Source organism: Lutibacter sp. (assembly GCF_016342705.1).
In the GTDB taxonomy this organism is placed as follows: Bacteria; Bacteroidota; Bacteroidia; order Flavobacteriales; family Flavobacteriaceae; genus Lutibacter.
This window is the reverse complement of record NZ_JAEINV010000013.1, coordinates 1-57,671: the sequence shown is the minus strand read 5'-3', so window position 1 is coordinate 57,671 and position 57,671 is coordinate 1. Positions and strand designations below refer to the sequence as shown.

51 protein-coding genes and 5 tRNA genes (1 of these 56 running past the window's edge) are annotated in these 57,671 nt (G+C 30.3%); 40 read left to right on the top strand and 16 right to left on the bottom strand.

Annotated features, from left to right (window positions below; genetic code table 11):
- On the top strand, positions 1-30 hold the 3' portion of the coding sequence (gene lpxD / locus JEY78_RS12320) for a UDP-3-O-(3-hydroxymyristoyl)glucosamine N-acyltransferase (protein ID WP_291851713.1). The gene continues 963 nt to the left of window position 1, outside the view; only the last 30 of its 993 coding nucleotides appear in the window; the start codon falls outside the window, past its left edge; it ends in the stop codon at positions 28-30.
- A gap of 52 nt (positions 31-82) precedes the next feature.
- Positions 83-562, top strand: coding sequence for a hypothetical protein (locus tag JEY78_RS12315; protein WP_291851710.1), 480 nt, complete (start codon positions 83-85; stop codon positions 560-562).
- 7 nt (positions 563-569) lie between these two features.
- On the opposite strand, the gene JEY78_RS12310 is transcribed toward JEY78_RS12315, so the two are convergent.
- Genes JEY78_RS12310 through JEY78_RS12300 form a run of 3 tightly spaced genes read right to left on the bottom strand, consistent with a single transcriptional unit; the run spans position 570 to position 2,825 of the window.
- Positions 570-1,388, bottom strand: coding sequence for a DUF1853 family protein (locus JEY78_RS12310; RefSeq protein ID WP_291851707.1), 819 nt, complete (start codon positions 1,386-1,388; stop codon positions 570-572).
- A gap of 1 nt (position 1,389) precedes the next feature.
- On the bottom strand, positions 1,390-1,845 hold the full coding sequence (coaD, locus tag JEY78_RS12305) for a pantetheine-phosphate adenylyltransferase (RefSeq protein WP_291851703.1): 456 nt from the start codon (positions 1,843-1,845) through the stop codon (positions 1,390-1,392).
- The gene (locus tag JEY78_RS12300) at positions 1,842-2,825 is read right to left on the bottom strand and encodes a D-alanine--D-alanine ligase (RefSeq protein WP_291851700.1); all 984 of its coding nucleotides are present in this window, start codon (positions 2,823-2,825) and stop codon (positions 1,842-1,844) included. The genes coaD and JEY78_RS12300 overlap by 4 nt, the downstream gene beginning before the upstream one ends.
- Before the next feature lie 167 nt (positions 2,826-2,992).
- Here JEY78_RS12300 and JEY78_RS12295 point away from each other — a divergent pair, with 167 nt between their 5' ends.
- The 8 genes from JEY78_RS12295 to JEY78_RS12260 all read left to right on the top strand — a co-directional run bounded on the left by JEY78_RS12295 (position 2,993) and on the right by JEY78_RS12260 (position 9,966).
- On the top strand, positions 2,993-3,598 hold the full coding sequence (locus JEY78_RS12295) for a PASTA domain-containing protein (RefSeq protein WP_291851697.1): 606 nt from the start codon (positions 2,993-2,995) through the stop codon (positions 3,596-3,598).
- Between the two features lie 4 nt (positions 3,599-3,602).
- Positions 3,603-4,640: an RluA family pseudouridine synthase gene (locus JEY78_RS12290; RefSeq protein WP_291851694.1), complete on the top strand. Its 1,038-nt coding sequence runs from the start codon at positions 3,603-3,605 to the stop codon at positions 4,638-4,640.
- A complete protein-coding gene (locus tag JEY78_RS12285; RefSeq protein ID WP_291851690.1) occupies positions 4,633-5,262 on the top strand; it encodes a CatA-like O-acetyltransferase in 630 nt (209 codons plus the stop codon). Before JEY78_RS12290 ends, JEY78_RS12285 begins: the two co-directional genes overlap by 8 nt.
- A gap of 25 nt (positions 5,263-5,287) precedes the next feature.
- Positions 5,288-6,046: a peroxide stress protein YaaA gene (yaaA, locus tag JEY78_RS12280; RefSeq protein WP_291851687.1), complete on the top strand. Its 759-nt coding sequence runs from the start codon at positions 5,288-5,290 to the stop codon at positions 6,044-6,046.
- Between the two features lie 319 nt (positions 6,047-6,365).
- Positions 6,366-7,763 carry an arginine decarboxylase gene (locus tag JEY78_RS12275; protein WP_291851684.1) on the top strand — a complete coding sequence of 466 codons (1,398 nt, stop codon included), beginning with the start codon at positions 6,366-6,368 and terminating at the stop codon, positions 7,761-7,763.
- On the top strand, positions 7,756-8,691 hold the full coding sequence (speB, locus tag JEY78_RS12270) for an agmatinase (protein WP_291851682.1): 936 nt from the start codon (positions 7,756-7,758) through the stop codon (positions 8,689-8,691). The genes JEY78_RS12275 and speB overlap by 8 nt, the downstream gene beginning before the upstream one ends.
- Complete coding sequence (locus tag JEY78_RS12265; RefSeq protein ID WP_291851679.1) at positions 8,684-9,658, top strand: deoxyhypusine synthase family protein; 975 nt, start codon at positions 8,684-8,686, stop codon at positions 9,656-9,658. Before speB ends, JEY78_RS12265 begins: the two co-directional genes overlap by 8 nt.
- An 11-nt stretch (positions 9,659-9,669) precedes the next feature.
- Positions 9,670-9,966: a hypothetical protein gene (locus tag JEY78_RS12260; RefSeq protein ID WP_291851676.1), complete on the top strand. Its 297-nt coding sequence runs from the start codon at positions 9,670-9,672 to the stop codon at positions 9,964-9,966.
- Between the two features lie 70 nt (positions 9,967-10,036).
- On the opposite strand, the gene JEY78_RS12255 is transcribed toward JEY78_RS12260, so the two are convergent.
- Positions 10,037-10,372, bottom strand: coding sequence for a DUF2853 family protein (locus JEY78_RS12255; protein WP_291851673.1), 336 nt, complete (start codon positions 10,370-10,372; stop codon positions 10,037-10,039).
- Positions 10,373-10,452: 80 nt separating this feature from the next.
- A complete protein-coding gene (locus JEY78_RS12250) occupies positions 10,453-11,877 on the bottom strand; it encodes an L-serine ammonia-lyase (RefSeq protein WP_291851670.1) in 1,425 nt (474 codons plus the stop codon).
- Positions 11,878-12,096: 219 nt separating this feature from the next.
- Between JEY78_RS12250 and dnaK the strand changes: the two genes are divergently transcribed.
- From dnaK to JEY78_RS12235, 3 genes are all read left to right on the top strand, one after another.
- Complete coding sequence (dnaK, locus tag JEY78_RS12245) at positions 12,097-14,004, top strand: molecular chaperone DnaK (protein ID WP_291851667.1); 1,908 nt, start codon at positions 12,097-12,099, stop codon at positions 14,002-14,004.
- A gap of 108 nt (positions 14,005-14,112) precedes the next feature.
- Positions 14,113-15,063 (top strand): nitronate monooxygenase, encoded by a 951-nt coding sequence (locus JEY78_RS12240; protein WP_291851664.1) that lies wholly within the window; start codon positions 14,113-14,115, stop codon positions 15,061-15,063.
- 85 nt (positions 15,064-15,148) lie between these two features.
- On the top strand, positions 15,149-16,438 hold the full coding sequence (locus tag JEY78_RS12235; protein ID WP_291851661.1) for an NAD(P)/FAD-dependent oxidoreductase: 1,290 nt from the start codon (positions 15,149-15,151) through the stop codon (positions 16,436-16,438).
- On the opposite strand, the gene JEY78_RS12230 is transcribed toward JEY78_RS12235, so the two are convergent.
- The 9 genes from JEY78_RS12230 to uvrA all read right to left on the bottom strand — a co-directional run bounded on the left by JEY78_RS12230 (position 16,435) and on the right by uvrA (position 29,310).
- The gene (locus JEY78_RS12230; protein ID WP_291851657.1) at positions 16,435-17,337 is read right to left on the bottom strand and encodes a TIGR01777 family oxidoreductase; all 903 of its coding nucleotides are present in this window, start codon (positions 17,335-17,337) and stop codon (positions 16,435-16,437) included. The two genes, JEY78_RS12235 and JEY78_RS12230, sit on opposite strands and share 4 nt — an antisense overlap.
- 77 nt (positions 17,338-17,414) lie before the next feature.
- A complete protein-coding gene (locus JEY78_RS12225; protein WP_291851654.1) occupies positions 17,415-17,981 on the bottom strand; it encodes a 2-oxoacid:acceptor oxidoreductase family protein in 567 nt (188 codons plus the stop codon).
- A 5-nt stretch (positions 17,982-17,986) separates the two neighbouring features.
- A complete protein-coding gene (locus tag JEY78_RS12220) occupies positions 17,987-18,760 on the bottom strand; it encodes a thiamine pyrophosphate-dependent enzyme (protein WP_291851652.1) in 774 nt (257 codons plus the stop codon).
- Positions 18,760-19,839, bottom strand: a complete 1,080-nt coding sequence (locus JEY78_RS12215; protein ID WP_291851649.1) for a 3-methyl-2-oxobutanoate dehydrogenase subunit VorB — start codon at positions 19,837-19,839, stop codon at positions 18,760-18,762. Before JEY78_RS12215 ends, JEY78_RS12220 begins: the two co-directional genes overlap by 1 nt.
- 17 nt (positions 19,840-19,856) lie before the next feature.
- Entirely contained in the window at positions 19,857-20,087 is a 231-nt protein-coding gene (locus tag JEY78_RS12210; protein ID WP_291851646.1) for a ferredoxin family protein, read from the bottom strand.
- A gap of 201 nt (positions 20,088-20,288) precedes the next feature.
- Positions 20,289-22,739 (bottom strand): thiamine pyrophosphate-dependent enzyme, encoded by a 2,451-nt coding sequence (locus JEY78_RS12205; protein ID WP_291851642.1) that lies wholly within the window; start codon positions 22,737-22,739, stop codon positions 20,289-20,291.
- A gap of 161 nt (positions 22,740-22,900) precedes the next feature.
- A complete protein-coding gene (locus tag JEY78_RS12200; protein ID WP_291851639.1) occupies positions 22,901-25,711 on the bottom strand; it encodes an aminopeptidase in 2,811 nt (936 codons plus the stop codon).
- Between the two features lie 12 nt (positions 25,712-25,723).
- Positions 25,724-26,434 (bottom strand): TIGR00730 family Rossman fold protein, encoded by a 711-nt coding sequence (locus JEY78_RS12195; RefSeq protein ID WP_291851636.1) that lies wholly within the window; start codon positions 26,432-26,434, stop codon positions 25,724-25,726.
- Positions 26,435-26,484: 50 nt separating this feature from the next.
- The gene (uvrA, locus tag JEY78_RS12190; RefSeq protein ID WP_291851633.1) at positions 26,485-29,310 is read right to left on the bottom strand and encodes an excinuclease ABC subunit UvrA; all 2,826 of its coding nucleotides are present in this window, start codon (positions 29,308-29,310) and stop codon (positions 26,485-26,487) included.
- A 106-nt stretch (positions 29,311-29,416) separates the two neighbouring features.
- Between uvrA and JEY78_RS12185 the strand changes: the two genes are divergently transcribed.
- The 23 genes from JEY78_RS12185 (at position 29,417) to JEY78_RS12075 (ending at position 49,396) form a co-directional block, all read left to right on the top strand.
- Positions 29,417-29,644 (top strand): PspC family transcriptional regulator, encoded by a 228-nt coding sequence (locus JEY78_RS12185; RefSeq protein ID WP_090228791.1) that lies wholly within the window; start codon positions 29,417-29,419, stop codon positions 29,642-29,644.
- A 3-nt stretch (positions 29,645-29,647) separates the two neighbouring features.
- Positions 29,648-30,643, top strand: coding sequence for a TrkA family potassium uptake protein (locus JEY78_RS12180; protein ID WP_291851623.1), 996 nt, complete (start codon positions 29,648-29,650; stop codon positions 30,641-30,643).
- A 104-nt stretch (positions 30,644-30,747) separates the two neighbouring features.
- Positions 30,748-32,352: a sodium:alanine symporter family protein gene (locus JEY78_RS12175; RefSeq protein WP_291851620.1), complete on the top strand. Its 1,605-nt coding sequence runs from the start codon at positions 30,748-30,750 to the stop codon at positions 32,350-32,352.
- 10 nt (positions 32,353-32,362) lie between these two features.
- Positions 32,363-33,235, top strand: coding sequence for a helix-hairpin-helix domain-containing protein (locus JEY78_RS12170; RefSeq protein ID WP_291851618.1), 873 nt, complete (start codon positions 32,363-32,365; stop codon positions 33,233-33,235).
- Positions 33,236-33,249: 14 nt separating this feature from the next.
- Entirely contained in the window at positions 33,250-34,419 is a 1,170-nt protein-coding gene (locus tag JEY78_RS12165) for an acyl-CoA dehydrogenase family protein (protein WP_291851615.1), read from the top strand.
- Positions 34,420-34,510: 91 nt separating this feature from the next.
- Positions 34,511-34,708, top strand: a complete 198-nt coding sequence (gene rpsU, locus JEY78_RS12160) for a 30S ribosomal protein S21 (protein WP_291851613.1) — start codon at positions 34,511-34,513, stop codon at positions 34,706-34,708.
- Positions 34,709-34,783: 75 nt separating this feature from the next.
- A complete protein-coding gene (locus tag JEY78_RS12155; protein ID WP_291851611.1) occupies positions 34,784-35,671 on the top strand; it encodes a tyrosine-type recombinase/integrase in 888 nt (295 codons plus the stop codon).
- 6 nt (positions 35,672-35,677) lie between these two features.
- On the top strand, positions 35,678-35,977 hold the full coding sequence (gene raiA, locus JEY78_RS12150) for a ribosome-associated translation inhibitor RaiA (protein WP_291851608.1): 300 nt from the start codon (positions 35,678-35,680) through the stop codon (positions 35,975-35,977).
- A gap of 94 nt (positions 35,978-36,071) precedes the next feature.
- Positions 36,072-36,145, top strand: a tRNA-Thr gene (locus JEY78_RS12145).
- Between the two features lie 19 nt (positions 36,146-36,164).
- A tRNA-Tyr gene (locus JEY78_RS12140) sits at positions 36,165-36,245 on the top strand.
- Positions 36,246-36,295: 50 nt separating this feature from the next.
- A tRNA-Gly gene (locus JEY78_RS12135) sits at positions 36,296-36,368 on the top strand.
- A 10-nt stretch (positions 36,369-36,378) separates the two neighbouring features.
- A tRNA-Thr gene (locus JEY78_RS12130) sits at positions 36,379-36,450 on the top strand.
- Between the two features lie 57 nt (positions 36,451-36,507).
- Complete coding sequence (gene tuf / locus JEY78_RS12125) at positions 36,508-37,695, top strand: elongation factor Tu (RefSeq protein ID WP_291851605.1); 1,188 nt, start codon at positions 36,508-36,510, stop codon at positions 37,693-37,695.
- A gap of 68 nt (positions 37,696-37,763) precedes the next feature.
- Positions 37,764-37,836 (top strand) — tRNA-Trp (locus JEY78_RS12120).
- Positions 37,837-37,850: 14 nt separating this feature from the next.
- Positions 37,851-38,039, top strand: coding sequence for a preprotein translocase subunit SecE (secE, locus tag JEY78_RS12115; RefSeq protein ID WP_291851602.1), 189 nt, complete (start codon positions 37,851-37,853; stop codon positions 38,037-38,039).
- Positions 38,040-38,054: 15 nt separating this feature from the next.
- Positions 38,055-38,606, top strand: coding sequence for a transcription termination/antitermination protein NusG (nusG, locus tag JEY78_RS12110; RefSeq protein WP_291851599.1), 552 nt, complete (start codon positions 38,055-38,057; stop codon positions 38,604-38,606).
- 72 nt (positions 38,607-38,678) lie between these two features.
- Entirely contained in the window at positions 38,679-39,122 is a 444-nt protein-coding gene (rplK, locus tag JEY78_RS12105) for a 50S ribosomal protein L11 (RefSeq protein ID WP_291851596.1), read from the top strand.
- 15 nt (positions 39,123-39,137) lie between these two features.
- The gene (rplA, locus tag JEY78_RS12100; RefSeq protein WP_291851593.1) at positions 39,138-39,827 is read left to right on the top strand and encodes a 50S ribosomal protein L1; all 690 of its coding nucleotides are present in this window, start codon (positions 39,138-39,140) and stop codon (positions 39,825-39,827) included.
- 22 nt (positions 39,828-39,849) lie between these two features.
- Entirely contained in the window at positions 39,850-40,365 is a 516-nt protein-coding gene (gene rplJ, locus JEY78_RS12095; RefSeq protein ID WP_291851590.1) for a 50S ribosomal protein L10, read from the top strand.
- Between the two features lie 45 nt (positions 40,366-40,410).
- Positions 40,411-40,788 (top strand): 50S ribosomal protein L7/L12, encoded by a 378-nt coding sequence (gene rplL, locus JEY78_RS12090; RefSeq protein WP_291851588.1) that lies wholly within the window; start codon positions 40,411-40,413, stop codon positions 40,786-40,788.
- A 121-nt stretch (positions 40,789-40,909) separates the two neighbouring features.
- On the top strand, positions 40,910-44,725 hold the full coding sequence (rpoB, locus tag JEY78_RS12085; protein WP_291851585.1) for a DNA-directed RNA polymerase subunit beta: 3,816 nt from the start codon (positions 40,910-40,912) through the stop codon (positions 44,723-44,725).
- A gap of 78 nt (positions 44,726-44,803) precedes the next feature.
- Positions 44,804-49,078, top strand: a complete 4,275-nt coding sequence (gene rpoC, locus JEY78_RS12080; protein ID WP_291851582.1) for a DNA-directed RNA polymerase subunit beta' — start codon at positions 44,804-44,806, stop codon at positions 49,076-49,078.
- A gap of 3 nt (positions 49,079-49,081) precedes the next feature.
- The gene (locus JEY78_RS12075; RefSeq protein ID WP_291851580.1) at positions 49,082-49,396 is read left to right on the top strand and encodes a DUF3467 domain-containing protein; all 315 of its coding nucleotides are present in this window, start codon (positions 49,082-49,084) and stop codon (positions 49,394-49,396) included.
- Between the two features lie 33 nt (positions 49,397-49,429).
- On the opposite strand, the gene JEY78_RS12070 is transcribed toward JEY78_RS12075, so the two are convergent.
- A complete protein-coding gene (locus JEY78_RS12070) occupies positions 49,430-50,929 on the bottom strand; it encodes a PLP-dependent aminotransferase family protein (RefSeq protein ID WP_291851577.1) in 1,500 nt (499 codons plus the stop codon).
- Positions 50,930-50,996: 67 nt separating this feature from the next.
- On the opposite strand from JEY78_RS12070, the gene JEY78_RS12065 reads away from it, so the two are divergent.
- On the top strand, positions 50,997-52,799 hold the full coding sequence (locus tag JEY78_RS12065; RefSeq protein WP_291851575.1) for a TonB-dependent receptor: 1,803 nt from the start codon (positions 50,997-50,999) through the stop codon (positions 52,797-52,799).
- A 71-nt stretch (positions 52,800-52,870) separates the two neighbouring features.
- The gene (locus tag JEY78_RS12060; protein ID WP_291851572.1) at positions 52,871-53,194 is read left to right on the top strand and encodes a DUF962 domain-containing protein; all 324 of its coding nucleotides are present in this window, start codon (positions 52,871-52,873) and stop codon (positions 53,192-53,194) included.
- Between the two features lie 323 nt (positions 53,195-53,517).
- Here the strand turns inward: JEY78_RS12060 and hutH are convergent, their stop codons facing one another.
- Positions 53,518-55,023 carry a histidine ammonia-lyase gene (gene hutH / locus JEY78_RS12055; RefSeq protein ID WP_291851569.1) on the bottom strand — a complete coding sequence of 502 codons (1,506 nt, stop codon included), beginning with the start codon at positions 55,021-55,023 and terminating at the stop codon, positions 53,518-53,520.
- 135 nt (positions 55,024-55,158) lie between these two features.
- Here hutH and JEY78_RS12050 point away from each other — a divergent pair, with 135 nt between their 5' ends.
- On the top strand, positions 55,159-56,532 hold the full coding sequence (locus JEY78_RS12050) for a TlpA disulfide reductase family protein (RefSeq protein WP_291851566.1): 1,374 nt from the start codon (positions 55,159-55,161) through the stop codon (positions 56,530-56,532).
- Positions 56,533-56,542: 10 nt separating this feature from the next.
- Positions 56,543-57,553, top strand: a complete 1,011-nt coding sequence (locus JEY78_RS12045; RefSeq protein WP_291851563.1) for a redoxin family protein — start codon at positions 56,543-56,545, stop codon at positions 57,551-57,553.
- The last annotated feature ends 118 nt before the right edge of the window (positions 57,554-57,671 follow it).

Below are 57,671 nucleotides of genomic sequence, written 5' to 3'. Positions count from 1 at the left end.
TCTGCGTTAAGAAATTTAATAAAAAAGTAAACAATTAATAATAATTTATAAAGTAAATTTACTTTATAAAAAGTAGAATAAAATGAAAAAAGCTTTAAAGGAAATAAAACCTGGTTATGGGTTGGGAAATTTAAAATTTGGAATGACAAGAGCCGAAGCAAAATTAATGCTTGGAGAACCCTCTTTTATTGATAAATATTCTCATTCAGATTCTGCAGAAGATTTAACGGAATCATGGGAATATGAAGATTTAGGTTTGTCAATTAGTTTTGATGAAGAAGAAAAATGGAAGTTAATTATGATTTCTGTGACTTCAGATTTTTATGAATTAAATGGTGTTTCACTTATTGGTTTAAAAGAAAAAGAGCTTTTAAAGAAATTAGAAACAATGAACCTAGGAGAATTAGATTTAGAAGATTGTTCCGATTTAGGAAGTGATGAACAAAAAGTAATTGAAGTTGAAGAAAAATCCATTAATTTTTGGTTGATTGATGATACTTTAGATGAAATTCAATGGTCGCCTTTTTTTATAGATGATGATACTATTGATTGGCCTAAATAACAAGTAGTTACCACCAAACAATAAAGAATTTTTGAACTTCTCCATTTGGTTGTTTTATCCAACACAGTGGAGAAGTTTTTTGTTCAATAGTAATTTTAACTTTTGAATTAAATTGTTGAAATGTTAACCAGTTTACTTGAGTTTGAATTTCTTGTAACCAGTTTATTTTTGATGGAATGTAAAATTTACATTTGGAAAACAGTTGTAGATCATTAAAAGAAATATAAAAACCTTTTACACAATCTGAATTTACCTGTTTTAGTTTTGCTGTTTTACCATTGTAGGGTAAAAATAGTTGCGCTTTAAAAAGTACTTTTTGTTCAATTTCAGTAACTTCTAAACTTAATTTATTCAATAAGTTTTGTGTGTTGGTATTATAAAGAAGTGGCAATTGTTTTTGTTGCAATTTTTGTAACTTTTGCAATAAACTATCTTTTTTATTAGGGCCAATAAAGTGCTCAATTTCTGTTTCTCCAATAGTTTCATCATATAAATAAAACTTGTAAACTACTTCTAAATGAATTGGTGTTTGGTTTTCTTTTAGCAGAAAATCAATTTCGCCAACGGTTATTTTTTCTTGTTGAATTTGAATAGTCTCCGCTAAAATTGAAATAGTAGTATCTTGTTTCAGTTGATGTGCAACAAAACGTTCTACGCGTTTTCCAAGTCGTAAATATTTTGGAAGTTCACCTTCAAAAGTTGTTGTTGAAGTAATTTTTAAATCAAATTGTTGTAATTCAAAAATAGTTGCATTTTTCCAAAGTGAAGGCGTTTTGCAAAATCCTTCAAATTGTAATTGAATATTTTTTGAGTCTAAGTCTAACAAATTATTTTTTTAAAACACTATCGGGTACAAAACCAGTAGCATCGCCACCATTTCTTATAATATCTCGTACAATACTTGAACTTATAAATGAAGTATTTGCAGAAGTTAGCAAAAACACAGTTTCAATATTAGATAATTTTCTATTGGTTTGCGCAATGGCTTTCTCAAACTCAAAATCTGCGGGATTTCTTAAACCTCTTAAAATAAAATCGACATTTATTTTTTTACAAAAATCAATAGTTAAACCCGTATAAGTTTCAACAGTAATTTTTGGTTCGTTGGCATAATTTTCTTTAATAAACCGAATCCTGTCTTCTAAAGAAAACATATACGATTTATCTGAATTTATACCAATTGCAATAATTATTTCATCAAATAAAGGTAAGGCTCTGTTTATAATATCAACGTGTCCTAAAGTAATTGGATCAAACGATCCTGGGAAAATTGCGCATCTCATATTTCGTTTTTTAATGCCATTTCAATAGCGTTATCAAAAAGTTCTGGCAAAGTTATACCTGCGGCGGCAGCTTGTTGTGGAATTATACTTGCAGAAGTTAATCCAGGAACTGTATTCATTTCTAAAAAATGAGGTTCGTTATTTACAATAATATATTCGCTTCTAGAAAAACCGCTCATATTTAATATTTCGTATACTTTTTTGGCAGTTTTTTCTAATTTTTTGTGCAATTCATCGGAGATTCTTGCAGGCGTAATTTCTTGAGATTTCCCTAAATATTTGGCTTCGTAATCAAAAAAGTCATTTTCAGAAACAATTTCTGTCATTGGCAATACTTTTGTTTCACCTTTATATTGAATAACTCCAATAGTAATTTCGGGTCCATCTAAAAAGGCTTCAATTAAAATTTGTGAATCTTCTTTAAATGCTTTTTCAATTGCTGGTAAAATTTCTTCTTTAGTTTTTGCTTTAGAAATTCCAAAACTTGAGCCAGCGTTATTTGGTTTTACAAAACAAGGTAAGCCAACTTTGGCAATAATTTCATCAACATTTATAGTATTTCCTTTATCTAAATAATATGAAGTTGCTGTTTTTATGCCATATTGTTTTACAACACTTAAACAATCTCTTTTGTTAAAAGTTAATGCCATTTGGTAAAATGGAGCTGAAGTTTGTTTTAAGCCAATTAAATTAAAATAAGCTAAAATGGTTCCATCTTCACCCGGATTTCCATGAATTGCATTAAAAACACAATCAAATTTTATTTTTTCACCATTTAATTCAAAAGAAAAATCGTGTTTATTAATGGGGAATTCATTGTTTAAATGGTCTAAAGCAATCCATTTATTCTTAAGTATATGAACCCTATAAGAAATGTATTTTTCTTTAGGTAAATTTTCATAAACAACATTTCCACTCTTTAAAGAAATTTCTACTTCAGAAGAGTAGCCACCCATTATTATGGCAATATTTTTTTTCATTTTCAGTTATGTTCTATAAAATACAAACTTACTATTAAAAGTTGAAAGTTTGAAAGTTTTTTAAAATGGCAAATAGCGAAATGCTATTAAAACTAATTCATAATTCAACGATAAAATATTTAAACAATTCAAAAAAAAGTATCTTTGCCTAAAAATAAAACTATAAAATGAGTGTCATTCAATTTATTAAATCAAAAACTTTTTTAAAACAGCTAATTTTAGCGCTTGTTGCTTTTTTGATTTTCGCAGTTGCGGTTGTACAATGGTTAAAGTTTTCAACTAACCATAACCAAAAAATAGAAGTTCCAAATTTAGAAAAAATGAGTTTGAACGAAGCTGAAATTGTGTTGCAAAATATTGATTTAAACTTAGAAGTTATAGATTCTGCGAGTTTTAACCCAGAGTATCCAGCAAAATCTGTAATTGAACAAAGCCCAGAAGCTGGACAGTTTGTAAAAGAAAATAGAAAAATATATTTAACTTTAAACCCATCAAGATATCCAAATATTGAAATGCCAGATCTTTACGGAAAAACAAAAAGACAGGCGTTATCACAATTATTAGCCATCGGTTTTAGAGTAGATACTTCTGCAGTTTATGTAAAAGACATAGCCAAAGATGTGGTGCGTGGTTTATTATTAAATGGAAATTTAATTAAAACAGGTGATAAAATTCCAAAAAATTCAATGATTAAATTAAAATTGGGTGATGGAAATGAAGGTGAATTCCAAACAGAAAACTCAGAAGAAGATTCTGAAGAAATAGCATTTTAAATTGATGAATGATACAGAAGAATTAGTTGATCAGGAAGAATTTTACGAACATTTTAAATATGTTGCAAATGTTGGGCAAGAGCCTTTACGTGTAGATAAATTTTTAATGAATTTTATTGAAAATGCAACCAGAAATAAAGTACAACAAGCGGCAAGAGCCGGAAACGTTTTAGTAAACGATATTCCTGTAAAACCTAATTATAAAGTAAAGCCCAAAGATGTTGTTAGAGTTGTTTTAGCGCATCCGCCACACGAAAATTTATTAGTTGCTGAAGATATTCCTTTAGATATTATTTTTGAAGATAACGATGTAATTGTTGTAAATAAACCACCCGGAATGGTTGTGCATCCTGGTCATGGAAATTACAGCGGAACTTTGGTAAATGGTTTAATTCATCATATTGAAAATTTACCAACCAATTCTAACGAAAGACCTGGTTTGGTGCACAGAATTGATAAAGATACAAGTGGATTGTTAGTTGTTGCCAAAACAGAATTTGCGATGGCGCATTTATCAAAACAATTTTTTGATAGAACTACCGAACGTTTGTATTATGCGTTGGTGTGGGGAAATATAGATGAAGATGAAGGTAGAATTGAAGGTCATATTGGACGAAGTTTAAAAAATCGTTTACAAATGGATGTTTTTCCTGATGGCGAATTCGGGAAAGCTGCAATAACGCATTTTAAAGTAATTGAGCGTTTTAACTATGTAACGCTTGTGCAATGTAAATTAGAAACCGGTAGAACGCATCAAATTAGAGCGCATTTTAAACATATTGGACATACACTTTTTAATGATGAACGATATGGTGGAAATGCCATTTTAAAAGGAACCACCTTTACAAAATACAAACAATTTGTAGAAAACTGTTTTAAAGTTTTGCCAAGACAAGCTTTACACGCAAAAACATTAGGATTTGAACATCCAACTACCAAAGAATTTTTAAGGTTTAATTCTGAAATTCCGCAAGATATGGTAGATTGTTTAGAGAAATGGAGAACGTATACAATTAATCAACCAGATGACCATAATGCATAAATTTGATGTTGAAAATTGGATTAGAAAACCGCAGTATGATTTTTTTAAAAGCTACGAAGATCCATTTTTTAATATTACAGCAACTATTGAAGTAAGCAATTTATACACTTACTGTAAAAAACATAATTTATCATTCTCATTAGCGTGTATATATATTGCACTTAAATGCATGAATGAAATTCAGGAATTTAAATTGCGTATTTTTAATGAAGAAGTTTATTTGTTTGATACTGTTAATATTGGTTCAACCATATTAAATGATAACAAAACTTTTTCATTTTGTTATTTTGAAAACAAATCATCCATTTTTGAATTTGATACCCAAGGAAAAAAGGTAATAGAAAATCATAAAAAAGGAATGATTTTTGAACCAAAAGAAGAATTATTTGGTATCATACATTGCTCAACATTACCTTGGATTTCTTTTACAGGAATTAAACATGCTAGAAAAGGAGATGAAGCAGGGAACGGAATTCCAAAAATAATATTTGGAAAAGTATTTGTAGAAAATGAAACAAAAAAAATACCATTTTCAGTAGAAGTAAATCACGCATTAATGGATGGTTATCATGCAGCGTTATTATTTGAAAAAATGCAAGCTTTTATAAATGAATTAAGTTAATTTTAAAGTTGAAAAAGAAATTAAAATGAAAATAGTTATATCACCTGCAAAATCATTAGATTTTGAAACTCAACTTCCTATAAATAAATATACACAAGGTCTTTTTTTAGAAGAAGCAGCTAAAATAAATAGTGTATTAAAAAGTAAATCGCCTAAAAAGTTAAGTGAATTAATGAGTATTTCTTCAAATTTAGGAGAATTAAATTGGCAGCGAAATCAAGATTGGCAATTGCCTTTTACATTAGAAAATGCACGTCAAGCAATTTATGCTTTTAAAGGCGATGTTTATATTGGTTTGGATGCATATACATTAAATGAAGAAAAAATAAATCAACTTCAAAATAAGTTAAGAATATTATCTGGTCAATATGGTTTATTAAAGCCGTTAGATTTAATGCAGCCATATAGATTGGAAATGGGAACAAAACTAAAAATTGGTGTAAAAAAAGATTTGTATCAGTTTTGGGATAAAAAAATAACAAATGAGCTTAATGCAGAGTTGTCTGATAATGAGGTTTTTATTAACTTAGCAAGTAATGAATATTTTAAAGTGATTAAACCTACATTATTAAAAGCAAAAGTAATTACTCCAGTCTTTAAAGATTATAAAGATGGAAAACTTAAAATAATTAGTTTTTTTTCTAAAAAGGCCAGAGGTTTAATGGTCAGGTATATTATTGACAATTCAATTGAAAAAATTGAAGATTTGAAAGGATTTAATAGCGAAGGATACGCTTTCGATTCAAATTTATCTTCGGAAAACCAGTTAGTTTTTACAAGATAAATACATATTTTTTTCAATTTGTATTGATTTTTTATATATGTTTGCCTCGTGTTTTTGTAAACATTTTAAGAGTATAAACGTGAAAAATTCAACTTATTGATTTTCAGTTTTTTAAAAGGAATTTAATAATATATAACAACGAAGATTAAAAGATTTAATGACTTCTTTTAACTACATTTTAAAGTTATACAGCCCGTTAAAAGCTGTAAGGTTTAAAAAAACTTATTTGGTGATAAGAGTGTAGGTAGAACCTTGCTGTAAAGAACTTAATAAAAGCCATAATTGGTTGCGTTATTAAATGTTAAATTAAAACAACTAAATGAATACAAAATATATTGATTTAATAAATCAAACTTTCGATTTTCCTCAAGAAGAATTTAAAATAGATTCCAACAAAAATTTACATTTTCATGATATTGATACCATGAAGTTGGCAGAAGAATTTGGAACCCCATTAAAATTTACATACTTACCAAAAATTAGTGAGAATATTCAAAATGCTAAATCAATGTTTGAAAAAGCAATGAAAAAGCATAAATATAAAGCTAAATATAACTACTGTTATTGCACAAAAAGTTCTCATTTTAAACACATTTTAGATGAGGCCTTAAAAAATGATATACATATTGAAACTTCTTCGGCAGTTGATATTGATATTATTGAAAATCTTAAAAGAGATGGTAAAATTACCGATAAAAACTATATTATTTGTAATGGTTTTAAACGGGAAGAATACGTTACTAAAATTCAAAATCTAATTAATAGTGGACATAAAAATTGCATTCCAATTATTGATAATTATGAGGAAATTGGTTTACTAACTGAAGGTGTAAAGAAAAAAATTAATATTGGAATTAGGATAGCATCTGAAGAAGAGCCAAAATTTGAGTTTTATACATCACGTCTTGGAATTGGTTATAAAAACATTGTAGACTTTTACAGACGAGAAGTAAAAGATAATCATAAGGTAAACCTTAAAATGTTGCATTTCTTCATTAATACAGGTATTAAAGATAATGCCTATTATTGGAATGAATTAAGTAAATGCATGAAAGTTTACATTAGTTTAAAACGTATTTGCCCATCATTAGACAGTTTAAATATAGGTGGTGGTTTTCCAATAAAAAACTCGTTAGGCTTTAATTACGATTATGACTATATGGTGGATGAAATTATATGCCAAATTAAAGATGCTTGTGAAGATGCTGAAGTGCAAGTGCCACATATTTTTACTGAGTTTGGTAGTTATACTGTAGGTGAAAGTGGAGGTGCAATTTATAAAGTATTATATCAAAAGAAACAAAACGATAGAGAACGATGGAATATGATAAATTCTTCGTTTATTACAACATTACCAGATAGTTGGGCTATAAATAAACGATTTATTTTATTACCTTTAAATCGTTGGAATGATGTTTATGAAAGAGTTCTATTAGGAGGTTTAACCTGTGATAGTGATGATTATTACAACTCCGAACAACATATAAATGCTATTTATTTACCAGCATACAAAGAAGAAAAACCATTGTATTTAGGCTTTTTTAATACGGGTGCATATCAAGAATCAATAGGAGGTTATGGAGGTTTACAACACTGTTTAATTCCACAACCAAAACATGTGATTATATCAAAGAATAACGAAGGAAAACTAGAATATAAAGTATTTAAAGAAAAACAAACAGCAAGCGACTTTTTAAAGATATTAGGTTATGAATAAAAGAACTTACGCAGGAATACCTGAAAAATATGCTAAAATTGATACTTCTAAAGTAGTATTAATTCCTGTTCCTTTTGATGGAACAGTAAATTGGGAAAAAGGAGCAGTGAATGGTCCAAAAGCCTTTTTAGATGCTTCAGAAAATATGGAATTGTATGACATAGAAACTGATTCTGAAGTTTATAAAAGCGGTATATTTTTAGCAGATGATGTTATTGAAACTGCTACTGCAGAAAAAATGGTTAGATCTGTTCATGCAACTACCAAAGAATATATCAGAAAAAACAAATTTGTAACACTTGTTGGCGGTGAACACTCTGTTTCAATTGGTTCAATAAGAGCATTTAATGAATGTTTTGATAATTTAACAGTTGTTCATATTGGCGCACACGCAAATGTAAGAGCAGAATTTGACGGATCAAGCTATAATAATGCTTGTGCACTTTCAGATGCTAGTCAAACAACAAATTTAATTCAAATTGGTATTCGTAGTATGGATGCTATTGAAAAAACTATTGTTGATGAAGACAAAACTTTTTATGCTCATGAAATGGTAAGTGATGACTATTGGATGGAAAATGCGATTGATTTAATGACAAACAATGTGTTTTTGTCATTTAACTTGAACGCATTAGATATGTCTTTAGTTAGATCTACAAGTTATCCAGAACCAGGAGGTTTATTCTGGTATGAAACATTAGAATTTCTTAAAAAATTATTTAAAGAAAAAAATGTTGTTGGTCTAGATTTAACAGATCTTTGCCCAAATGAAAATGATAAAGCTTCTAGTTATTTAGCTTCAAAACTTTACTACAAAATGTTAAGTTATAAGTTTGATAATGCAGATGAAGATGATTATGAAAACGAAAGTGGTTTTTCAGAGCCAAATAATAAAACATCAAAATTCCAAGACGAAGATTATGAGTAAAAAAGGAGCAATTTCCCAATTTATTGAAAAATACTATTTACATTTTAACTCCGCAACAGTTGTTGATGCAGCAAAAGAGTATGAAAATCAATTAGCATCAGGTAAAAAAATGTTGGTTTCATTAGCTGGAGCCATGAGTACTGCTGAATTAGGAAAAATATTTGCAGAAATTATCAGACAAGATAAAGTTCAAATCATATCATGTACAGGAGCAAATCTTGAAGAAGACATTATGAATTTGGTTGCACATTCTCACTACAAAAGAGTTCCAAATTATAGAGACTTAACTCCAAAAGAAGAATGGGATTTATTAGAAAAAGGTTTAAATAGAGTTACAGATACTTGTATTCCAGAAGAAGAAGCATTCCGACGATTACAAGAACATATTTATAAAATTTGGAAAGATGCAGAGGATAAAGGTGAGCGTTACTTTCCACATGAATTTATGTATAAATTATTGCTTTCAGGAGTTTTAGATCAATATCATGAAATTGATCCAAAAAACAGCTGGATGATTGCTGCTGCAGAAGCTAATTTACCAATGGTTGTTCCAGGATGGGAAGATAGTACAATGGGTAATATATTTGCTTCTTATGTTTTAAAAGGAGAATTAAAAGCTAGTACTATGAAATCTGGAATTGAATATATGACATTCTTAGCAGATTGGTACACAGCTAATTCTAAAGAAGGAATTGGATTTTTTCAAATAGGAGGAGGTATTGCTGGAGATTTTCCAATATGCGTAGTGCCAATGTTGTATCAAGATATGGAAAGAACTGACACGCCATTTTGGAGTTATTTCTGCCAAATATCAGATTCAACAACAAGTTACGGTTCATATTCAGGAGCGGTTCCAAATGAAAAAATAACTTGGGGTAAATTAGATATTGATACTCCAAAATATATAATTGAAAGTGACGCTACAATTGTTGCGCCATTAATTTTCGCCTATTTATTAAATATGTAATTGAAGTTTAAATGAAAAGAGTTATTGTAGATTATAGTAAATTAACTGAAGATATTCTTAATATGTTGGTTGATAAATATCCGAATGGATATGGTTATAAAGATATTATTACTTTTAAAAATGCGCAGGGTGAAACCGTGAGAGCAGTAGAAGTAAGTACTGAAGATACTATGTATTTAGTAAAAATAAGTCTTAAATTGGAAGAAACAATGGAAGATTATGATGCAGATGAAGATAACTTTGATGATGTATATGATTCTGATGGAGATTTAGATGAAATTCCAGATGAAGACACTGAGGAAGATTAATTAGAAAAAATATAGAAAACAAAAAAGCCACAAATTATTGTGGCTTTTTTATTTTGTACTAAAAATCTAATTAATATTTAGATTCTTGTTTAAGTTCTTTAACTAATAAATAATAAACAATAGCTCTGTATTTATTTCTGTTAGATTTTCCAACCTTTTCAATAACTGCATCAATTGCGCTATCTAATTTAGGTCCATCAGTTAAACCAAGTTTTTTAATTAAGAAATTATTCTTAACAGTTGCTAATTCTTTTTTATCAGATCCTGAAACAGTTTCAGCGTCAGCTTTATAAATTGAAGGTCCCAATCCTTTAGTAACCTTTGTTAATAAATCAGCGTCAAATTTTAGACCTAATTTGTTCATTTCACTTTGATATAGTGCTATTTTTTCATCGAATTTACTCATGAGTAACGAATTTTTTTTTATTAATAATAGAGTTCAATGTATCAAATATAAAGAATAATATTTGTATATATAAATTTATTTTAACAATCAGATAGATTTACACCAACAGCTAATCCACCTTCCGAGGTTTCTTTATACTTGTTGTTCATATCTTTAGCAGTTTCCCACATACTAGAGATAACCATATCTAACGGTACTTTAGCATTTAAATAATTACTTTCTAAAGCTAATTCTGCAGCATTAATTGCTTTTATAGCTCCCATTGCATTACGCTCAATACAAGGTACTTGAACCAAGCCCCCAATTGGATCACAAGTCATACCTAAGTGGTGCTCCATAGCAATTTCACTAGCCATTAAAACTTGCTCTGGTGTTCCTCCTAATAATTCCGTTAGGGCTCCAGCAGCCATTGCCGATGACACGCCAATTTCTGCCTGACATCCGCCCATTGCCGCTGAAATAGTAGCTCCTTTTTTAAAAATGCTTCCAATTTCGCCAGCTACTAACAAAAATTGTTTTATATCTGTAAAACTAGCTTCGTGATTTTCCAATACCATATAATACATTAAAACTGCCGGAATTACACCTGCACTTCCATTGGTTGGAGCAGTTACAACTCTGCCTAAAGATGCATTTACTTCATTTACACTTAGAGCAAAACAACTCACCCATTTTAAGATTTCTCGAAACTTTACTTCAGTTTTTCGGATAGTATTTAACCATTCTTTAGGTGAATTATATTCTAACTCACCTTTTAATTTTTTGTGCATGTCAAAAGCTCTACGTCGAACGTTTAACCCGCCAGGTAAAGTTCCTTCTGTATGGCAACCAATATACATGCATTCTAACATTGTATCCCAAATTCGTTTAATTTCAATATCAATTCCGGTATCTGTTCTGAGAGATCTTTCGTTTTCTAAAACAATTTCCGAAATTTTAAGTTTGGTTTCTTTACAATAGTTTTCCAGTTCTTTTGCTTTTTGTATCGGATAAGGAAAGGTTTTATGAATTTCTCTATTTTCTTTAGCATGAATTAATTCTTCCCGAACTACAAATCCTCCACCAATTGAATAATATGTGTCATTTGAAATTTCTATATTATTTTTAAAAGCAGTAAACTTTATGGCATTTGCATGAAAAGGAAGAAACTCTCTATTAAATATAATTGATGTTGAAGAATTGAAATCTATAAAATACCTATTTCCAAACTTAATTTTGTGTAAGTTTTTTACGTTGTCTACTAAAGGTTGAATTTCAGTAACGGATATATACTCTGGGTCTTGTCCGGCCAAACCTAAAATAACAGCCAAATCTGTAGCATGACCTCTTCCTGTTAATGACAATGAGCCATATAAATTAACTTTAATTGCTGTAATTCCTTCAAAATTATTTTCTTTTTTAAGATGATTTATCCAACGTTCAGCCGCACGCCAAGGTCCTAAAGTGTGTGAACTTGAAGGACCTATACCAATCTTTAACATATCAAAAATAGAAATACACTCCATTATACTCTTAATTATTTTTAGATTGTAAATATATGTTTTTGAAAAAATATTTTTCTTAAAATCATGAATTTATTAAAATATTATAATTTGAAAATTTGTCAAAAAAAATGAATAAAAAATATTTTTATGACAACTTGACATAAAAAGTTAAATGGCATAATCATTGTCTAATTCAATATGTAAGTTTAAAAAAAATTAAGAACAAAAAAATATACTATTATGGGTAAAATTATAGGAATAGATTTAGGAACTACAAACTCGTGTGTTTCTGTAATGGAAGGGAACGAACCGGTGGTAATTCCTAATGCAGAAGGAAAAAGAACAACACCTTCTATTGTTGCATTTATTGAAGGTGGCGAAAGAAAAGTAGGTGACCCTGCTAAACGTCAAGCCGTTACAAATCCATTAAAAACAATATATTCAATAAAACGTTTTATGGGGAACAAATATTCTGAGTCTAAAATGGAAGCGGACCGTATACCTTATAAAGTTGTAAAAGGTGATAATGATACACCTCGTGTTGATATTGACGGAAGATTATACACTCCTCAAGAAATTTCAGCAATGATTCTTCAAAAAATGAAGAAAACTGCAGAAGATTATTTAGGAACTGAAGTAACAGAAGCTGTTGTAACTGTACCAGCTTATTTTAATGATGCACAACGTCAAGCAACTAAAGAAGCTGGTGAAATTGCAGGTTTAAAAGTAAGTCGTATTATAAATGAGCCAACTGCAGCTGCTTTGGCTTATGGAATGGATAAAAAAGGAGTTGATCAAAAAATAGTTGTTTTTGACTTTGGTGGTGGAACACATGATGTTTCTATATTAGAGTTGGGAGATGGTGTTTTTGAAGTGTTATCAACAGATGGAGATACACACCTGGGTGGTGATGACGTGGATCAAAAAATTATTGATTGGTTAGCTGATGAGTTTAAAGCTGAAGAAAACATGGATTTACGTAAAGATCCTATGGCTTTACAACGTTTAAAAGAAGCTGCTGAAAAAGCGAAGATTGAATTGTCATCTTCAGCAACAACTGAAATTAACTTGCCTTATATTACGGCAACTGCTTCAGGACCAAAACATTTAGTACGTAGTTTAACGAAAGCTAAGTTTGAACAATTAATTGATGATTTAATAAAAAGAACTATTGAGCCTTGTAAAACTGCATTAAAAGGTGCTGGTTTAACAACTGGAGATATTGATGAAGTCATCTTAGTTGGTGGTTCAACTCGTATTCCTGCAGTAGTTGAAGCTGTTGAAAAATTCTTTGGAAAAGTACCTTCAAAAGGTGTAAATCCAGATGAGGTTGTTGCAATTGGAGCAGCTATTCAAGGTGGAGTTTTAACCGGTGATGTTAAGGATGTATTGTTATTAGATGTTACACCGTTATCTTTAGGAATTGAAACTATGGGTAATGTTATGACTAAGCTAATTGAGGCTAATACTACAATTCCAACTAAAAAGTCACAAGTATTCTCAACGGCAGCGGATAATCAACCATCAGTAGAAATTCATGTATTACAAGGTGAACGTGCAATGGCAGCTGATAACAAAACAATTGGTCGTTTCCATTTAGATGGTATTCCACCAGCACAAAGAGGAACTCCACAAATTGAAGTTACCTTTGATATTGATGCTAACGGAATTATTCATGTAACTGCAGGAGATAAAGCTACAGGTAAAACGCAAGATATTAGAATTGAAGCTTCTTCTGGTTTAACTGAAGATGAAATCAAAAAAATGAAAGCAGATGCAGAAGCAAATGCTGATTTAGATAAAAAAGCAAAAGAAACTGCTGAGAAAATTAATGGAGCTGATTCTATGATTTTCCAAACAGAAAAACAATTGAAAGAATTTGGTGAAAAATTATCAGCTGATAAAAAAGATCCAATTGAAGCAGCACTTGCTGAATTGAAAAAAGCGCATGAATCTAAAGATATTGCACAAATTGATGCTGCAATGGAAAAGATAAATGAAGCTTGGAAAGTTGCAAGTGAGGAAATGTACAAAGCAGAACAAGAAGCGCAACCTCAAGGTGCACCAACTGGAGATGCAGGTAATGCAAATCCTAAAAAAGAAGGTGACAATGTTGAAGATGTAGACTTTGAAGAAGTAAAAGAATAATAATATTCTAAATACATAAAAAAACGCACCCAATTTGGGTGCGTTTTTCGTTTAAAAATATTTATTATGCGTGCATAATATTTACTATATTTGAGAAAAATCAATACAATGAATTCAGTAAAATTAACTCAACTACTTAATATTAAATACCCAATAATACAAGCGCCAATGTTTTTAGTATCTAATACTAAAATGGTTATTGAAGGAATGAAAAGTGGAATTGCAGGTTGTATTCCAGCGTTAAATTATAGAACTAATGAAGAATTAAGAACTGCAATTAAAGAATTAAAAGCTGCAAAAATTGAAGGTGGTGCCTTTGGATTTAATTTAATTGTAAACAAATCTAACATTAAGTATATGGGGCAATTAGCTGTTTTTTGTGAAGAAGGTGTTGATTTTATCATCACATCTTTAGGAAGTCCAGAAGAAACAATTAAACAAGCTCATCAACATAATATTATAGTTTTTTGTGATGTAACGGATTTAAATTTTGCTAAAAAAGTTGAAAGTTTAGGTGCGGACGCTATTATAGCTGTTAATAATGAAGCGGGTGGACATAGAGGAGGTAATAGTCCTAAGGAATTAATTACTGAATTAGTTGCAAATTGTAATATTCCGGTCATTTCTGCTGGAGGAGTAGGGTGTAAGAAAGATGTAGATAAGATGATGAATTTTGGTGCAGCCGGTGTTTCTGTTGGGAGTCCATTTATCGCTTCTATAGAAGCGAGCGTTACAAAAGAGTATAAAGAAGCTTGTGTGCATTATGGAGCAGATGATATTGTAATGACTGAGCGAATTTCAGGAACTCCTTGTACAGTAATCAATACTCCTTATGTTCAAAAAATTGGAACAAAACAAACCTGGATTGAAGGTGTTTTAAATAAAAACAAAAAATTAAAAAAATGGGTGAAAATGATTCGTTTTTCAATTGGTATGAAAGCAACTGAGAAAGCAGCTACAAAAGCTACTTATAAAACTGTTTGGGTTGCTGGCCCTAGTATTCAACATACTAATTCCATTTTACCAGTGAGTGAAATTGTTTTAAAATTAATTAAATAGGCAATTTTACCCAATAATTTATAACATAAATTTTTTGGTAAAGTCATCCTATAAATTGTAAGTTTGCATGAACTAATTAAAAGAAATGAATATACCTAAAACAAGTTTTCCAAGACTTGTAATTATTGGCGGAGGATTTGCTGGAATTGCTTTAGCAAAAGGATTAAAAAATAAAGAAATTCAAGTAGTATTGCTAGATAAGCACAATTATCACACCTTTCAACCATTATTGTATCAAGTAGCAACGGGTGGTTTGGAACCAGATTCTATTGCTTTTCCTTTGCGTAAAATAATAAAAAGCATCCCTAATTTTTTTTTCAGATTAACTAAAGTACTTAATATAGATGCTGAAAATAATGAAATTCATTCTACTATTGGCAAACTAAAATATGATTATTTAGTAATTGCAACTGGTTCAAAAACAAATTATTTTGGAAATACTTTTATTGAACGCTACAGTATGGCCATGAAAAATGTTCCACAATCTTTAAATCTAAGAAGTTTAATAATTGAAAATTTTGAAGAGGCTTTGTTGACTTCAAATTTTGAAGTGCGAAATGCCTTAATGAATTTTGTGATTGTTGGCGGCGGACCTACGGGCGTTGAGCTAGCTGGTGCTTTAGCTGAAATGAAAAAAGCAATTTTACCAAAGGATTATCCTGATTTAGATATTCGGCAAATGCAAATTAATATTGTTGAAGGAAGTGATAGATTGTTAAATTCAATGAGTGAAAAGGCTTCTGTTAAGGCCGAAGATTTTTTAGTTGAATTAGGAGTACAAATATGGAAAAATGTTAACATTACTAATTACGATGGTTTTTTAGTTTCAACAAATAAAGATTTATCATTTAATTCTTCTACAGTAGTTTGGGCGGCTGGTGTAAAAGGAGCTCCTGTAAATGGGTTAAGTGAAGGATGTGTTGTTGAAAGAGTAAATAGAATTCAAGTTGATGAATTTAATTGTGTAAAAGGCTATAAGAATATTTTTGCAGTTGGAGATGTTTCAAATATGGTAACTTCTAAATTTCCAAAAGGACTTCCAATGATGGCGCAACCTGCTATACAAGAAGGAACTCAATTAGCTAAGAATATTATTGCAGTTTTAAATAATAAGCCAATGAAACCATTTAAATATAAAGACAAGGGTTCTATGGCAACAATTGGAAGAAATAAGGCAGTTGTAGATTTAGATATATGGAAATTTCAAGGATTTTTTGCTTGGTTTGTTTGGATGTTTGTTCATCTAATATCATTAATTGGATTTAGAAATAAAGCAGTTGTATTTTTCAATTGGGTATATAATTATATTTGGTTTGATAGAGAGACTAGATTGATAATTAGGCCTTTCAAAAATAAAAACAAAGAATCTTTCTAATTGTTTAATAAATTTTTTAGTGCATCATTTAAATTTGAAAATTGAAATTTAAAGCCTGTTTCCTCTATTTTTTTTGAAGATACTTTGCTACCTTCAAGTAAAATACATGATAATTTACCCAACACAATTTTTAATAAAAAAGCAGGAATATTTGGAAGGAAGAAAGGTTTGTTTAACACTTTAGCAATGGCTTTTGATAAAGTATTATTTGTACAATGTTCTGGAGCCACAGCATTATAAATTCCTTTAAGTTTTGTATTTTCAATTGCTTGTAAATACATTTCACATAAATCATCAATATGAATCCAAGGCATATATTGTTTTCCGCTTCCTAAAGCTGCACCCAAACCAAATTTTATAGGCATTATTATTATTTCTAAAGCACCACCTTTTTTTGTAAGAACAACGCCAGTTCTTAATAATACTGTTCTAATATTTAATAAATTAAATTGAAGTGATGCTTCTTCCCATTGTACACATATAGTACTTAAAAAATCATTTCCAGAAGCACTATTTTCATCAAAAATTTCTTCTGAAGTAATTGCTCCGTAATAACCTATTCCAGATGCTGAAATAAACCCTTTTAGATTTGGGTTTAGCTCTTTTACTTTTTTAAATAATAAATTGGCTGATGCAACTCTGCTTTTAATTAAAAGTTTCTTTCTATCCGAAGTCCAGCGTTTGTCAGCAATTCCTTCTCCAGCCAAGTGAATGATAAAATCTATATTTTTAATAGCATTTTCGTCAATATAATTATTTTCAATATCCCATTTAAATACATTGGGATTGTTAGATGAATTTCTACTTAAAATTAAAACTTTATGTCCTTTTTTTGAAAGAAGATTACAAAGATGTTTACCTATTAAGCCTGTTCCGCCAGTCACTAAAATTGATGCCATAAATAAAAATTCGCTTATTTTATAGAAATGTACTATAAAATAAGCGAATTTAAATATGTTTAACAACTAATATCTAACTATTCAATAACTTTTTCTTTCATTTTATAAGGAGTAATGGATTCCATTCCTTTATTTATAGCTTCTTCATTTAAAGGTATTAAAAAATGATAGCGTTCAGATAATGATTTTTTTAATCCTTCAATTACATTTTCTAATTTTACAATGGGCTTTTCTTTTAAGAAACCGCCTAAAATAATCATATTAAATATTTTTTTATTTCCCATTTCAGCGGCTAATTTAGTAGCTTCAACTTGAAATATTTTAATATCTTTTCTAACAGGATGAACAGAAATTCCGTTGGGATCATAAATTAATATTCCTCCAGGTTTAACGGTATTTTCAAACTTATCCATAGACTGTTGGTTTAAAATAATGGCAGTATCAAAAAGTTTTAAATAAGGAGAACTGATTCTTTCATCACTTAAAATAACGGTAACATTAGCAGTTCCACCTCTCATTTCTGGTCCGTATGATGGCATCCAGCTTACTTCTTGATTTTGCATAATGCCAGAATATGCTAATATTTTACCCATTGATAGCACACCTTGTCCACCAAATCCTGCAATAATAATTTCTTCTGTCATAATTTCTATTTTAATATTCCATCAACTTTAATATCACCTAAAGGAAAATATGGAAACATATGTTCTTCCATCCAAATATTAGATTCATTTGGAGTCATTTTCCATCCTGAATTACAGTTTGAAACAATTTCAACAAATGATAATCCTTTTTTTAGTCGAGTATTTTCAAATGCTTTTTGAATTGCTTTTTTTGCTTTTCTAGCGTGTTTATGTGTATGTACAGATTGACGAGTAACATAATATACACCAGGTAAATTAGCTACTAATTCAGTCATTTTTAATGGAGATCCCATTGATTTTATTTCTCTACCATAAGGTGAAGTTGAAGAAACCATACCTTCTAATGTAGTTGGAGCCATTTGTCCACCAGTCATTCCATAAATACCATTATTTACAAAAATGATAACTATGTTTTCTCCTCTGTTACAAGCGTGAATTGTTTCAGCGGTACCAATAGCTGCTAAATCTCCATCACCCTGATAGGTGAAAACATATTTTTCTGGCCAAGTTCTCGCAATTGCGGTTGCAACTGCAGGAGCCCTACCGTGAGCGGCCTGTGTAATATCAATATTCATGAAATCATATGCTAAAACAGAGCACCCAACGGGAGCAACACCAATGGTTTCTTCAGAAATTCCCATTTCATCCACTACTTCCATTGTTAAATTATGAGCTGTTCCGTGACCGCATCCTGGACAATATGACAGCGCAGTGTCTGTCATTAATTTTGTTTTACAAAATACTTGATTCTGTGGTTTTATAATGTCGGCTATATCCATTATTTTATAATTTTTTGTTCTAAAGCTTCTAAAACTTCTTCAGGAGTGTGAATAATTCCGCCAGTTCGTCCAAAATGTTCAACAGGAACTTTAAATTGAACTGAAAGTTGTACATCTTCAATCATTTGACCAGCGTTTAATTCAACACTTAAAATACCTTTAACTTGGTCGGCTAATTCTAATAATTGTTGTTTTGGGTATGGAAATAAAGTAATAGGTCTTAATAAACCAGCTTTTATTCCTTTTTTTCTTGCTAATTCTACTGCTTTTTGACTGATACGTGCACTTGATCCGTAGGCAACAATTAAGTATTCGGCATCATCACATAGAATTTTTTCGTATCGTAAATCTTCTTTTTCCATTTGTTCATATTTTTTCATTAATCTATGAACTCTTTTCTCCATTTTTTCAGATTCTAAATCTAAAGAAGTAATAATATTTCTTTCTCTATTTTTTCTACCAGTTACTGCCCAACTTCCGTTTTTTTCAATAAGTTGTTCATCAGTCAAACGAGGTTTTTGATCTTTTAATTGTACTTTTTCCATCATTTGACCTATCAAACCATCAGAAAGAATTAAAACGGGGGCTCTATATTTAAATGCTATATCAAAAGCATCTTCAACAAAATCTGACATTTCTTGAACTGATGCGGGTGCTAAAACATATAATTTATAATCTCCGTGTCCGCCACCTTTAACAGATTGGAAATAATCTGCTTGTGAAGGCTGAATAGTTCCTAAACCAGGACCACCGCGAACTACATTTACAATAACTGCAGGTAACTCTGCTCCAGCTAAATAGGAAATCCCCTCTAATTTTAAAGAAATACCTGGACTTGATGATGAAGTCAATACTTTTTTACCAGTACTTGCAGCTCCATAAACCATATTAATTGCAGCAATTTCACTTTCTGCTTGTAAAACAACCATTCCTGTTCTTTTTTCAGGTTGTTCGGTCATTAAATATTCAATGACTTCTGATTGTGGTGTAATTGGATACCCAAAATAAGCATCAGCTCCAGCTCTAATAGCTGCTTCAGCCAATGCTTCATTACCTTTCATTAACTTTAATTCTGACATTTTAAGATTTTTATTAATTAAGCAGATACTTTAACTCTATATACAGAGATTGCTCTATCTGGGCAAACTATACCGCAATTAGTACAACCTGTACAAGCTTCTGGATTTTTCATATATGCGTAGTGATAACCCTTTCGGTTAACATCAGCTGTCATTCCTATAACATCTTCACCACAAACAGGTATACAAACTTCACAACCTTTACAAGCTTCTGTGTCAACTACTATAGCTCCTTTAACTTTTGCCATTTTAATAATTTTAAGTGTTATTATTAACTAGTAATTCTATTATTCTCAAATTTATGGCTATTTCATTGTAAAAACTATGACAAATATCAATCATTGATATTTGTCATAGTTAATTTTTAAAAATTAAAAGGTTTAAATAAAAAAAAACGCTCGAAATGGCGTTTTTATTATGAAATTTGAAATTGTAACAATTGTATCCTTTTAATAAAGTGGTTTGTATTTTAAAGGATTTACTTCTTGCATAATTTTATAAATTGTTTCAAAAATATCTTCAGTATTAGGTTTTGAAAAATAATCTCCATCAGTGCCATAGGCTGTTCTATGGTCTTTTGCTGTTAAAGTTATGGGTTTGCTATCTAAAAACTGATATGCGTTTTGTTTACCAAGTATTTCATTTAAAATATATGCAGAAGCACCACCCGGTACGTCTTCATCAATTATAATTAACCTGTTTGTTTTTTCAATACTTTTCACAATATCATGATTAATATCAAATGGGAGTAAAGATTGAACATCAATAATTTCTATATCAATATCAACTTGGGCTAAAGAATTTACAACATCTTCTACAATTTTTAATGTTGACGCGTAGGATACAACTGTAATATCTTTACCCATTTTAATGGTTTCAACAACTCCAATAGGTGTTTTAAATTCACCTAAATTATTAGGTAATTTTTCTTTTAATCTATAGCCATTTAGGTTTTCTATAATTAATGCAGGTTCATCACATTCTAACAACGTATTGTAAAAACCTGCTGCTTTTGTCATGTTTCTTGGAACCAAAATATGCATACCTCTAAGCATATGAACAATAGCGCCCATTGGTGATCCAGAATGCCAAATACCTTCTAGTCTGTGACCTCTTGTTCTAACAATTAATGGTGCTTTTTGTGTGCCAGAAGTTCTATAGTGCAATGTTGCTAAATCGTCACTTAAAATTTGAATAGCATACAATAAATAATCTAAATATTGAATTTCGGCAATTGGTCGAAGTCCTCTTAAAGCCATTCCAATTCCTTGACCAACTATGGTTGCTTCTCTAATTCCAGTATCTGAAACTCTTAGTTTACCATATTTTTCTTGTAAACCAACTAAGCCTTGATTTACATCACCAATATTTCCTGAATCTTCACCAAAAATGAATAAATCAGGATGTTTTAAGAATAATTTATCAAAGTTATCTTTAATTATAATTCTACCATCAACCAATTCTGCATTTTCACTATAACTTGGCAATTCTTCTTTAACATGAAAGACATTTTGTTTTGTAACGCTATATAAATGAGAGCTATATCTATATTGTTCTGTACTTGAATATGTTGTGATCCATTTTTGAAGTTGTGTTTTTTCGTAACTTTCTTCATCTCTAATATAGACGGTTACTTTCCTTGCTGTTGATAAATTATCTTTTCTTGAAGGGTCTGGAATTTCAGCTAAATCATTTTTTAATTTTAAAATAAACGCTTTGTTTTTACTTTTAGAAGCTACATTTTCAAGTAGTTGCAGCAAAATACTTCGTTGTTCTTTTATTGGGTTTAAAAAATCGGTCCAAGCTTCTCTTCTTGCTTGGTTTACCGTTTTTTTTGCTTCTTTCTCAATTCTTATTAATTCATCTTCAGAATGCACAAATTTCAGGCTATTTCCCTCACCATCATTTAATTCAAATTCAATAATCCAATCACGCATTTTTGAAATACAATCGTGTTGTCTTTCCCAAATTAAACGTTCTTTAGATTTATAGCGTTCATGAGAACCAGAAGTAGAATGCCCTTGTGGCTGTGTTAAATCTGTTACATGAATTAATACAGGAACGTGTTCTTCTCTGGCAATTTTTGCAGCTTTATTGTAGGTGTCTACTAATTTTGCATAGTTGTAACCTTCCACTACAAAAATTTCGTAGCCTTTATTTTTTTCATCTCTTTGAAATCCTTTTAAAATTTCAGAAATATTCTCTTTCGTTGTTTGAAATTTAGCAGGGACAGAAATGCCATAAGCATCATCCCAAACACTAATAATCATTGGAACTTGTAATACTCCAGCGGCATTAAATGTTTCAAAAAATACACCTTCAGAAGTACTTGCATTTCCTATGGTTCCCCAAGAAATTTCATTTCCGTTGTTAGATAATTTTGGGTTTTTTAATTCAGGTAAATTTCTAAACATTTTAGAAGCCTGAGCTATTCCTAACATTCTTGGCATTTGACCAGCTGTCGGGGAAATATCTGAACTTGAATTGTATTGTTCTGTTAAATTTTTGAACTGACCGTTTTCATCTAAACTGTGTGTTTGAAAATGACCACCCATTTGTCTTCCAGCCGACATTGGATCAGCTTTTAAATCGGGATGCGCATATAGGCCAGCAAAAAATTGTTGTGGTGTTAGTTCACCAATTGCCATCATAAATGTTTGATCACGGTAATATCCAGATCTAAAATCACCTTTTTTAAAGGCTTTTGCCATGGCTAATTGCGGAACTTCTTTTCCATCACCAAAAATACCAAATTTAGCTTTTCCTGTTAAAACTTCTCTTCGGCCAAGTAAACTGCATTCTCTGCTTATAACTGCAATTTTATAATCGTTTAATACTTCTGATTTAAATTGGTTGAAAGAGAGTTGTTCTTTACTGGTAGCTGAAGTTTTTACATTCATATTTATTTGATTTTTTTAGTACTGCAAACTTACTCAATTTTAATGATACTTAAAAATAGATGCTATTTGTTGCATATAATTAGCGAAATTTGTTAAAAATCATTGATTCAATATGATATATTGAAATAAATGTATTTTTTTTAGTTATTAGTAACAAAAAATTAATAAAATCCTCGTTTTATAAAGTTGTATATTTTTTTTGGTTTTATAACCAATACAAATCTAATTTTTGAACTGTAGTTTGGTTCTGTAATTTCCCAACCTAAATTAGAGTGTAATGGGAAATAAACTTCTAAAATATCTTGGACAAAATTTAATCGAACTCCATTTTCATGAGCAAAAAAGACTCTTTCATTTTTGTTTTTTACAAAACCAACATCAGTATATACTTCAAACCAACGCCATAATCCAATACTTGTGTTTAAGGTGGTTAAAAATTGATTTGCATATTGTACGGGTAATTTAGATTTAAAACCTCCTTCGTTAATAATTATTTGTTGGCTAAAAATTCCTGAAGTTTCAGATCTTCCTAAATAATCATATTGAAATAAATAATCAGTTGGTCTATCTAAAGCAAAACTAAAATAATTTGTTTCTGTATTATTGTTTAAAAATGCTCCAGCAAAAAACCTAAAATCAAATTGCCTGTTTGTATCTGTTAATTTTCTAAATTGGGCAGTAACTGATAATTTACTAAATTTACTAGATACTTCTAATCCTGTTGAAAAGCGTACATCATCAATAATATCTGGTTTAGAATATCCAAATTCTAAATTAAAAACACTGTATTTGTTTGTTTCAGGATGTTGGGTTTGAGTTAATGATTTTTCTTTATCTATAGTAACTAAAGAAGCCGCCAAAACTTTATTGCTAACATCTCTTAAGTTTTTTCTTTTAAATTGAATTAAAGCGAAAGGAGTTAATGAATTATATGTTAAATCTGGTGCGTAAAGAAAACTACTTCCTCCGGCGCCAATTACAAATTTATTTATATTATTATCTTCAGGTAGGTATTCATAAATAAAGGAGTAAGAACCGGAAAAAGTATTGCTTTTTGTACTGTAAGATGGTGTTAGTTTATATTGAAAACTTTTTTCTAAAATTGTTTTGTTTGAAATAGCCATCCCTAATACAAGACCATCATAATAATTAAACCTATACACAGGTGTGTAAAAAAGTTGATTGTAATATGGGTTTTCCACATCTTTTAAAAATTTTAGTTGAACAGGTTTATTTAAAAGTTTTCTTTCAACATTTTTCCAATTGTTCTTCAAATTATATTCAGGTAGTTCAAAATCATAATTAAGTGATAATCTATCAAATCCGTTTTGAGGAATTTTTATGGTTGAAATAGAATCAATTCCAGTAAGCCATTTTTTAAATTTTATTTCGTTGTCTTTTAAGCCATATAATTGAATGGGAGCTGTAAAATGGCGTTTGTTTAAAATAGTAACTTCAATTGAATCTTTTGTTTTATGAATTTTTTTAATAGTATAATCTATTTTTTTATTGGTTTTTAAATAGTCATTTTCAAACCAAGTGAGATCTTTATCTGTTTTTAAGTTTTGAATAAAAGTTGAGCTATGGGATAATTTACCAGAGTTTATTTTAGCAAAATCAACAATTCCTTGTTTAACAATTGAATCTCCCAAATAGCTTTCAAGAAACTTTAAGCCTAAACCTGCTTTATATTTATTTACAATTTTACGGTTGAAATTTGAGAGTGAAGCAGCATTTTCATTAAGTGCTTGGTCAATGTTTTTTCGTGTTGCAAATTGATACAAAAATGGATATTTATCATTAAAACCTAATTTAGCTAAATTGAAATTTTTGATTCCCCAAATTTTAGAAACATTTCCAATGGCTTTTATTTCAGGATAATATTTTTCAACATATTTTATCATTAAAAATGTTTGTATGGCATCAGCAAGCCAAGCATCTTCTCTTTGATTGAAAACAAAGATATTTTCAATATATTTTTTAGATAATACTTTAAAAAATTGAATATCCCATTCAAAAGTATCACTGAAAGGTGCTAAAAATGAAGGCAGTTGATTAAATCCATACACGGGATTTTTGTCGTATTCAATTTTGTTTATTAAAAGTTTTTCGTGAGGAAAATCGCCTAAGTATGATTGTATAAATAGTAATTCTCGGTTTAAAATATCTGTTTGAACGTTGGTGTTCAATTTTTCTGAAGTTAAATTGGTAATTATTGCAACCGGCTCTGATTGAAATTCAATAAAACTATTTTCTTGTGTAATATTAAGTTCAATATCAGTTTTGTGTTTACCAGTTAAATTATAACGTATAACGTCCTTAATGGTATCTTTACTTACGTTAAGATCAGTATTTATTTTATAAGAAATAGGTAAAATGAGGTTGATATTGTAGTCAAAAAAATCAACGTATAAATCGTCTAAATCTAAATTATTATAAACATTCCATTTATTGTTAAATATAGCAGGTGTTAAATACCAATACCTTAAATTAAAATCAACAGTGTTTACACCATATTTGGTAAATTTATCTTTTGGAAGTCTCACAACATATGTTGCGCTAATTTTTGCGTTTTCTTTAGGTTGTAGCGGTTTATTTAAAATAATTTTAAAAAAATCTGGATTCTTTTCTGTTACTTCCCAAGTTGCTATTTCATAATCTACAGAAATACTATTAATTTTTCCAAATCCTCTGTGCTTATCTTTTGCAAAATGAAAACTTTTAGAATAATTTTCAATAAATCGTTTAGCTAAAGGAGTGTTTTTATCTCTATAAGCATTTGGCCAATTATGTAAATAAATTTCATTTAAAACGGTATTTGAACTATTATAGTAATTTATTACTTGAGTAACTTTAAGTTCATTAGATTCAGGTTTAAAAACGGATATTATATCAATAGTATTATTTTGCCCATATGTTTTTTTTGAACAGATGACGCATAAAAAGAATATGAATATAATATATTTTTTCAATGAAATTAATGGTTAGAAGTTAGGGCTTAAACTGTATTTTTTATAAAAAGTATCAATAACTTCTAAAACTTCATCTTCAGTATCAACTATAGAAATAAGGTCTAAATCTTCAGGACTAATATTGCCTTCTTCAACAAGTGTTGTTTTAATCCAATCTATTAAACCTGACCAAAATTTTCTTCCAACAAGTACAATAGGAAACTTTCCTATTTTTTTTGTTTGAATTAAAGTAATTGCTTCAAAAAGTTCATCCATAGTTCCAAAACCACCTGGCATTACTATAAAACCTTGAGAATATTTCATAAACATTACTTTTCTAACAAAGAAATAATCAAAATCTAAACTTTTATCAGGGTCAATATAAGGATTGTCGTGTTGTTCAAAAGGCAATTTAATATTTAAACCAACTGATGTTCCTTTACCTCTATGTGCACCTCTGTTTCCTGCTTCCATAATTCCTGGTCCGCCTCCTGTAACTATTCCGTAACCACTTTGGGTTAATTCATAAGCAATATTTTCTGCTAAAATGTAATATTCATCTTCTGGTTTTGTTCTAGCAGATCCAAAAATTGTTACACAAGGACCTATTTTTCCTAATCGTTCATAGCCTTCAACAAACTCGGCCATTATTTTAAAAATTGCCCAAGAATCGTTAGTTTTAATTTCGTTCCAAGTTTTTTGTTTAAATTTTTCTCTTATTTTTCTATCTTCATTTGGAGTCATAAATCTATTGTATTTTTATTTTTTCAATTTTTTTAAAGGAATTTATTGGCCTAATTTAATTCTTTTTTTAAGAATTGGGCAGTATAGCTTTTTTTATTTTTAATTATATCTTCAGGAGTACCAAAGCAAATAACTTCACCGCCATTTTTGCCACCTTCCATACCAATATCAATAATATGATCTGCTAATTTAATAACATCCATATTGTGTTCAATTACCAAAATGGTGTTTCCTTTATTAGCTAATTTATTTAAAACTAGCATTAAAACTCTAATGTCTTCAAAATGTAAACCAGTGGTTGGTTCGTCTAAAATATAAAAAGTGTTTCCAGTATCTCTTTTAGATAATTCTGAAGCCAATTTTATACGTTGCGCTTCACCTCCAGAAAGCGTTGTAGATTGCTGACCCAAAGTAATATATCCTAAACCAACATCTTTAATAGTTTTTAATTTTCTATTTATTTTTGGAATGTTTTCAAAAAACTCAACCGATTCTTCAATAGTCATATTTAAAACATCGGAAATAGATTTTCCTTTGTATCTAATTTCTAGAGTTTCTCTGTTGAAACGTTTTCCCTGACAGGTTTCACATTCTACATGCACATCAGGTAAAAAATTCATTTCAATAACTCTAACTCCTCCACCTTCACAAGTTTCGCATCTTCCATCTTTAACGTTAAAAGAAAATCTTCCTGGTTTATAGCCTCTAATTGCTGCTTCACTTGTTTTGGCAAATAAATTTCTGATTTCGCTAAAAACACCAGTGTAAGTTGCTGGATTTGAGCGTGGTGTTCTTCCAATAGGTGATTGATCTATATCAATAACTTTATCAATATGTTCTAATCCTTCAATTTTTTTGAATGGCATGGGTTTTTTTACACCTCTATAAATATGATGATTTAAAATAGGGTATAGGGTTTCATTTATTAAAGTTGATTTTCCACTACCTGAAACGCCGGTAACACAAATTAATTTACCCAAAGGAAATTCAACCGTAACATTTTTTAAATTGTTTCCAGTTGCTCCAGAAAGTATTATTGATTTTCCATTCCCAGTTCTTCTTTTTTTAGGAATTTCTATAGTTTTTGTACCATTTAAATAATCGGCAGTTAAAGTTTTATGTGTTTTTAATTCATTAAAGGTTCCTTCACTTACAATTTCTCCTCCGTGAATTCCTGCTCCGGGACCAATATCTAACACAAAATCAGCGTGTTCAATCATGTCTTTATCATGTTCAACTACAATCACGGAATTTCCAATATCACGTAAATTTATAAGTGATTTAATGAGTTTTGCATTGTCTCTTTGATGTAATCCAATGCTTGGTTCATCTAAAATATAAAGTACTCCAACCAATTGAGAACCAATTTGTGTTGCTAGTCTAATTCGTTGCGCTTCACCACCGGACAGTGATTTAGAACTTCTATCTAAACTTAAATAGTCTAAACCAACATCTACTAAAAATTGAATTCTGGTTCTAATTTCTTTTAAAACTTCGGATGCAATTTGTAATTGTTTTTCTGATAATTTAGATTCAATATCCGAAAACCAATCAGCAAGTTCGGTTATGTCCATTTGAGCTAAATCCGAAATATTTTTTTCGTTTAATTTAAAATATAACGCTTCTTTTTTTAGACGTTTTCCTTCACAAGTTTCACAAACAACATCGTCCATAAAATCTTTTGCCCAACGCTTAATTGAAGTAGATTCTGTTGAATTGTATTGATTTTGAATGAAGTTTGTAATTCCCTCAAAATCAATTTCATACGTTCTAGTAACTCCAACTGTTTTAGAAATGATTTCAAATTTTTCGTTTCCACCATTTAATATAATATTTAAAGCTTCTTCCGGAATTTTTGAAATTGGATCGGTTAGTTCAAATTTGTAGCGTTCAGCAATTAATTGTAATTGTTTAAAAATCCAACTATTTTTTTGTTCACCAATGGGTGCAATTCCTCCTTTTTTAATTGAAATTTCAGGATTTGGAATTATTTTATCAATATTAACTTTGTGTATTTTTCCTAAACCATTACAAGTTTCGCAAGCACCTTTTGGTGAGTTAAATGAAAAGGTGTTAGGTTCAGGATTAGGATAGGAAATTCCAGAAACCGGACACATTAAATCTCTACTAAAATAACGTGGCGTATTGGTTTCATGTTCTAAAACCATTAATATATTATCTCCAGAATATAATGCCGTTGTAATAGTTTCTGTTAATCTTTTTTCTGCATCTTTTGATACTAATAAACGATCTATAACTATTTCAATATCATGTGTTTTATAACGATCAAGGCGCATTCCTTTTTCAATATCAACAATTTCTCCATCAACTCTAACTTTTATAAAACCTTGTTTGGCAATTTGTTCAAATAGCTCTCTGTAATGTCCTTTTCTCGATTTAATTAACGGCGCCAGAATTATAATTTTTTTGCCATCAAATTCCTCCAAAATAAGTTCATTTATTTGCTCATCGGTATAACTTACCATTTTTTGATTGGTATTATAAGAGTAAGCATCAGAAGCTCTAGCGTATAATAATCGTAAAAAATCGTAAATTTCTGTTATGGTTCCTACTGTTGAGCGCGGACTTTTATTGGTAGTTTTTTGTTCAATAGAAATTACAGGAGATAATCCATCAATTTTATCAACATCTGGACGTTCTAATCCGCCTAAAAATTGACGAGCATATGCTGAAAAAGTTTCAATATAGCGTCGCTGTCCTTCAGCATAAATTGTATCAAAAGCCAACGATGATTTTCCGCTACCACTTAAACCTGTAATTACAACTAGTTTTTCTCTAGGAATTTTAACATCAATATTTTTTAAATTATGAACTCGCGCTCCTAAAACCTCTATAAATTCTTCATTTTTAGCCATAAGAAAATTTGGAAAGTTGCAAAGTTAAAAAAATGTAATCACAATTTAACTGTAGTTCAATATCTTATTTTGAAAATTAGTATATTGCGTTGAAATATTTTAGCTAATGAATTGGATTCACTCCTTAAGACATTTTTTTGAAAAACACGGTTTTGCAGTATCTTCCAGATTTGCAGATAGACTGGGAATTAGCGTTTCAAATGTGCGCTTGTTTTTTATTTATATTTCATTTGTAACCTTAGGCTTTTCATTCGGAATTTATTTAACATTGGCTTTTTTATTGCGATTAAAAGATATGATTTACACCAAAAGAAGTTCAGTTTTTGATTTATAATTTATGGTAGCAAAATCTAAATTATATATTTCAAGTGTTCTTTTAACAACAGTTTTAGTTATTGGAATTGGTGGTTTTATGTTTATTTCAAATGAATCTTTTGTTGATTCGTTGTATATGACCATAATTACCATGTCTACCGTTGGATTTGGTACACTTCACGAATTAAATCAAACCGAAAAATTATTTACAGTTTTTTTAATCATATTTAGTATCATAGTTTACGGTTACTCTGTTACAGCGTTAACAGAATATTTTGCAAATAGAAACATTTTTCAAATTTTAAAAATAAAAAAGGTGCAACAAGAAATTCAAAGTTTAAAAAATCATACAGTGGTATGTGGTTATGGACGAAATGGGAAACAAGCCGTTGCTAAATTAAAACAATTTAATCAGCCTTGTATAGTTATTGAAAAGCGAAAAGATGAAATTGCAGATTTAGAACGTGATAATATATTATATATTGAAGGGGATGCAACGAATGATGATGATTTAAAGAAATTAGGTTTGGAAAGAGCCAAGAGTTTAATAACAGCATTACCATCAGATGCCGATAATTTATTTGTTGTTTTGTCTGCAAGGCAATTCAATAAAGATTTTACAATTATAAGTAGAGCATCAAATGAATCTTCCTACGGAAAATTAAAATTTGCTGGAGCCACCAATGTTATTATGCCAGATAAATTGGGTGGAGCTCATATGGCGTCCTTAGTTGTTACACCTGATTTAGTTGAATTTGTTGATAGGCTTACCATTGCTGGAACTACCAATGCTAATTTAGAAGAGATTTCTGTAAACTCACTTCCTGATGAGTACTTATCAAAAACAATTTTAGATATGGATTTACGCAAAAAAACAGGATGTAATGTTATTGGTTTTAAAACTAAGGAAGGTGAATATTTAATAAATCCAGATTCAAAAACAAAATTAGAAAAAGATACTCATTTAATTGTACTAGGAAACAAAGATCAAATACTAAAATTACGCGAACATTTTTAAAAATTGATTAAAAACCAACATTTTTATCATTTAGTTATTTATTTATTTGCTCCAACTTCATTTTTTTGCCATATTGCGTACACTTTTCAAACAAATTTAAAATTATGAATAAAAAACTCCTGTCAATGTTGCTTTTATTGGTAACATTCGCCTCAAATGCACAAGAAAAAGGTTTAGATGAAAGAATTAATGATTGGTTTGAACCAATTACGGCAAAATGGGAGGGCATAGTTTTTTGGATTGTTCCGGGAACCGGAGTTCCGTTAGTTGTAATACTATTGGTTTTAGGAGCGGTATTTTTCACAGTATATTTTAAGTTTATAAATTTAAGACGTTTTACCCTTGCAATAAATGTAGTAAGAGGAAAACACGATGCAGTTGAAAGTCACGGTGTTGAAAAGGCTGAAGTTAATATTGTTGATGGAGACATTGTAGATACAATAAGAGATGAAAGCCAGGAAGGTGAAGTTAGCCATTTTCAAGCGTTAGCTACAGCCGTTTCGGGTACTGTAGGTTTGGGAAATATAGCAGGTGTTGCTTTAGCAATTTCAGTTGGAGGACCTGGAGCTACATTTTGGATGGTTGTAGCAGGTTTATTAAGTATGTCAACTAAATTTGTGGAATGTACCTTAGGAGTGAAATATAGAGATGTTGGTCCTGATGGAACGGTTTATGGAGGTCCAATGTATTACCTAAAAAAGGGAATGGCGGAAAGAGGTTATGTAAAACTAGGAAAGGTGTTGGCGGTTCTTTTTGCAATTTTATGTGTTGGAGCATCTTTTGGAGGAGGAAATGCTGTGCAATCAAATCAAGCAGCTGAACAAATAGCAGGGATGTTAGGTATGCATGGCGGTTATAGTGGAACCATTATAGGTGTTGGAATAGCTATAATTGTTGGTTTTGTAATTATTGGAGGTATTAAAAGGATCGCTTCTGTTACAGAAAAAATTGTGCCATTTATGGCTGTAATTTATATACTTGCTTGTTTAATTGTAATGTTTGCACATTGGAGATATATTGATGATGCTATTGCATTAATTTTTAGAGAAGCATTTAGTCCAAGTGCTGGTTTGGGAGGTTTCTTTGGGGTTTTAATAACAGGATTTAGACGAGCCGTTTTTTCTAACGAAGCAGGTGCTGGTTCAGCTGCAATTGCACATTCAGCAGTAAAAACTAGATATCCAGCATCTGAAGGAATTGTATCTCTACTAGAACCATTTATTGATACAGTAGTAATTTGTACAATGACCGCTTTGGTAATTATTTTTTATAATAGCGATGGATTATTTGTTTATGGTGGTGATGGAGCAGGTTCTGTAATAATTGATGGCGTTGCGGTTGGTGGTGTTAATTTAACATCTATGGCTTTTGAAGCTGTAATACCTTGGTTTCCCTATGTATTAACTTTGGCTGTTGTACTATTTGCAATTTCAACAATGATTTCTTGGTCTTATTACGGATTGCAATCGTGGAAATTCTTATTCGGAAGAAGCAAATTGGCAGATATAACTTATAAATTATTATTTATTGCATTTATTGTAATTGGTGCAGCTGCTTCCATGAAAGCCGTATTTGATTTTTCTGATGCAATGATTTTAGCTTTAGTATTTCCAAATATGATTGGTTTATTATTTTTATTTCCAATTGTTAGAACTGAATTAATTAAATACTTGAAAGCAATTAAAATAAAATTGACTTTAATAAAATAGAATTTTTATAATGAACATATTTAAATCCCATTTCAGTTACAATAAACGGCAACGAAATGGGATTTTCTTTTTATTATTTTTAATTGTAGCATTTCAAATAGCCTATTTTTTTATTGATTTTTCACCTAAAAATGAATCAAAAGATTATTCAAATGAAATGACTTCGTTTTTAAAAGAAGTTGATTCATTGCAAGAAATTAAAATTGAAAATAGTAAACCTAAAATTTATCCTTTTAACCCAAATTATATAACCGATTATAAAGGGTATCAGTTAGGAATGAGTGTTGCAGAAATAGATAAATTATTAGAATTTAGAAAATCGGGTACGTTTATAAATTCTACAAAACAATTTCAACAAGTAACAGGAGTTAATGATAGTTTGCTCAATATTATTTCCCCATATTTTAAATTTCCTCAATGGGTTACTACTGCTGCTAAAAACGCAAGTAAGAAAATTATTTCAGAAACAAAATCTTCTGCAATAATTAAAGATATTAATACTGCAACACTTGAGGAATTAAAATGTATTAATGGAATAGGAGATAAATTAGGCCAAAGAATTATTAGTTACAGAACAAAATTACAAGGATTTACTTTTGATGATCAGTTATTTGAAGTTTGGTATTTAGAGAAAGAAGTAGCAGATAAAGTATTGGTAAATTTTAAAGTTCTTAAAAAGCCGGTAATCAATAAAATAAATGTAAATAAAGCTACTTTTAAAGAGGTGTTATCTATTCCTTATTTAGATTATGAATTAACAAAAAAGATTTTTCAATATAGAGATGAAGTGGCTGAAATTCAGTCGATTGAAGAATTGAAAAAAATTGATGACTTTCCTTTAGAAAAATTTAATAGAATAGCCCTATATTTGCAAGCTAAATAATAAAGTAAGCCTAAATGAGCAGCATGTATTTTACAGAAGAACACAATGCGTTTCGCCAAAGTTTTAGAGATTTTTTACAGAAAGAAGTTGTCCCTAATGTTGATAAATGGGAGAAGCAAGGTTTTGTAGATAAAGAAATATGGAAGAAGTTTGGAGAAATGGGCTATTTTGGTTTAAACTATCCAGAAGAATATGGAGGTTTAAATTTAGACTTATTTTATACAACTATTTTTTTAGAAGAATTACAAAAAGTTAATTCTGGTGGATTTGCAGCTGCAATGTGGGCACATGTGTATTTAGCAATGACACATCTTGAAAAAGAAGGAAGTCAGTTTATAAAAGAGAAATACTTAACCCCAAGTATTCACGGTGAAAAAGTTGGATGCTTATGTATAACTGAGCCATTTGGAGGTTCTGATGTTGCAGGAATGCGCACCACGGCGGTAAGAAATGGAGATTCATATGTTATAAATGGATCTAAAACATTTATAACTAATGGGGTTTATTCAGATTATTTAGTGGTTTCTGCAAAAACAAATGCTGATTTGGGAAATAAGGGAATGAGCATTTTTGTAGTTGATAGGGAGACAATAGGAATTTCATCAACAAATCTTGAAAAGTTAGGTTGGAAAGCCTCTGATACAGCTGAAATTGCTTTTGATAATGTAATTGTTCCAAGTGAAAATTTATTGGGTGAAGAAGGAAAGGGTTTTCCATATATTATGCAGCACTTTGCATTAGAGCGTATTGTTATGGGAATAAATGCACATGCTAGAGCTGAGTTTGCTTTAGAATATGCCATCCAGTATATGTCAGAAAGAACTGCTTTTGGAAAAACAATAGATAAATTTCAAGCATTACGCCATAAAGTAGCAGATATGTCTAGTGAGGTTGAAATGTGTAAAGAATTTAATTACTCTGTTATATATAGATTAAATAAGGGCGAATATGTTGTAAAAGAAGCAACAATGTCTAAATTAGTAGCTACAAAAATTGCAGATGAAGTAATTTACCAATGTTTACAGTTGCTTGGTGGTTACGGTTATATGGAAGAATATCCAATGGCGCGTTTGTTTAGAGATAGCAGATTAGGTCCAATTGGCGGGGGAACTTCAGAGATTTTGAGAGAGATAATTGCAAAAATTATTATTGATAAAAAAGAATACAAACCAATTACTGAATAAATAATTACTTAATTGTTTGGATTTTGAAATTTAATAGTATATTTGCAATCCAAAATTTAAAATAGAACAACTTGAAAGGAGGTGCCAAAATATGTTAATCATACCAGTAAAAGACGGAGAAAATATCGATAGAGCCTTAAAGCGTTATAAGAGAAAATTTGATCGTACGAAAACTATGAAAAATTTACGTAATCGTAAACAATTCAATAAACCTTCAGTTGTAAAACGCGCTCAAAACATTAAAGCTAATTATGTACAAAAATTGAGAACTGCAGAAGAGCAAGCTTAATTTTTAGTTAATAAAATTAGAACCGTTAGTTAATACAAATTACAATTCGTAAATTTGTGTACTAACGGTTTTTTTATGCCTATAAATTCTTTTTTAAATTATATAGCTTTAGAGAAAAAATATTCTCAACATACAGTTACAGCTTATAAAAATGATTTAAACACCTTTCAAGAATTTTGTTTAACTGAATTTGATTCAAGTAATATTATAAATATTAATTATGCCCAAATTAGAAGTTGGATTATTAGGTTAGTGAATTCAAATATTTCTAATAGAAGTATAAACAGGAAACTTTCTGCATTAAAATCATTCTATAAATTTCTTCAAAAAACAAAACAAATAGAAATTAGCCCTATGGTAAAGCATAAAGCGCTAAAAATTTCAAAAAAAATTCAAATACCATTTTCTGAAAAAGAAATTAAAGAGGTGTTAAATTTAGTTGAAGATAGTTTTGATTTTGAGTTGGTTAGGAATAAATTAATTGTTGAACTTTTTTACTCAACTGGAATGAGAAGAGCAGAATTGGTCAATATTAAATTAACAGATATTGATATGGTTAATGAAACTGTTAAAGTGTTAGGAAAAAGGAATAAAGAAAGGTATATTCCGTTAATAAAATCAGTTCAAATATCTTTAAAAAAATATATTGAAATTAGAACTGAAATTGTAAACAACGAACCATATTTATTTATTACCAAACAAGGAAAAAAATTATATGATACACTTGTTTATAGAATAATAAATAATTATTTTAGTTGTGTGTCGTCAAAAGAAAAAAAGAGCCCGCATATTTTAAGACATTCTTTTGCAACACATTTATTAAATGAAGGAGCGGATTTAAACTCTGTTAAAGAATTGCTTGGGCATTCTAGTTTAGCATCAACTCAAGTTTACACCCATAGTAGTTTGGGTAAGTTAAAGGAAATATATAATCAAGCTCACCCAAGGAGCGATAAAAACTAATTTATTATGAAAGTGTACGTACAATCGGTTAATTTTAATGCAGACAAAAGTTTAATTGAATTTATAGAAAAAAAACTAAATAGTTTAGAAAAATTTTATGATAAAATAGTGGATTCTGAAGTGTATTTAAAAGTACAGCAAACTAGTGAAAAGGAAAATAAAACGGTTGAAATTAAGCTAAATGTACCTGGAAATGATATTGTTGTAAAAAAACAATGCAAGACATTTGAAGAAGGTACTATGTTAGCGATAGATTCTCTTAAAAGATCGTTAGAAAAGGTAAAAGAAAAAGTAAAAGTTAAATAATTAAAAAAATAATTAGAAAAGTTTTGTTTAAATATAAAACTTTAATACATTTGCAGTCCGTTAGAAATAGCGGACTTCTTTTATGGAGTAAAATGCCGATGTAGCTCAGCTGGCTAGAGCAGCTGATTTGTAATCAGCAGGTCGTGGGTTCGAGTCCCTCTATCGGCTCAGGTCTTTGAAAAAGAATGGTGAGATACTCAAGTGGCCAACGAGGGCAGACTGTAAATCTGCTGCGCAAGCTTCGAAGGTTCGAATCCTTCTCTCACCACAATTAATTTATAGAGATATGAATTAATATGGAATTGAAAAAAAAATATTGCGAGAGTAGCTCAGTTGGTAGAGCTTCAGCCTTCCAAGCTGACTGTCGCCGGTTCGAGCCCGGTCTCTCGCTCTTTTTTTTGGCCGGTGTAGCTCAGGGGTAGAGCGTTTCCTTGGTAAGGAAGAGGTCATGGGTTCAATTCCCATCATTGGCTCAAAAGTAGAATTGAAATTAACACTATATATAACTAAGATTTAAAAATTAAATAATCATGGCAAAAGAAACCTTCGATCGTTCAAAACCGCATTTAAACATTGGTACTATTGGACACGTTGACCACGGTAAAACAACCCTAACAGCTGCTATTACTGTTGTATTGGCAGAAAAGGGACTTTCTAAGATAATGAATTTCGATCAAATCGATAATGCACCTGAAGAAAAGGAAAGAGGTATTACAATTAATACTGCACACGTAGAATATCAAACTGCTAATCGTCATTACGCTCACGTTGACTGTCCAGGTCACGCGGATTACGTTAAGAACATGGTAACTGGTGCTGCGCAAATGGATGGAGCAATCATCGTTGTAGCTGCAACAGATGGTCCAATGCCTCAAACAAGAGAGCACATCTTATTGGGTCGTCAGGTAGGTATTCCAAGATTAGTTGTATTCATGAATAAAGTGGATATGGTTGATGATGAAGAATTATTAGAATTAGTTGAGATGGAAATTAGAGATTTATTATCATTCTATGAGTATGATGGTGATAACACTCCTGTGATTTTAGGATCTGCTTTAGGTGGTTTAAATAAAGAACCAAAGTGGATGGAGAAAATTATGGAATTAATGGATGCTGTGGATACTTGGATTGAGTTGCCAAAGCGTGATGTTGATAAGGATTTCTTAATGCCAGTTGAAGATGTATTCTCAATTACTGGTCGTGGTACTGTTGCAACAGGTCGTATTGAAACTGGTGTTGCTAACACTGGAGATGTTGTTGACATCATTGGTATGGGAGCTGAAAAGTTAGCATCTACTATTACTGGTGTTGAAATGTTCCGTAAAATATTAGATAGAGGTGAAGCTGGAGATAACGTAGGTCTTTTATTAAGAGGTATTGCAAAAGAAGATATAAAAAGAGGTATGGTAATCTGTAAAAAAGGTTCTGTAACTCCACACGCTAAATTTAAAGCTGAGGTTTATATCCTTAAAAAAGAAGAAGGTGGACGTCATACTCCATTCCATAATAATTATCGTCCACAATTCTACGTTCGTACAACTGACGTTACAGGAACAATTATGTTGCCAGAAGGTGTTGAGATGGTAATGCCAGGTGATAACTTGACAATTAATGTGGAATTACACCAAAAAATTGCATTAAACGTTGGTTTACGTTTTGCAATCCGTGAAGGTGGTAGAACAGTTGGAGCGGGTCAGGTAACAGAAATGTTAGACTAGTTTTTTACAACTAAAATAAATTATATAACAATATTAGGTGCTTCTTTATAGAGGGGCACCTTGTGTTTACGGGCGTAGCTCAGTTGGTAGAGCACTGGTCTCCAAAACCAGGTGTCGGGAGTTCGAGTCTCTCCGCCCGTGCAAAATTTGAAAAAATGAATTTAGTTAATTATATAAAAGACTCATTTGAAGAGTTACGCAATAAAGTATCATGGATTTCTTGGGAAGAGGCTCAAAAATCTACAGTTGTTGTTGCTGTTTTTACAGTATTATTTGCATTAGCGGTTTTTGCTGTAGATAAATTCTTTCAAACAGGTTTAACTGAATATTTTAAATTATTTTAATTATAGAAGTTTCTTATGACTGATTCTGTGAAAAAATGGTACGTAGTTAGAGCTATAGGTGGACAAGAAAATAAGGTGAAAACCTATATTGAAAATGAAATTGCCCGTTTAGGTATGACAGACTATGTAGACAGAGTAATTGTTCCAACAGAAAAAGTTATTCAAGTACGTAATGGAAAGAAAATTAACAAAGAACGAGTTTATTTTCCTGGTTATGTAATGATAGAAGCAAACTTAAGTGGTGAATTACCACATATAATTAAGTCAATTACTGGGGTAATTGGATTTTTAGGTGAAGTGAAGGGTGGAGATCCTGTACCAATGAGAAAATCTGAAATAAACCGTATGTTAGGTAAAGTTGATGAGTTATCAGTTCAAAATGATAATGTGGCGATACCTTACATTGTTGGAGAAACAGTAAAAGTAATTGATGGACCTTTCAATGGTTTTGATGGAACTATTGAGAAAATAAATGAAGAAAAGCGTAAACTTGAAGTTATGGTGAAAATTTTTGGAAGAAAGACACCGTTAGAATTAAGTTATATGCAAGTAGATAAAATTTCATAATTGTTACATGAATAACAATGATATTGTATAACGCTTCCAAGATTATATAATATCTAATTTTAAGATTAAAAGATGGCAAAAGAAATTAGTAAAGTAGTAAAATTACAAGTTAAAGGAGGCGCTGCTAACCCATCGCCACCAGTTGGACCTGCTTTAGGTGCTGCCGGAGTTAATATTATGGAGTTCTGTAAGCAGTTTAATGCTAGAACTCAGGATAAACAAGGGAAAATTTTACCTGTTGCAATTACTGTATATAAGGATAAATCTTTCGAGTTTGTTGTAAAAACTCCTCCAGCGGCTGTTCAAATTCTAGAAGCAGCTAAAGTAAAAAAAGGTTCATCAGAACCTAATCGTAAAAAAGTAGCCTCAGTTACTTGGGATCAATTGAAAACAATAGCAGAAGACAAAATGGTAGATTTAAATGCATTTACTGTAGAGTCTGCAATGCTAATGATGGCTGGTACAGCACGTTCAATGGGTATTAAAGTAAGTGGAGTTGCTCCAAAAAAACAATAAAACAGTTATTAAAAAATGGCAAAATTAACTAAAAAGCAAAAGGAAGCGCACGCTAAGGTTGATCATAATCAAGCTTATTCTTTAAAGGATGCTTCTGCTTTAGTAAAAGAAATTACTAATGTAAATTTCGATGCATCTATTGATATAGCTGTTAAATTGGGAGTAGATCCTCGTAAGGCGAATCAAATGGTTAGAGGTGTAGTTACATTACCTCATGGTACTGGTAAAGATGTTAAAGTTTTAGCATTGGTAACTCCTGATAAGGAAGCAGAAGCTCAAGAAGCTGGTGCGGATTATGTTGGGTTGGATGAATACCTTCAAAAAATTAAAGAAGGATGGACTGATGTAGATGTTATTATTACAATGCCTAGTGTTATGGGTAAGTTAGGACCATTAGGACGTATTTTAGGTCCTAGAGGATTAATGCCTAACCCTAAAACTGGTACGGTAACAATGGATGTTGCAAAGGCTGTTACAGAAGTAAAAGCTGGTAAAATTGACTTTAGAGTTGATAAAACAGGTATTATTCATGCTGCAATTGGAAAAGCATCATTTGATGCTGATAAGATTGTTGATAATGCCCACGAAATTATCCAAACTTTAGTGAAGATGAAACCAACTGCTTCAAAAGGAACATATATTAAGAGTATTTACCTTTCTAGTACTATGAGTCCTAGTATAGGTATTGATCCTAAAACAGTTTAATTATAGTTAAATCTTAGTAATTATGACGAGAGAAGAAAAATCAAAAGTAATAGAAGTTTTAACAACTCAATTAGGCGAAGAAAATATTGTTTATTTAGCAGATATTTCAGGATTAAATGCTCTAAGCACTTCTAATTTACGTAGAGCTTGTTTTAAAGCTAATATAAAATTAGCAGTTGTTAAAAATACTTTGCTTGCAAAAGCAATGGAGAAATCTGATAAAGATTTTGGTGATTTACCATCAGCGTTGAAGGGAAATACAGCCTTAATGTTTTCAGAGACTGGTAATGCGCCAGCTAAATTAATTAAAGATTTTCGTAAGAAATCTACTATTCCTTTATTGAAAGGAGCTTATATTGAAGAAGCAATTTATATTGGAGATGATCAATTAGAAGCATTAGTAGGTTTAAAATCAAAAGAAGAGGTAATTGGAGATATCATTACCTTATTACAATCGCCAGCTAAAAATGTTATTTCAGCATTACAGTCAGGTGGTAACAAATTGTCTGGTATTATTAAAACATTATCAGAGAAATAAATAAGTGCACTAATAAACTAAATAATAAAATTTAAACAAAGAGAAATGGCAGATTTAAAAGATTTCGCAGAACAACTTGTTAACTTAACAGTTAAAGAAGTAAACGAGTTAGCTAAGATTTTAAAAGACGAATATGGTATTGAACCAGCAGCAGCTGCAGTAGCAGTAGCAGGTCCAGCAGCAGCTGGAGGAGATGATGCAGCTGATGAAAAAACTGAATTTGATGTAATCTTAAAAGCAGCAGGTGCTTCTAAATTAGCAGTTGTAAAATTAGTTAAAGAATTAACTGGTTTAGGATTAAAAGAATCTAAAGAAATTGTTGATAGCGCACCAGCACCAATTAAAGAAGGTGTAACTAAAGACGAAGCTGAAGGTTTAAAAGCTTCATTAGAAGAAGCTGGAGCTGAGGTTGAGATTAAGTAAGCTCTCAATCGCAAAATCAATTTAAGGTTTAGGTCTTAGGTATACCCTTAAGACCTAAACCATTTTGCATATATATTCGTTCTTATATTTTAATAGTTTTTTAACCTAAAGTTTTTGTCCATTGGCAACAAAAAAATTTACCGAAAGAATAAACTTTGCATCAGCTAAATTGGTAACTGAATATCCTGATTTTTTAGATATTCAAGTAAAATCTTTTCAAGATTTTTTCCAATTAAAAACAAAAGCTGACGAACGAAGTACGGAAGGATTGTACAAAACCTTCTTAGATAATTTCCCAATTACAGACACTCGCAATCAATTTGTATTAGAGTTTTTGGATTACTTTGTTGACCCTCCGCGATACTCTATACAAGAATGTATTGAAAGAGGTTTAACGTATTGTGTTCCATTAAAGGCTAGATTAAAGCTTTACTGTACTGATCCTGAACACGAAGATTTTGAAACAATTGTACAAGATGTTTATCTTGGTACAATTCCTTACATGACTCATAGTGGTACCTTTGTAATTAATGGTGCAGAAAGAGTTGTTGTATCTCAATTACATCGTTCGCCTGGAGTATTCTTCGGACAGTCTTTCCATGCAAATGGAACTAAATTATATTCAGCAAGAGTAATTCCATTTAAAGGTTCTTGGATTGAATTTGCTACCGATATCAATCAAGTGATGTATGCGTATATCGATAGAAAGAAAAAATTACCTGTAACAACATTGTTTAGAGCAATTGGTTATGAGAGAGATAAAGATATTTTAGAAATTTTTGATCTTGCAGAAGAGATTAAGGTTTCTAAAAGTGGTCTTAAAAAATATATTGGTAGAAAATTAGCTGCACGTGTTTTAAAAACTTGGTTTGAGGATTTCGTAGATGAGGATACTGGTGAGGTTGTTTCAATTGAAAGAAACGAAATTGTATTAGACCGTGATACTATTTTAGAAAAAGAACAAATTGATGAAATTGTTGATTCAGGCGCAAAAACTATCTTGCTTCATAAGGAAGATAATGAAATGGCTGATTATGCAATTATTCATAATACATTACAAAAAGATCCAACAAACTCTGAAAAAGAGGCTGTTGAACATATATATAGACAATTACGTAACGCGGAACCACCAGATTTTGAAACTGCAAAAGGAATTATTGATAAATTATTCTTTTCAGAGCAACGTTATAATTTAGGTGAAGTTGGTCGTTATAGAATGAATAAAAAGTTAGAACTTTCAATCGATATGGATGAAAAAGTTTTAACAAAAGTAGATATTATTACTATTATCAAGAATTTGATAAAATTAGTAAATTCTAAAGCTGAAGTTGATGATATTGACCATTTATCTAATCGTCGTGTACGTACAGTTGGTGAGCAATTAGCAAGTCAGTTTGGTGTTGGTTTATCTCGTATGGCTCGTACTATTCGTGAGAGAATGAATGTTCGTGACAATGAGGTATTTACTCCAATTGATTTAATTAACGCCAAAACGTTATCATCTGTTATTAACTCATTCTTTGGTACAAACCAGTTATCTCAATTTATGGATCAAACAAATCCGTTAGCTGAGATTACGCACAAAAGAAGGTTGTCAGCATTAGGACCTGGAGGTTTATCTCGTGAAAGAGCAGGATTTGAGGTTCGTGACGTTCACTATACGCATTACGGTCGTTTATGTCCAATTGAAACTCCAGAGGGACCAAACATTGGTTTGATTTCGTCTTTAGCTGTTTTCGCAAAAGTTAACAATTTAGGTTTTATTGAAACTCCTTATAGAGAAGTTGTTGATGGTAATGTAAATATTACTGATGAGCCTAGATATTTAAGCGCTGAAGAAGAAGAAGGAATGAAATTTGCACAATCTAACCTGCCATTAACGGATGAGGGTAGGTTTGTTGCGGAAAAAGTTATTGTTCGTGAAGAAGCAGATTATCCTGTTGTAGACCCTACTTTGGTAAACTTTATGGATGTTGCTCCTAATCAAATAGCTTCAATTTCAGCATCACTTATTCCATTTTTAGAGCATGATGATGCGAACCGTGCATTAATGGGGTCTAACATGATGCGTCAGGCAGTTCCATTATTACAACCAGAATCACCAATTGTTGGTACAGGTTTAGAACGTAGAGTTGCAAAAGACTCTCGTATTTTGATGAATGCTGAAGGAGCTGGAGTTGTTGAGTATGTTGATGCAAATACCATCATTATTAAATATGATAGTACCGAAGAAGATAGAATGGTTAGTTTTGATAGCGATAGCAAAACATACGACTTAATTAAATTTAGAAAAACAAACCAAGGAACTTCAATTAACTTAAAACCAATTGTTAAAAAAGGAGATAGAGTTGAAGAAGGACAAGTACTTTGTGAAGGATATGCAACTCAAAAAGGTGAATTAGCTTTAGGAAGAAACATGAAGGTTGCCTTTATGCCTTGGAAAGGATATAACTTTGAGGATGCAATTGTAATTTCAGAAAAAGTTGTAAAAGAAGATATTTTTACATCTATTCATATTGATGAATATTCATTAGAAGTTAGAGATACTAAATTAGGTGCTGAAGAATTAACCAACGATATTCCAAATGTTTCAGAAGAAGCTACTAAAGATTTAGATGAAAATGGAATGATTCGTATTGGTGCAGAAGTGAAGCCTGGAGATATTTTAATAGGTAAAATTACTCCAAAAGGCGAATCTGATCCAACACCTGAAGAAAAATTATTAAGAGCTATTTTTGGTGATAAAGCAGGTGATGTAAAAGATGCATCATTAAAAGCTTCTCCATCTTTAAGAGGTGTAGTAATTGATAAAAAATTATTTGAAAGAGCTGTAAAAGATAAATCTAAAAGAGCTCAAGATAAAATTAGTTTAGCTAATTTAGAAAGCAAATATACTGCTAAATTAGAAGATTTAAGAACTGTTTTAATTGATAAACTTTTCACGCTTATTAGTGGGAAAACTTCTCAAGGGGTTATAAATGATTTAGGTGAAGAAATTCTTCAAAAAGGAAAAAAATTCACTTTAAAAATGTTAAATGCTGTACCAGATTTCAGCTATTTAACAAAGGGTGTTTGGACAACTGATGATCATATTAATGTTCTTGTAGCTGAGTTAATTCACAACTATAAAATTAAAGTAAATGACTTGCAAGGTTCTTTGCGTCGTGAGAAATTTACGGTTTCTGTAGGAGATGAATTACCAGCAGGTATTTTAAAATTAGCTAAAATTTACATTGCTAAAAAACGTAAATTAAAAGTTGGTGATAAAATGGCGGGTCGTCATGGTAACAAAGGTATTGTTGCAAGAATTGTTAGAGCTGAAGATATGCCTTTCTTAGAAGACGGAACACCTGTTGATATTGTATTAAATCCGCTTGGGGTACCATCACGTATGAACATTGGTCAGATTTATGAAACAGTACTTGGATGGGCTGGTCAGAATTTAGGTAGAAAATATGCAACACCAATTTTTGATGGAGCAACTATCGATCAGATTAATGCATTAACTGATGAAGCTGGAATTCCAAGATTTGGTCATACTTATTTATATGATGGAGGAACTGGACAGCGTTTTGATCAACCTGCAACTGTGGGTGTTATTTATATGATTAAACTAGGTCATATGATTGATGATAAAATGCATGCTCGTTCTATTGGACCATATTCTTTAATTACACAACAACCATTAGGTGGTAAAGCACAATTTGGAGGTCAACGTTTTGGGGAAATGGAAGTTTGGGCACTTGAAGCATATGGCGCATCAAGTACATTGAGAGAAATCTTAACAGTGAAATCGGATGATGTTCTTGGTAGAGCAAAAACATACGAAGCAATTGTTAAAGGAGATTCAATGCCTGAGCCAGGTTTACCAGAATCATTTAACGTATTAATGCATGAACTAAAAGGTTTAGGTTTAGACGTTAGATTAGAAGAATAATAACTAAAAATAGTAAGGAGGATTTCACCTCCTTACTATTCAATATATTTTTACATTTTTAAATTATCCATCATTATTATGGCAATTAAAAGCGATAAATACACTGTAAAAAAATTTAATAAAATTTCAATTGGTTTGGCATCTCCAGAAGCAATTCTTGAGAAATCTAACGGTGAAGTTTTAAAACCAGAGACTATAAATTACCGAACACATAAACCTGAAAGAGATGGATTATTTTGTGAGCGTATTTTTGGTCCTATCAAAGATTATGAATGTGCCTGTGGTAAATACAAAAGAATCCGTTATAAAGGAATTGTTTGTGATCGATGTGGTGTTGAAGTTACAGAAAAGAAAGTACGTAGAGATAGAGTAGGGCATATTAATTTAGTAGTTCCTGTTGCTCATATTTGGTACTTTAAATCATTACCTAACAAAATGGGATACCTTTTAGGTTTGCCATCTAAAAAGTTAGATATGATTATTTACTATGAAAGATACGTAGTAATTCAACCAGCAGGTGCAAAAAATGCAGCTGGTGAACCATTACAAAAAATGGACTTTTTAACAGAAGAAGAATATTTAGATATTCTAGATAGTTTCCCTATTGAAAATCAATATTTAGACGATAACGATCCAGATAAATTCATTGCTAAAATGGGTGCGTCTTGTTTAATCGATTTATTTAATAGAATTGATTTAGACGAGTTATCTTATGAATTACGTCATAAAGCAAATACAGAAACATCTAAGCAACGTAAAACTGAAGCTTTAAAAAGATTAAATGTTGTTGAAGCTTTTAGAGATGCAAGTAAAAATAGAGAAAATCGTCCTGAATGGATGATTATGAAAGTGATACCTGTGACTCCACCAGAATTAAGACCGTTAGTGCCTTTAGATGGTGGTAGATTTGCAACTTCAGATTTAAATGATTTATACCGAAGAGTAATTATAAGAAACAATCGTTTAAAAAGATTGGTTGAAATAAAAGCTCCAGAAGTAATTTTACGTAATGAAAAACGTATGTTGCAAGAATCAGTAGATTCATTATTTGATAACACTCGTAAATCTTCAGCAGTAAAAACTGAATCAAACCGTCCATTAAAATCATTATCAGATTCATTAAAAGGTAAACAAGGACGTTTCCGTCAAAACCTTTTAGGAAAACGTGTAGATTATTCTGCTCGTTCTGTAATTGTTGTTGGACCAGAATTAAAATTATACGAATGTGGATTGCCAAAAGATATGGCAGCTGAATTATACAAACCTTTTGTTATTAGAAAATTAATTGAAAGAGGGATTGTGAAAACAGTAAAATCTGCAAAGAAAATTATAGATAAAAGAGAACCAGTTGTATGGGATATATTAGAGAATGTATTAAAAGGACATCCTGTAATGTTAAACCGTGCTCCTACATTACACAGATTGGGTATTCAAGCTTTCCAACCAAAATTAATTGAAGGAAAAGCAATCCAACTACACCCATTAGTTTGTACAGCGTTTAACGCGGATTTTGATGGGGATCAAATGGCGGTTCATTTACCATTAGGACCTGAGGCTATTTTAGAGTGTCAGTTATTAATGTTAGCTTCTCACAATATTTTAAACCCTGCAAATGGTGCTCCTATTACTGTGCCATCTCAGGATATGGTACTTGGTTTATATTATATGACCAAAGAAAGAAGATCAACTCCTGAAGTTCCTGTTAAAGGAGAAGGATTGACTTTTTATTCTCCAGAAGAAGTTACAATTGCTTTTAATGAAAAAGCTGTTGACTTGAATGCTGTTATTAAAGTTAGAACTAAAGATTTTAATGAAGAAAGAAAATTAGTTTCTAAAATTATTGAAACAACTGTAGGTAGAGTTTTATTTAATGAAGTTGTTCCTGAAAAAGCTGGGTACGTTAACGAAGTATTAAATAAAAAGTCATTAAGAGATATTATTGGTGAAATTTTAAAATTAACCGATGTTCCAACTACAGGAAAATTCTTAGATGAAATGAAAGATATGGGATACAAATTTGCATTCCAAGGAGGTCTTTCATTTAGTTTGGGTGATATTATTATACCACCAGAAAAGCATAAGATGATTGCTGATGCAAATGAGCAAGTTGATAATATTATAGCAAACTATAATATGGGTATGTTAACTAATAAAGAGCGTTACAATCAGGTAATTGATATTTGGGGATCAACAAACAACCGTTTAACTGAACTGTCAATGAAACGTTTGCGTGAAGATCAACAAGGATTTAACTCAGTATTTATGATGCTAGATTCTGGTGCAAGGGGATCAAAAGAACAAATTCGTCAGTTAACAGGTATGCGTGGATTAATGGCGAAACCTAAAAAATCTACATCAAGTGGTGGAGAAATTATTGAAAACCCAATTTTATCGAACTTTAAGGAAGGTTTATCAATTTTAGAGTACTTCATTTCTACTCACGGTGCACGTAAAGGTTTAGCGGATACGGCTTTAAAAACTGCCGATGCAGGATATTTAACACGTCGTTTAGTTGATGTGTCTCAAGATGTTATTATCAATGAATTTGATTGTGGTACATTAAGAGGTTTAAATGTTGAAGCACTTAAAAAGAATGACGAAATTGTTGAATCATTAAGTGAAAGAATTGAAGGTCGTGTAACTTTATATGATGTAATTGATCCAATTACTGAAGAAGTTTTAATTAAGGCTGGAGAAGAAATATCTGGTGATATTGCAAAATTAATAGAGAAATCTGCAGTAGAGGCAGTTGAAGTTAGATCCGCATTAACTTGTGAATCTAAAAAAGGAATTTGTTCTAAATGTTATGGACACAGTCTATCAACTAAAAAAATGGTTCAAATTGGAGAAGCAGTGGGGGTTGTTGCGGCACAATCTATTGGTGAACCTGGTACGCAGTTAACATTAAGGACTTTCCACGTTGGAGGGGTAGCTGGTAACATTTCTGAAGAAAATAATTTAAAAACTAGATTCTCAGGTATTGCTAACATTGACGATTTAAAAACTGTTCAAGGTAAAGATAATGATGGAAATCAAATTAATATTGTTATTTCAAGAACTTCAGAAATTAAAGTTGTTGATGAAAAAACAGGCTTAACTTTAAGTACTAACAATATACCTTATGGATCTATAATTTATTTTGCAGATGGAGATAAAGTTAAAAGAGGTGATGTAATATGTAAATGGGATCCATTTAACGGTGTTATTGTATCTGAATTTGGCGGAAAAATAGAGTTTGAAAGTATTGAAAGAGGGATTAACTATCTGGTAGAAATTGATGAGCAAACTGGTTTCCAAGAAAAAGTTATAATTGAATCTAAAAACAAAAAAACAATTCCAACATTATTATTGAAAGATAAAAATAATGAAGTTATTAGATCTTATAATTTACCAGTTGGAGCACATTTAATTGTTGAAGATGGAGAAAAAATTGAAGCAGGTAAAATTGTTGTAAAAATTCCTCGTAAATCTGGTAAAGCAGGTGATATTACAGGAGGTTTACCTAGAGTAACAGAATTATTTGAAGCTCGTAATCCTTCTAATCCAGCAGTAGTTTCTGAAATTGATGGTGTTGTTTCTTTTGGGAAAATTAAACGTGGAAATAGAGAAATAATTGTTGAATCTAAATTAGGAGAAGTTACTAAGTATTTAATTAAACTTTCTAATCAAATCTTAGTTCAAGAAAACGATTTTATTAAAGCGGGTATGCCACTTTCAGAAGGAGCTGTTACACCAAATGATATATTAAATATTGAAGGACCTGGAAAAGTTCAAGAATATTTAGTAAACGAAATTCAAGAGGTATATAGGCTGCAAGGGGTGAAAATTAATGATAAGCATTTTGAGGTTGTAGTTCGTCAAATGATGCGTAAAGTTAGAATTATAGATTCTGGAGATACATTATTCTTAGAAAATCAATTAGTTCATAAAAATGACTTTATTGAAGAAAATGATGAAATTTACGGAATGAAAGTTGTTGAAGCTGCTGGAGATTCAAAAGTTCTTAAAGAAGGTCAAATTGTAACTCCACGTCAGTTAAGAGATGAAAATTCTGTTTTAAGAAGAGAAGATAAAGAATTAGTTGTTGCCAGAGATGCAAATCCAGCTACAGCTGAACAAATTCTTCAAGGAATTACAAGAGCTTCTTTACAAACAAAATCGTTTATTTCTGCGGCATCGTTCCAAGAAACAACTAAAGTATTAAATGAAGCTGCTGTAAGTGGTAAAGTTGATGATTTAGAAGGATTGAAAGAGAATGTTATTGTTGGAAAACGAATTCCAGCAGGTACAGGTATGAGAGCTTATGATAATATTATTGTAGGATCTAAAGAAGAAATGGATTCAAAGTTATAATTTATGAGTAGCCAGAAACCAAAAAATGATGGGCAATTAAATATTGAGCTTGATGACAAAACAGCTGAAGGAACGTATTCCAATTTAGCTATTATTAATCATTCGGTTTCAGAATTTATAGTTGATTTTATAAGTGTAATGCCTGGGCAACCAAAAGCTAAGGTAAAGTCAAGAATAATTTTAACGCCTCAACACGCAAAACGCTTAGCGAAAGCTTTGGCAGAAAATGTTCATAAGTTTGAACAAAGTAATGGTGAAATTAAAGATTACGAACAGTATCCGATTCCAATGAATTTTGGACCCACCGGAGAAGCATAAAAATTAAAAGCCGAACAAAATGTTCGGCTTTTTTTATTTAAAAATCACCGTATTATAAGCTCGTTTTAATTTTTTAATAACAAGTTCTATTTCTTCTTCATTTAAATGTCCAAAACCAAAACGAATGGCACAAATATTTTTATCCTGATATAGAATTGTTTTTGGTAAATGTAAATCGTTTTTTTCGGCTTCTTTTGCTAGTTTTAGGATCGATATTTTAGGATGAAATTGTAACCAAATGGCTAATCCTCCTGAAGGAATTTCCCATTGCGCAGTTTCTAAAAAATATTTTGTTAAAAGGTTACATAAAAAATCTCTTCTTCTTTTATATATGACAATATTCTTTTTCATAAGGCGGTATATTTCGCCTTCATTAATTAATTCTGAGAGTAGTTGTTCTTGAATTAAATCACCTTGTTTGTCAAGTAATTCTAAATAATTTTTAGCTTCTGAAATCAGATTTTCTGGAGCTACTACAAATCCTGTTTGAAAACTTGGAAATAAAGACTGCCCAATTTTTCCTAAATAAATTACCATACCGTTTGCATCTGCACTTGCCATAGGTAACATTGCTGAACCTTCATACTGAAAATCGTAATCGAAATCATCTTCAATAATTGCAAATCCATACTCTTTAGAAAGTTTCAGTAGCTCTAAACGACGTTCTGTACTTAATTTTACCGTTGTAGGATAATCTCTATGGGCGCTTATATACACACATCTAATACTATGTTTAATAAAATGCTTTTTTATATACTCAATATCTAACCCATCAGCATCAATAGGAACGGTTTTTATACGTGCACCTGTTTGTTGAAAAATCATATTAGATGCATAATTACTTAATTGCCCTACTAATACAATGTCATTTGGTTTTATTATGAGTTGAGATACTATATATAAACTCATTTCTGAACTACGCGTATTAATGAGGTTAGTAGGATTAATATGAAAACCTCTTGTTGCATTTAAGTAATTACATAGCTGTGTTTGAAATTTAGAGTTGAAAAAATCGGCTGTTCTGTTCCATTTATTCACCAATGTCTTTCGTTTCATGGCAGCACTATACCACCGTGTAAATTGGTGTACAGGATGTAAGCGTAAATCTGGTTTACCATCGTTAATAGTATACTTTGCACTTGTAAATTCATCAGTTGATATTAAATTAAATGACTTTTGAAAAGGAAACCCTGTTGTTTTAGCATAGGTATATGCTTCATTTATTTTTTGAGAAGTTGCTTTTATTTTTACTGTTGAATGCTTTGGTTCTAATACAAATGTCCCTTTATTTGGTATAATTTCAACCCAACCTTGTGAAGCTAGCTCTTCATAAATTGCAACTGCAGTATTTCTATGGACTTTTAATAATTGACTTAATACACGGGTTCCTGGTAGAATTGTTCCTTTGGTTAAATAGCTGCGTTGTATAGCATTTACAATTTGTCCGGAGACTTGTAAATATATAGGTTGTGATTTAGATTTATCTAAACTAATTAATTGTTTAAAAACAGTATTTACCGGACTATCTTTCATTTTGGAACTGGCCTATATTAGTAGTCCGGAAAATTACTACTTTTGCAGCGTTTTTAAATTAATATTTATGAAAATTTCAATTAAAGTAATGATATTTTTTGTTTTCACCACAATATCATTAAATGCTCAAAATGACACCATTAGATTAAAGGAAGTAATTGTTTCTGGAAATAGAATATCTCTTCCAATTTCAGAAGATTCTAAAACAATTTCCTTTATAAGTAGTGATATGATAAAAAGTTCACCAGCTACTAATTTATCGGATTTGTTGCAGTCAGTTGCAGGAATTGATATTAGAAGAAGAGGAACTGATGGTATGCAGTCGGACTTATATATAAGAGGTGGTAATTTTGATCAAACATTAGTTTTAATTGATGGTGTGAAAATGGATGATTCTCAAACAGGCCATCATACAATGAATGCTATTTTATCATTAGATAATATTGAAAGTGTTGAGATTGTTAAGGGGCCAGCTGCACGTATTTATGGGCAGAATGCATTTGCTGGTGCAATTAATATTGTCACTAAAAAAATTACGGATGATTCTTTAAATTTAAAACTTGGGTACGGTTCTTTTAGTAATAAAAAAGCTTCTATTGGAATTCAAGAAAAGTTTTCTGATGATGCTTCAATTTTAGCACATATAGAAAAACAAGAGTCTGATGGTTATAGAGTGAATTCAGATTTTAAAAACACTTCTGCTTTTATAAAATCTCAAATAAAAAATTATACTTTAATAGCATCTTTTAATGATAGAAAATTCGGTGCTGAAAATTTTTATACTTCAAATCCCAATTTTAAAGAATATGAAGAAACTCAGAACAGTTTAATAGCTATAACTTCATCTCATTCCACAGGTAATTTTTTGATTAAACCAAGAGTTTATTGGAAAAGAAATCAAGATATGTTTTTATTAAAACGAGAAGATCCTTCTTTTTATAGAAATTTACATATTTCAAATAAATTTGGCGTTGAAACAAATATAGTGTACAATTCTAAATTGGGAAAAACTGGTTTTGGTATTGATGTCGCAAAAGTTTATTTAAGCAGCAATAATTTAGGTGATAGAGATCGTTTAATGTTTAATTCTTTTTTAGAGCAACGATTTGATAATTTAGAAAAGTTTGATGTTACATTAGGTGTTGCAATTAGTTCTTTTTCAGATTTTAAAACACAATTTTTACCTGGTTTAGATTTAGGTTATGATATTAATGATAATTTGAAAATATTTGGAAATGTTGGTTATACCTACAGAGTTCCAACGTACACAGATTTATATTATTCTGATCCGGGAAATGAAGGAAACTCTGAATTACAGCCAGAATCTGCAATTTCAGAAGAAATTGGAATTAAGTACTTAACAGATTCATTTAACTTTACATTGTCTTTATTTAATAGAAATTCTAGTAATTTAATTGATTGGACGAGAAATTCTACTACTGAAAAATGGAAAGCTCAAAATTTTAGTGCTGTAGAAACTAAGGGTTTTGAAACATCGGTCAATTACACATTTAAACTAGCTAATTTTAATCAACGATTTGATTTAAGTTATAATTTTATTGATGATAAAATACAAGATCAGAATGTAGCTTTTGCTCGTTACTCTTTAAATAGTTTAAAACACCAATTCACCACTAGTTTAAATACTCAGTTTTTTAAATATGTAAATCAAACTATTTCTTATAGATATGTTGAAAGAACAAGAGGTAATAGTTATAATTTAGTTGATGCAAAGGTTAGTGCACAAATGAATAAGATAAATTTTTCATTAAATGCAAATAATATATTTAATACAAATTATATTGAAGTAGGTTTAGTGCCAATGCCAAAAGGCAATGTAATGTTTGGTGTTGCCTATAAAGTTTATTAATTTTAGTAGTATAGGAGTGTAAATCATTTCCTAAAATTAATTATTTGAAAATTGTTATTTAAATTAAAGTTATGGAACAAAAAATTAATTCATTTTATGAGTTTTATCCGTTTTATTTAAAGCAACATAGCAATAAAATTTGTAGACTATTACATGTAATTGGTACTACAATTGTTTTTGCATTGGCTATAACTGCAATTTATCATGGCAATCACAGATTATGGATATTTGTTCCTATTGCTGGTTATGGATTTGCATGGGTTGGCCATTTCTTTTTTGAAAAAAATAAACCGGCTACATTTCAATATCCATTATGGAGCTTAAGGGATGATTTTAAAATGTATTTTGATATTTTATCTGGTAGAATAAGTTTAAATGCTAAAAATGAACAATAATATTAAATGTGTAATTTGATATATGTATAAATGTAAAAATATCAACAAATAGTTTTTTAAATGTTAAAAAAATGTAAATAATATAAATTATGCATTGTGGTAAATTAAAAAAATTATAAATTTGTACAGTTATTGAAACAGAAAAAGAATAGTGATTTTAATTTTTGAAGCCTTGCAAATTTTTTAAATATTAAAAAGTCTATTAAGTCTTTTAATTGTGAATTAAATATACGAAATACTCATATTAAGTATAATAAAGAAATAACATTATAAATTATTTGAATTAATAAAAAGCGATAAGTTTTCCTATCGCTTTTTTATTGCTATAATTCGGTAAATTCAATACTTAAATTTTGTAAAAAGGCTATAGTTTTATTAATTTCTAGATTTAAAACAGTATCATTTTCAATAAAGGGAACTTCATTTCTATAAATTTTTAAAAATGATTCTAAAAAATTAGAAGTTTTTGAAGGAAGTCTAAAATGTAATGCTTGTGAAGCATTTAATAATTCTATGGCTAAAATTGTTTCAATATTATTTACAATTTGATACGCTTTTGTTGCTCCATTAGCTCCCATACTAACGTGATCTTCTTGTCCATTACTTGATACTATGGAATCTACGGAAGAAGGTGTAGCTAATTGTTTATTTTGACTAACAATGCTTGCTGCGGTATATTGAGGAATCATAAAACCACTATTTAAACCAGGGTTTTTAACTAAAAAAGGTGGTAAACCACGTAGTCCAGAAACTAATTGAAAGGTTCTTCTTTCAGAAATACTTCCTAATTCAGCCATTGCAATTCCTAAAAAATCAAATGCGAAAGCCAATGGTTGTCCATGAAAATTTCCGCCAGAAATAATTTCGTCTTCTTCAATAAAAATATTTGGGTTATCAGTAACAGAGTTTATTTCTGTTAAAAACACTTTTTGACAATATTCAATGGCATCTTTACTGGCTCCATGAACTTGTGGCATACATCTAAAAGAATATGGATCTTGCACGTGCTCTTTATGTTGTTGTATTAGTTCACTGTCTAGTAAAAATTGGTTTATTCTTTGTGCGGTTTTTATTTGTCCTTTATGTGGTCTAACTTTATGAATTAATGGGTTAAATGGTGAATTTCTACCATCAAAAGCTTCTAAAGATAATGTGCCAATTAAATCTGCATAATAAGAGAGTTTTAATGCTTTTAAAATTAAATGCACTCCGTAAGCACTCATAAATTGCGTTCCATTTAAAAGAGCCAAACCTTCTTTAGATTTTAATTCTATTTTATTCCAATTTAATTCTTTCAATAATTCTTCACCAGTAATTCGTTCATTTTTATAATAAACTTCTCCTTTTCCAATTAATGGTAATGATAAATGAGCCAAGGGCGCTAAATCTCCCGACGCGCCCAAAGAGCCTTGTGTATAAACAATTGGTAAAATATCATTATTATAAAAGTCAATGAGCCTTTCTACAGTAATGAGTTGAACACCTGAATGGCCATAGCTTAAAGATTGAATTTTTAAAAAGAGCATTAATTTTACAATTTCTTTAGGTACTTCGCTACCTGTACCACACGCGTGGCTCATGACTAAGTTTTCTTGTAAAAGTTGTAAGTTGTTGTTATCTATTTTAACGTTGCATAAAGAACCAAAACCTGTGTTAATACCATAAATTGGCGACTTATCACGTTTAATTTTTTCATCTAAATAGGATCGACAATTATTAATGTTTTTAATTACTTCTTCTGAAAGTTTTAATTTTTTATTTGAAACAATTATTTCATTTAAAATATTAAAATCTACTATTTCAGAAGTTATAAAATGGATTGAATTCATAATATATATTTGGTTGTTCAAAATTGATTAATACTAATAACATATGCAAATAATTTGTTAAAGTATTAGCAATTATTATTTGTATTCTTTTATGTTTTATCTTTGGCCATTAATTTAAAATTTAGAATAAAAAATATGAAAAAAATATGGTTGCTTTTAGCGCTTGTTATAGTTGTTTCTTGCGAAAATGATTCAACTCTTAATTTTGTTATTTTATCAGGAAAAGTAACAAATAGTAGATCTAAGGAAATTACAATAAAAGGCATAGATAACGCTGTAAATGAAAGTATTAAGCTTTTAGAGGATGGTAGTTTTATAGATACGCTTTATGTAAGTAATGGTGTGTACATGCTTAATTATGGTAGAAATAGAGCACAGTTGTATTTTGAAGGAGGAAATAATTTAACTGTAAATTTTGATGCAAAAGATTTTGAAAATACGTTAACTTTTTTAGGTGATGGAAGTGGAGAAAGTGCTTATGTGTTTGCAAAAGGGAAAAAGATAAAAGAGGCAAAAATAGATGATATGAAAGTTTATGAGATGCCAGAAAAAGAATTTAAAGATTTTCTAAAAGAAGTTAATAAATCATTAGAAACAATTTTAAATAGTACAGATGGAGTTTCAAGAAGTTTTAAAACTAAAGAAGAAAGAAATTTAAATTATGCTTATATTAATAAACTTGAAAATTATAAAGTATATCACTCTTTTTTAACTAAAAATCCTGAGTATAAAGTTTCTGAAGATTTTTTAAAGGAAGTAAAAGATGTAAAGTATGATAATGAAGAAGATTTTTTATTCTCTTCTGAATATAGAAACCTTTTATTAGGATATTATAGAAAACAATCTTTTGAAAATTTAAAAGATAAAGCAACCTCCGTAGAATTGTCTTTTATTAATACTGTAAGTACAATTTCAAATGAAACTATTAAAAATGGTTTGTTGTTTAATTATGCAAATACAATGTTTAATAGAGCAAAAGAGAAAGATAGTTTTTATAAGGCATTTTTAGCAGCTTCAACTAATGAAGAAAACAATAAAATAATAACTGAATTATATAATAAATATGAAATTATTTCTGAAGGAAAACCTTCTCCAATATTTTCAGATTATGAGAAAATGGATGGAAGTAAAGTTTCTTTAGGTGATTTAAAAGGTAAGTTTGTTTATATTTATGTTTGGTCATCATCATTTAGTCCAAGTACAGAGCAAATCAAATCTTTTAATGAACTTCAAAACAAATATAGTTCTAAAAACATTGAATTTGTAGCTTTAAGCATCGATAGAATTTCAAATAAAGATGGTTGGAAAGAAGCTATAATTAAGGAAGGTTTTAAAGGACTTCATATAATTGCAGATAAAGGAAAAGATTCTGATTTTATAAAAAACTATGCAATTTTATTTCCTCCTCGTTTTATTTTTATTGATATGGACGGAAACATTATTGATGCAGACGCACCAAGACCGTCTGATATAAAACTAGAAAAATTATTTAATAAACAAAATATATAAAAGTTTAACAATGAAGAAATTAATAGTACTATTTGGATTGTTTTTAATTGTTTCTTGTAAAAAAGAAGTAACTGACTATGTAAAATTGGAAGGGAAATTAAATGCAGAAGGCATTGAAAAATTAACAGTTCAGGGTAAAAATTTCATAAAAGAAATTAGTGTGAATGCAGATGGAACTTTTTCAGACACATTAAAGGTTACCGATGGAGTTCATGCAATTTCAAACGGATCGGACAGAATTACATTATATTTAAAAAATGGGTACGATTTAAAACTTGATTTTAAAGGAAAAGCTTTAATGGATGGAATTAAATTTTCTGGTGTAGGATCAGAAACTAATAACTTTATGGAAAATAAGCGTAATTTTTTCATGAGTGATTATGCAAATCCTAAAACATATTTTACGCTAGAAAAAGAAGCATTTGATGCAAGAATGGCTGAGGCAAAATCAAAATTAACTGGGTTTAAAAGTGAAGTTAAAGATTTAGATTCATTAATTAATGCTATGGATCTTAGGAATGATGAAATGTTTTTTGGGTATATAGAATCTAATTATGAAAAAATGCATGAGGATATAATGCGTTTTGCAAAAGGCAAAGTATCTCCAACCTTTGAAAATTATGAAAATTTTAATGGAGGTAAAACTTCATTATCTGATTTAAAAGGGAAATATGTTTATATTGATGTTTGGGCTACTTGGTGTGCGCCTTGTAAAGCTGAAATTCCATTTTTAAAAACTTTGGAAAAGGAATATCATGGGAAAAATATTCAATTTGTAAGTATTTCAGTTGATATGCCCGATTTTCACGAAGCTTGGAAAGAAATGGTGAAAAAGGAAGAGTTAGGAGGAATTCAATTGTATGCAGATAAGAATTTTGAATCTAAATTTATTGTAGATTATGGGATTAATGCAATTCCTCGTTTTATTTTACTAGATCCAAATGGAAATATTGTTGACTCTGATGCTGAGCGACCTTCAAGTCCAAAATTAAAAGAATTATTTACTGAGTTAGGTATATAATAAAAAAGCGCTGAGAAATCAGCGCTTTTTTTATGTTTAATCTGTCCCGTCCTAAAATAAGTTGACACAAAATCAACTTATTATGTATTATTCAGAGAAACCGCTTAAGAAGCGTACC

Bases quoted from the DNA above. Each gene is read 5' to 3' on its own strand.
- JEY78_RS12315 (WP_291851710.1), top strand. From the start codon at position 83: ATGAAAAAAGCTTTAAAGGAAATAAAACCTGGTTATGGGTTGGGAAAT.
- coaD (WP_291851703.1), bottom strand. From the start codon at position 1,845: ATGAGATGCGCAATTTTCCCAGGATCGTTTGATCCAATTACTTTAGGA.
- JEY78_RS12300 (WP_291851700.1), bottom strand. From the start codon at position 2,825: ATGAAAAAAAATATTGCCATAATAATGGGTGGCTACTCTTCTGAAGTA.
- JEY78_RS12295 (WP_291851697.1), top strand. From the start codon at position 2,993: ATGAGTGTCATTCAATTTATTAAATCAAAAACTTTTTTAAAACAGCTA.
- JEY78_RS12290 (WP_291851694.1), top strand. From the start codon at position 3,603: ATGAATGATACAGAAGAATTAGTTGATCAGGAAGAATTTTACGAACAT.
- JEY78_RS12285 (WP_291851690.1), top strand. From the start codon at position 4,633: ATGCATAAATTTGATGTTGAAAATTGGATTAGAAAACCGCAGTATGAT.
- yaaA (WP_291851687.1), top strand. From the start codon at position 5,288: ATGAAAATAGTTATATCACCTGCAAAATCATTAGATTTTGAAACTCAA.
- JEY78_RS12275 (WP_291851684.1), top strand. From the start codon at position 6,366: ATGAATACAAAATATATTGATTTAATAAATCAAACTTTCGATTTTCCT.
- speB (WP_291851682.1), top strand. From the start codon at position 7,756: ATGAATAAAAGAACTTACGCAGGAATACCTGAAAAATATGCTAAAATT.
- JEY78_RS12265 (WP_291851679.1), top strand. From the start codon at position 8,684: ATGAGTAAAAAAGGAGCAATTTCCCAATTTATTGAAAAATACTATTTA.
- JEY78_RS12260 (WP_291851676.1), top strand. From the start codon at position 9,670: ATGAAAAGAGTTATTGTAGATTATAGTAAATTAACTGAAGATATTCTT.
- JEY78_RS12255 (WP_291851673.1), bottom strand. From the start codon at position 10,372: ATGAGTAAATTCGATGAAAAAATAGCACTATATCAAAGTGAAATGAAC.
- JEY78_RS12250 (WP_291851670.1), bottom strand. From the start codon at position 11,877: ATGGAGTGTATTTCTATTTTTGATATGTTAAAGATTGGTATAGGTCCT.
- dnaK (WP_291851667.1), top strand. From the start codon at position 12,097: ATGGGTAAAATTATAGGAATAGATTTAGGAACTACAAACTCGTGTGTT.
- JEY78_RS12240 (WP_291851664.1), top strand. From the start codon at position 14,113: ATGAATTCAGTAAAATTAACTCAACTACTTAATATTAAATACCCAATA.
- JEY78_RS12235 (WP_291851661.1), top strand. From the start codon at position 15,149: ATGAATATACCTAAAACAAGTTTTCCAAGACTTGTAATTATTGGCGGA.
- JEY78_RS12230 (WP_291851657.1), bottom strand. From the start codon at position 17,337: ATGGCATCAATTTTAGTGACTGGCGGAACAGGCTTAATAGGTAAACAT.
- JEY78_RS12225 (WP_291851654.1), bottom strand. From the start codon at position 17,981: ATGACAGAAGAAATTATTATTGCAGGATTTGGTGGACAAGGTGTGCTA.
- JEY78_RS12220 (WP_291851652.1), bottom strand. From the start codon at position 18,760: ATGGATATAGCCGACATTATAAAACCACAGAATCAAGTATTTTGTAAA.
- JEY78_RS12215 (WP_291851649.1), bottom strand. From the start codon at position 19,839: ATGTCAGAATTAAAGTTAATGAAAGGTAATGAAGCATTGGCTGAAGCA.
- JEY78_RS12210 (WP_291851646.1), bottom strand. From the start codon at position 20,087: ATGGCAAAAGTTAAAGGAGCTATAGTAGTTGACACAGAAGCTTGTAAA.
- JEY78_RS12205 (WP_291851642.1), bottom strand. From the start codon at position 22,739: ATGAATGTAAAAACTTCAGCTACCAGTAAAGAACAACTCTCTTTCAAC.
- JEY78_RS12195 (WP_291851636.1), bottom strand. From the start codon at position 26,434: ATGACTCCAAATGAAGATAGAAAAATAAGAGAAAAATTTAAACAAAAA.
- uvrA (WP_291851633.1), bottom strand. From the start codon at position 29,310: ATGGCTAAAAATGAAGAATTTATAGAGGTTTTAGGAGCGCGAGTTCAT.
- JEY78_RS12185 (WP_090228791.1), top strand. From the start codon at position 29,417: ATGAATTGGATTCACTCCTTAAGACATTTTTTTGAAAAACACGGTTTT.
- JEY78_RS12180 (WP_291851623.1), top strand. From the start codon at position 29,648: ATGGTAGCAAAATCTAAATTATATATTTCAAGTGTTCTTTTAACAACA.
- JEY78_RS12175 (WP_291851620.1), top strand. From the start codon at position 30,748: ATGAATAAAAAACTCCTGTCAATGTTGCTTTTATTGGTAACATTCGCC.
- JEY78_RS12170 (WP_291851618.1), top strand. From the start codon at position 32,363: ATGAACATATTTAAATCCCATTTCAGTTACAATAAACGGCAACGAAAT.
- JEY78_RS12165 (WP_291851615.1), top strand. From the start codon at position 33,250: ATGAGCAGCATGTATTTTACAGAAGAACACAATGCGTTTCGCCAAAGT.
- rpsU (WP_291851613.1), top strand. From the start codon at position 34,511: ATGTTAATCATACCAGTAAAAGACGGAGAAAATATCGATAGAGCCTTA.
- JEY78_RS12155 (WP_291851611.1), top strand. From the start codon at position 34,784: ATGCCTATAAATTCTTTTTTAAATTATATAGCTTTAGAGAAAAAATAT.
- raiA (WP_291851608.1), top strand. From the start codon at position 35,678: ATGAAAGTGTACGTACAATCGGTTAATTTTAATGCAGACAAAAGTTTA.
- tuf (WP_291851605.1), top strand. From the start codon at position 36,508: ATGGCAAAAGAAACCTTCGATCGTTCAAAACCGCATTTAAACATTGGT.
- secE (WP_291851602.1), top strand. From the start codon at position 37,851: ATGAATTTAGTTAATTATATAAAAGACTCATTTGAAGAGTTACGCAAT.
- nusG (WP_291851599.1), top strand. From the start codon at position 38,055: ATGACTGATTCTGTGAAAAAATGGTACGTAGTTAGAGCTATAGGTGGA.
- rplK (WP_291851596.1), top strand. From the start codon at position 38,679: ATGGCAAAAGAAATTAGTAAAGTAGTAAAATTACAAGTTAAAGGAGGC.
- rplA (WP_291851593.1), top strand. From the start codon at position 39,138: ATGGCAAAATTAACTAAAAAGCAAAAGGAAGCGCACGCTAAGGTTGAT.
- rplJ (WP_291851590.1), top strand. From the start codon at position 39,850: ATGACGAGAGAAGAAAAATCAAAAGTAATAGAAGTTTTAACAACTCAA.
- rplL (WP_291851588.1), top strand. From the start codon at position 40,411: ATGGCAGATTTAAAAGATTTCGCAGAACAACTTGTTAACTTAACAGTT.
- rpoC (WP_291851582.1), top strand. From the start codon at position 44,804: ATGGCAATTAAAAGCGATAAATACACTGTAAAAAAATTTAATAAAATT.
- JEY78_RS12075 (WP_291851580.1), top strand. From the start codon at position 49,082: ATGAGTAGCCAGAAACCAAAAAATGATGGGCAATTAAATATTGAGCTT.
- JEY78_RS12070 (WP_291851577.1), bottom strand. From the start codon at position 50,929: ATGAAAGATAGTCCGGTAAATACTGTTTTTAAACAATTAATTAGTTTA.
- JEY78_RS12065 (WP_291851575.1), top strand. From the start codon at position 50,997: ATGAAAATTTCAATTAAAGTAATGATATTTTTTGTTTTCACCACAATA.
- JEY78_RS12060 (WP_291851572.1), top strand. From the start codon at position 52,871: ATGGAACAAAAAATTAATTCATTTTATGAGTTTTATCCGTTTTATTTA.
- hutH (WP_291851569.1), bottom strand. From the start codon at position 55,023: ATGAATTCAATCCATTTTATAACTTCTGAAATAGTAGATTTTAATATT.
- JEY78_RS12050 (WP_291851566.1), top strand. From the start codon at position 55,159: ATGAAAAAAATATGGTTGCTTTTAGCGCTTGTTATAGTTGTTTCTTGC.
- JEY78_RS12045 (WP_291851563.1), top strand. From the start codon at position 56,543: ATGAAGAAATTAATAGTACTATTTGGATTGTTTTTAATTGTTTCTTGT.